Origin of the sequence: Ensifer adhaerens (assembly GCF_013283195.1) — a bacterium.
Lineage (GTDB): Bacteria > Pseudomonadota > Alphaproteobacteria > Rhizobiales > Rhizobiaceae > Ensifer > Ensifer adhaerens_G.
Map to the genome: position 1 here is coordinate 56,700 of NZ_JABEKT010000001.1, position 56,667 is coordinate 113,366.

A 56,667-nucleotide genomic window follows, 5' to 3' on the forward strand; every position below is an offset into this window, starting at 1 on the left:
CTTCACGACACCCGGCGCCCGCCTTGTCGCCTGGGCGATCGAAAAGTATGCGGCCACTCCCGACCAGATCGTGCGGATTTCCGACCCGAGCCCGCTGTTGACAGGGAAGTTCACCGCCGGCAGCGTGACGCTGTTCGATGGCGAGGGCATTTACGCGGAGGTTCGAGACCTCTCACTCAACTGGTCGCCCGCGGCCCTTCTCTCCTTCCGCTTCGACGCCGCGGCGCTCTCGGCCGGCTCCATCCGCGTCGAGCGCCTGCCTGTGCCTTCGACGGAAACCAAGGAAGTGCGCTCGACCTTCGCGCTGCCGGTCGACGTCAAGATCGATGCGATCGACCTCAGGGAAATTGTCATCGGCAAGGCGATCGCCGGCGAGGACCAGTTCCTGACGGCCAGCGGCAAGGTGAATGCCACCAACGAGAGCATCGCACTCGCGATAACCGCGGCGCAGCGCGATCGGCCGGACGCCCGCGCCGTGGCCGACATCGTGTTCAATCCGGCCGGCAACGAGCTGAAACTGGAAGCAACGGTCAACGAGCCCGCCAACGGCGTTCTGGCCAAGCTCCTGCGTCTGCCGAACGAACCCGCCGTCAACATAACGGTCACAGGCGAGGGCCCCCTTTCGGACTGGGCCGGGACTGGAACGGCGGCGCTCGACGGCACCGAGATCCTCAAGCTCGATGGTCGCCACGTGCAGACGACCGACGGCATGCACACGCTGACGCTCGCCGGTGGCGGCGGCTTCGGTTCGCTGATGCCGCCGGCGCTTCGGCCAATGTTCGAGGGCAGCACCAGCATCGATCTTGCCACCGCCTTCGACGGCAAGGGAATGGTGCGCGTCGACAAGGGCACCATCTCGACCGGCGCGCTCGCACTTAGCGCGTCGGGCACGTTCAACAGCAAGGGCGACAACAATCTGCAGGCCAACCTTGCCGGCACCAACGGCGCGATCGATTTCCGCTGGCCGCTGGAAAAGGGCGAAGCCCGCGCGCTGATCAACACCGTCAACCTGTCGCTGATCGGCGACGCGCAGTCGGCAATCCTTGACATCGCCGCCGATGTCGCCTCCGTCGCACTGCCGGAGGTGGCGCTCAGCGCGGTCAAGCTTTCTGCTCAAAGCGACGGCTTCAACCTCGCGACCCAGACGGGCCCGATCAAGACGACCGTCGAGGTCGGCCAGGCGGGCTTCGACAATGCCGATCTCGCACGACTGGTCCAGGCGCCGATGAAGATCGTCGGTGACATCGCTGTTGCCACGGACAGCATCGCCTTCAATCCGGTGACGATCGAAAGCCCCGGCGTCGGCGGTACGGTCGAGGGCGCCTTCTCCCGTGAAACCAACACGGTCGCTGCCACCTTCAAGCTCTTCACGGTGCCAAGCGCCCTGCCGCCGGCAGCCGCAGCGAAGTTCGACGGCACGATCGCGATTGCGGGCAGTCTCACGACCGGTGCCGACGGCAGCGTCACGGTCGAAAACATCGACCTGAAATCCGGGACCATCGAAGCCACAGGCTCCGTGGCGCTCGCCGGTGGCAACCTGACCGCGGACCTCAAGGGCGCCCTGCCGGATCTCGGCAAGCTGCTCGCCGATGCCAAGGGCAAGGCCGACTTCACCGCCGCCGTAACCGGACCGCTTTCCGAACTCGGCATCAAGGCGGAACTGACCTCGAGCGGCGCGACACTCGCCGGTCGCACGCTGAGCGACCTGACGATCAAGGCCGACGCCACCGCGAACCAGAGCAGCCCGCAGGCCAAGCTGACCGCAACCGGTGCGCTCGACGGCCAGCCGATCGACGTACGCGCCGACGTCGTATCGAAGGACGGTCGCACATCGATCCCGGTGCTAGAAGCCAGGATCGGTGAGAACACGCTCAACGGCGCCATCAGCTTCACGCCGGATTTCAAGCCGGATGGCACCGTCGAGTTCAAGCTTCCGGATCTCGGATTGCTTGCCGCCATGGCGGGCCAGAAGGCGTCCGGCGATCTCTCCGGATCGGCCGCGATCAAGACGACCAACGGCATCACCTCCATCGTGCTCAAGGCCGGCGGCAGCGGCATCAAGCGCAACGATCTGACGATCGCCAAGCCGACGGCCGACATCACCATTGCCGATCTCTCGGCGCTGGCGATCAGAGGTAGTGTGCGGGCGGAGACGATTGCGCAAGGGCCCAACCGGGTTTCCGACTTGAGCCTCAATTTCACTCAAGAAGCGGGCAAGACCGGCTTTGCCATCGACGGCAGATATGACGGCGGACCGCTGACGGCCAAGGGCGATCTGACGAGTTCGAACGGCCGCACGGAAATCCGTCTTTCCTCCTTCGGCGCAACGCCGAGGCAGATTGCCCTGAAGCTCGCGGCACCGACCGTGATTGCGATCGAGAAGGGTACCGTGCGCCTGAATGCTCTGACGGTCCAGGCATCGAGGGGCACGATCGCGGTCAGCGGCACCGCCGGCGAAAGGCTCGATATCACCGCGAAGCTCAACGCCCTGCCGGCGGCCCTTGTGAACGCCTTTGCACCAAATCTCGGCGCGGAAGGCACGATCGCCGGCACCGTCGACGTCGACGGAACGGCAGCAGCGCCGGTCGTCGCCTATAACCTGAGATGGTCAGGCGCTTCGCTGGCCGCAGCGCGCAGCGCAGGGGTCGGCGCCTTCGATATTTCGGCCGACGGCAGGTTCGTCAACAATCGCGTGACGCTCGACACCACGCTGTCAGGCGCCGGCGGTCTCTCCTTCAGGGGCGGCGGCAATGTCGACATCGGCGGCAACATGCCGATATCAATGAGGTTCAACGGCAACGTACCCTTCGCGCTCATTGCCAACCTGATGGCCGAACAGGGCTTCACGCTGACCGGCCAGGCCACCGTCGATCTCACGATATCAGGTTCGGCCAGGGCGCCGCAGATCGCCGGCACGATCGCCACGTCGGGCGGACGCCTCGTCGACGTCCGGCGCAACCTTGCACTCAACAACCTGACGGCCAACGTGGCGCTCGACGGCAGGCAGGCAACGATCTCCAGGCTTTCCGCCAACCTTGCAAGCGGCGGTTCGGTCGAGGTCACCGGTACAGTCGGCACCGTTGCCGGCTCCGGCTTCCCGGCCAACCTGACGATCCGGCTCAACAACGCCAGCTATGTCGACGGCACGCTGTTCAACGCCCAGCTCGCCGGCGAGATGACCTTGACGGGTCCACTGGTCGCCACGCCGACGCTCGGCGGCAGGGTAACGATCCGCAGGGCGGCGATCACCATTCCGGAGAAACTGCCGACCTCGCTCTCGGCCATCGACATCAAGCACAGGAATGCTCCGCCCAAGGTGAAGCAGATGGCAAGGGACCTGCGCAGGGACGAGCGGCCGGCAGGCGCCAATGCCAGCGGCGTCATTGCCTTCAACCTTGGCGTCACCGCCAACCAGGTCTTCGTGCGCGGCCGCGGCATCGATGCCGAACTCGGAGGCGATCTGACCATCCGCGGGACAGCCGTGCAGCCGACGATATCTGGCGGTTTCGAGATGCGCCGCGGCCGCCTCGAAATTCTCGGCAAGCGCCTGACCTTTACCGACGGCACCATCGGCTTTGGTGGCGACCTGATTCCGACGCTCGATCTCAAGGCGACCTCGACCTCCGGCGCGACGACCATCACCGTCAATGTCGCCGGTCTTGCCAACAACCCGCAGATCACCTTCTCGTCCTCACCCGCCCTGCCCCAGGATGAAATATTGGCGCAGCTGATCTTCAACCGCTCGCTGTCCAATCTCTCGGCCTTCCAGATCGCTCAGCTTGCCTCCGCCGTCAGCCAGCTGGCAGGTGGCGGTTCGACCTCCTTGCTCGACGGTCTGCGCAACAAGCTCGGCGTCGACGATCTTGACGTCACTACCGACGAGAACGGCGGCGCCTCGGTCAGGGCCGGCAAATATCTCAACGACCGCACCTACATTGAACTGCAGCAGGGTTCGGACTCAGGCTCCAGCAAGGCTGTGATCAATCTCGATGTTGGCAAGGGCGTCAAGCTCAAGGGCTCCGCCGCCGGCGACGGCTCGGCATCAGGCGGTATCTTCTTCGAAAAGGAATACTGAGGCGGCACGTCACCGACGCCGCCTCGGCTGTAGCTGCGCCTGCTTTCACCACCAATGAACAAACCCGCGGTTCGCTATCGATCCGCGGGTTTGTTCATTGGTGCCGTTCGTCATCGGAAGGCGATGCTGTCGTCGAGCGTCAGAGCCCGGGGCGAAAGTAGATACCGCTGAGCTTGCCATCGGGGGCGAGCGTCAGGCCGCATTCGAGCGTTCCTTTTTCGAACCGCACATCATAGACGTCGGACCCCTCCTGCAGCACACCCTTGAACGCGACGCTCCGCAACGTCCCCAGACGGTCGAGTTCTGCCTTGACGATCGGTGCCTGTTCACGCGCCGCTGCCGCAAGTGCTGGCAGCATTGCGTCGTAATCGGGCTCGCCGCGCTGATGCTCGGCAATGACGCGGCGAAGCAATGCCTCGCTGTTGGGAAACGGGATCTTATCCTTCACCCTTTTCTCCAGGTCGTCGGCAACAGCGCGCGCCCTTCTCTCGTCGATGCGCTTCGCCGTCTGCTCGTAACCGCCTTGATGCAGGACCACGCCTTCCACGTCACCCCGGTCGTTACGGGTGAAGGAAAGTTGCGCCTGGACGACCCGGTAGAAAAACAGGTCGTCCGCTTCGGGATAGATCTCGATCGCGCTCTGTCCGGTCAGTTGAGCCAACAGCCCGCCGTCGCGCCGGGTGATGCTAAGCACGTCGCCGGTCTCGAACTGAAAGTCGCCGACAACGGAGCCGTGTTTTTCGGGCTCGAAGCGAACTTCCGTCCGCGGCCGTGCCTGCTCGTAGCGCCGCCATGCGACGGTGTCGGGCGATAGGTCGGTCATCCTGGTCTCCTTGGCAAGCGTGATGAGTTCGCTGATCGAGACCGCCTGGCCGCTCGAGATCTTCTTGAGCGCAGCGCCGACCAGCGACAGGCTGTGCTCGACCCGGTCGCGCAGATCGACGAGCGCGGATTGCTGGATCCTCAGCGTCTGGCCGAGATCCGGCGTGGTGCCGGCAAGCAGAATGGTGATCCGGGTCAGGCTGAGGCCGAGACGCTTCAGGGCGAGGATCTCGGTCAACCGTGCAATCTCCGCACCGCCATAGAGCCGCCAGTTCTTTTCCGTCCGGCGCGGCGCGATCAGACCGCGGTCTTCATAGACGCGCAGCGCCCTGACCGTCAGGCCGAGACGTTCGGCGCATTCGGCCGCGGTCAAAAGGTGGTCACGGTTTCGCTTGTCGCTCATGAAAGCCTCCTGCAATCGTCTTCTAAGGTATGACCTTAGGTTCGGCTCAAGCGGTATTTTGTGCGGGTTGCATCGAGATTGCGGCAAGAATGAACGCATTCCGACCCGGCCGACATGGATTTTGCACAATCCCGTCCCTACATGCCCTCCCGCCACCGTTGCATGTTTTCATGCCTTGAGCCCAATCGGGTTTAGCGTTGAAAACATGCACAGTTTCACGATGCTACGAAGACCTCCGTACGTCCGAGAGGACGCGCAGAGCTCTCCTCTGTATTTTCAGCACAACGCATGATTTCAGGTGTTTCTTGTCTTTTCAGCTTCCCGATATCGATCTTCCGCCAGGTTTCGCACCGCTGCTCAACGGCTATTCCTGGCGAATGGACAGCCTTGGCCAGTCGGCATCGAGCGTCTTCCTGTTCGACGCCGAAGCTCGCCCTCCTCTGGTTCTGAAGGTCGAGCAGTCCAGTCCCTTCGACGAGCTCGTCGACGAGGCTTCGCGGCTCGAATGGCTGGGCAAGCAGGGCATGCCTTGTCCGCGCGTCATCGCCCGCGAGGTGTACGCAGACCGGAACTGGCTGCTGATGGAGGCGGTCGATGGCGTCGACCTCGCCTCGAGCACCCTTGCTGCGTCAGAACAGGTCGTCCTGCTTGCCGAAGCTGTGCGTCGCATGCATGCGCTTGACGCCGAAGCGTGCCCCTTCGATCACCGGGTCGGCGCACGCATCGCGATCGCCAGGCTGCGCGCCGAGGCGGACCTGGTCGATGTGACCGATTTCGATGAGGCGCGGCTTGGCAAGACCGCTGAAGAATTGTTCGTCGAGCTTCAGGCCAAAATCCCGCAGGAAGGAAAACTGGTCGTCACCCATGGCGACGCCTGCCTGCCAAACGTCATCGCCCGGGACGGTCGCTTCGCCGGCTTCATCGACTGCAGTCGTCTGGGCGTTGCCGATCCCTATCAGGATCTTGCGCTCACCTGCCGCAGCATTGCTCATAATCTCGGGGAAGAATGGGTCCAGCCGTTTCTCGATCTTTACGGCGTCCGTCGCGCCGATCCCGAGAAACTCGACTTCTATTGCCTTCTCGACGAGTTCTTCTGAACGCACCGAAAACAAACGCGGCATGGCCCGCGCCGCCTATGCGGCGTCGCGGGCCTCAACGTTCAGGTCGACGATATCGGCATCTGCGAGGTCGACGTCCTCAAGGGCGTTGAACAGCGCCCAGATATGGCCGAACGGATCGATGAAAGCGCCGACTCGGTCGCCGGTCGACAGCGTCTCGGCCGGGTTCCTGAGTGCAGCCCCCGCCCCGATCGCCCGCCCGATGACCCGGTCGACGTCCTTCACATGCAGTTCGAGAATGACTGCCGTGGTCCCAAGCGCGTGCGGCGACCTTGGCCCGCCAAGCTTCGGCTCGGCGTCACGGCGCGGATTGGCACCGGCAATCCGGAAGACGGATTCGCCGATCCTGAGATCGGCACTTGTCAGGATGCCGCTCGGCCACTCGTGGCGCTGTATCAGTTCGGCGCCCAGCACATCGCGATAAAAGGCAATGGCGCGGTCCTCATCGCCATGCCTGACAAAAAGCTTCACACAGATCTGCCGATCGGCCAGCCTGCCGCCATTGATGACCATGACATCCTCCAATCTCGGGTGAGGCGCACATCATATATAAACATGAGAACAAAGCAAGAACAATTGACTCGCGGCGATGCTTTTCGCATGCCGCCTGGCGTGCCCAAAACGGCTAGAATGCACCCGTCAGCTTGCTCGTTTTCAACAGGATGTTGGTTTCCGTCACGGTGATGCCGTCGATCAGCCGGATCCGTCTCAAGGTCTCGTCGAACGACACCAGGTCCCGATCCTCGAGTTCGGCGATGAAGTCCCAGCGGCCGTTGGTGCTGTGCAGCGCCCTGACCTGCGGCAGGCCGCGCAACTGCTCGGCGACCCGGTCGGCCATCTTGCCGTGGACCTCGATCATCACCACGGCGCGCACCCCGGAGGCCGGGATTTCGGATCCGGTGCGGATGGTGAAGGCAGCGATCGTTCCATTGGCAACCAGCCGGTCGATGCGGGCTGCAACGGTTGCGCGCGACACGCCGGTGCGCGCCGAAAGCGTCGAAACCGGCAAGCGCGCATTCTGTCGCAAGGCGCTGATCAGCGCCTGATCGAGGTCGTCCATAGCTCTCACTTTGTAAAATCGGACTTGGCAATATGCCAATCTTATCCTTCTATTCGACAGTTTTCCATCTTTTTGCTGTCACGCATTTTGACGATAATCCGCGCAACTCACGGGAATCACCAGGAAGGAACGGGCTGATATGACCACCATCACGCTGATCGGCGCACCCATCGAAGAAGGTTCTGGACGACGCGGCGCGGCCATGGGCCCAACGGCGCTTCGCATTGCCGGTATCGACACCGTTCTGCGCGACCTCGGTCACACGGTCTACGACGAGGGCGACGTCAAGCCGCTGCCGGCGCGCGACCTCGCCAATCATGCAGGCGCCAACAACCTGCAGATCGTCGCCGCCTTCGCCCGCGCTCTGCACGATTCCGTCCACGACACCGTTCGCAAGGGCCATTTCCCGATCATTCTGGGTGGCGACCACGCGCTTTCGATGGGCAGCGTTTCCGGCATGGCGCGTTACGCCGCCGAAGTCGGCCGCCCGCTGTTCGTGCTTTGGCTCGATGCCCATGCCGACTTCAACTCTCCGGCAACGTCGCCGTCCGGTAACATGCACGGCATGCCGGTCGCCTTCTTCTGCGGCCAGGCAGAATTCACCCCGATCCTGCCGGCGGACAGGCCGATGGTCGATCCGACCAAGGTCTTCCAGGTCGGCATCCGCTCGGTCGATGATCGCGAACGCGAAGAGATCGCCGAACACGGCGTGCGCGTCTACGACATGCGCGCGGTCGACGAACTCGGCATGGCGCACATCATGCGTCATATCCTCGATGAAGTCCGCTCGGCCAACGGCCTCCTGCATGTCAGCCTCGACGTCGACTTCATGGATCCCGAGCTTGCACCGGGTGTCGGCACTACCGTTCCCGGCGGCGCCACCTTCCGCGAAGCCCACCTGATCATGGAAATGCTCTGGGAAAGCGATCTCGTCTCCTCCCTCGACGTCGTCGAACTCAACCCCTTCCTCGACGATCGCGGCAAGAGCGCGCGTGTCCTGGTCGAGCTGACCGCGAGCCTTTTCGGCCGCCGCGTCCTTGACCGCCCGACCCGCAGCGCCTGAGCCCCTGCAGAATTCCTTGAAACGAAATGGTTTCAAGGAAAAATCATGCAGAAAATCAAAGTGCTACGGCGACCTTTGCGCGTCCGATCAGACGCGCGGCGCTGTAGAAAAATAACGGAGGACGACGGATGAACACCACGGCAGACCTGATCGAAACCGAATACCGGCTCGGCGCACACAACTACAAGCCGCTCGACGTCGTGCTTTCGCGCGGCGAAGGCGTCTATGTCTGGGACATGGAAGGCAATCGCTACCTCGACTGCCTCTCGGCCTACTCCGCCGTCAACCAGGGCCACTGCCATCCGAAGATTTTCCAGGCGATGATGGAGCAGGCGCAGAAGCTGACGCTGACCTCGCGCGCCTTCCGCAACGATCAGCTCGCGCATTTCTATGAAGAGATCGCAGCGCTCACCGGCTCGCACAAGGTGCTGCCGATGAACTCGGGCGCCGAAGCCGTCGAGACCGCCGTCAAGGCCGTGCGCAAGTGGGGCTACGAGGTCAAGGGTGTGGCCGAAAACAAGGCCGAGATCATCGTCTGCTCCAACAATTTCCATGGCCGCACCATGGGTATCGTCGGGTTTTCGACCGACCCGGACGCGCGCACCGGCTTCGGCCCGTTCGCGCCCGGCTTCAAGGTCGTGCCCTTCGGGGACATCGACGCCTTCCGCGCTGCAATCACCGAGAACACCGTCGCCTTCCTGGTCGAGCCGATCCAGGGCGAAGCCGGCGTGCTGGTCCCGACGCCCGGCTACTTCCCGGCGGTACGCGAGCTCTGCACCAGGCATGGCATCACGCTGATCCTCGACGAGATCCAGACTGGCCTCGGCCGCACCGGCAAGCTGCTTGCCGAAGAACATGAGGGCATCGAGGCCGACGTGACGCTGATCGGCAAGGCGCTTTCGGGCGGCTTCTATCCGGTCTCGGCCGTGCTTTCAAACTCGGAAGTGCTCGGCGTCTTGAAGCCCGGCCAGCATGGCTCGACTTTCGGCGGCAATCCGCTCGCCTGCGCCATTGCCCGCGCGGCGCTCAAGGCGCTCACCGAGGAAGGCATGATCGAGAACTCGGCGCGCATGGGCGACCGCTTCCAGAAGGGTCTGACCGACATCCGGTCGAACATCATCAAGGAAGTGCGCGGCCGCGGCCTGATGCTGGCGGTCGAGCTGGTGCCGGAAGCGGGTGGCGCCCGCAAGTACTGCGAAGCGCTGAAGCAACTCGGCATCCTTGCCAAGGACACCCATGGCGACACGATCCGTATCGCGCCGCCGCTGGTGATCACCGCCGAGCAGGTCGATTGGGCCGTCGAACAGTTCGCAACGGTCCTCGCCTCGGCCTGATCCCTTCCTACCGAATTCGCTTTTCCTTGCGCCCCGGCATCGACCGGGGCGCAATGTCTTTAAGCACTTGCAAAAGCAAGTCTTAACGAATCCCGGCCTATAGTCCCTTCCCAAAGCGCAAAGCGGTTCCTCCGCGCATGATGCAGCTGCGCCCCGCCGGATGTCGTCGGCGGACTTTTGAAAACGCTCCCCATCGGCTCAATGGCCGCGCCAGCCGCGACCGCACCGCACGGAGATGTAACGAGTTTGGCGGTGTCGCGCCTTAAGGCGTCGACCGGAAAGCTGGAAGGACCTTCGATGACAAGCACACTCAGGACGGCTGGTTTCGACGGCGAAACGCTGGAAATCATCGCGTTCCGCCTCCACGATCAGGAATTCTGCGTCAAGACCACCACGATCCGCGAGATCCGTGGCTGGGCCCCCTCGACCCCGATCCCGCATTCGCCGCCTGAGGTCATCGGCGTGATGAACCTGCGCGGCACCGTGATCCCGATCATCGACCTTGCCCACAAGCTCGGCATGAAATCGACCACGGCCAATGAGCGCAGCGCCATCGTCGTTGCGGAAGTCCACAACATGGTGATCGGCCTGGTGGTCGACCGCGTTTCCGACATCCTCACCGTCCAGGGCAACCAGGTGCAACCGGTTCCCGAAGTTACCGCCTCCTTCGACAAGAGCTTTGCCGAGGGCATCATCGCCAACGAGAACGGCATGATCTGCTTCCTCAACCTCGCCCGCATGTTCAAGGAACGCGAAGTCGAGGAAATGGCCGCCTAAGCAACAGGCAGGTCACCGTATCGGAGCCGCTTTGCCGCTGGGCAAGGCGGCTTTTTTTGTCCGCTTGGTCCGACTTCAAAGTCGCCGCGGGCGATTCGTAAACGATAAGTTGCTAATTCAACCCAGAAATAGTATGCGAATTTTCACAACTAAAAACTGATAATTGCTATTTTAACATCTACTTAATAACCATAATACTAACGTAGATTGCATCAGCAAGACGTCATGGGCATGAACGCCCACGAGTTCGAACTCCCCTCGCAGCAAGAAAACGCTGACCCTGATTGGGCCGGCGGACGACGGACCAGACAATTTTCGGCATGCCGGCATTTGTCCTTGTCCCCGGAGCCTGCGCCGCTTTCGGCCCCGCATGCCCTGTCGACACCGCAAGCAACGAGTCCCGGCTTTCCGCTTGAAACAACAAGAACCAAATCAGAGGGTAATCATGTTCTCTTTCGGACAGAGTCTGGATTCACGCCAGATCGTCGCCGCGCTGTCAAAGTCGCAAGCCATGATCCAGTTCGATCTCACGGGAAAAATTCTGACGGCCAACGAAAACTTCTGCCAGGCACTCGGCTACACCCTGCAAGAGATCGTTGGCCAGCACCACCGCATGTTCTGCGCACCCGATTATGTGCAGACGCAAGAGTATCGTGATTTCTGGACCCGGCTCGGACGGGGTGAGTACGACGCCAATGCCTACAGGCGCTTTGCCAAGGGTGGCCGCGAAATCTGGATCCAGGCGACCTACAACCCGGTCTTTCACAACGGCAAACCCTACAAGGTCGTGAAATTTGCAAGTGACATCACCGCCGCCAAGATCAAGGCGAATGAGGATGGCGGCAAGCTCGATGCCATCTCGAAATCGCAGGCAGTGATCGAATTCACCCCCTCAGGTGAGATCGTCACGGCCAACGAGAACTTCTGCAACGCACTCGGCTACAGTCTGAAGGAAATTCAAGGCAGGCATCACAGCATGTTCTGCGACCCGACCTACGTGCAAGGCAGTGAATATGCCGAGTTCTGGAGGAAGCTGGCCGCCGGCGAGTTCATCTCCAACGAATTCGTGCGCTACGGCAAGGGCGGCAAGGAGATCTGGATCCAGGCGGCCTACAATCCGATCCGCGACACGAACGGCAAGGTCTACAAGGTCGTCAAGTTCGCAACCGATGTCAGCGAGCGCATGGGCGCGATCAAGGCGCTCGGCGTCGGCCTTCAGGCGCTTGCCGAAGGCGATCTCACCCACAGCCTGCCGACGCCCTTCGTTCCCAGCATGGAAGCGGTGCGCACCGATTTCAACGACGCAATCGATCGGCTCTGTCGGGCGATGCAGACCGTCGGCGACAATGCCAACGCCATCGCGTCCGGAGCGCGCGAAATCCGCTCGGCCGCAGACGATCTCTCCAAACGCACGGAGCAACAGGCCGCCTCGGTGGAAGAAACCGCAGCCGCCCTCGATGAGATCACCACGACAGTCGCCGACTCCAGCCGCCGCGCCGAGGAGGCCGGCGGGCTGGTCGCCAAGACCAAGGCGGGAGCCGAACGCTCCGGCAGCGTCGTCAAAAGCGCCATCAGTGCGATGGACCAGATCGAGCAATCCTCACGCGAGATCTCCAACATCATCGGTGTCATCGACGACATTGCCTTCCAGACCAACCTCCTGGCACTGAATGCCGGCGTCGAAGCGGCGCGGGCCGGCGAGGCCGGCAAGGGTTTTGCCGTCGTCGCCCAGGAGGTCCGCGAGCTCGCCCAGCGCTCGGCCCAGGCCGCCAAGGAGATCAAGGCGCTGATCACCACCTCCAGCGACCACGTCAAGAACGGCGTATCGCTTGTCGGGCAGACGGGGGCAGCGCTGGAAGAAATCCTGGTCCAGGTTCAGGAGATCAACCTCAACGTCTCGGCCATCGTCGAGGCAGCCCGCGAGCAGGCGACGGGGCTGAAGGAAATCAACCAGGCGGTCAACTCCATGGATCAGGCGACCCAGCAGAATGCCGCCATGGTCGAGGAAAGCACCGCCGCGAGCCACAACATGTCGCGGGAAGCAGAGGCCCTCCATGCCCTGCTCAGGCAGTTCCAGATCGGCCAGGAGACGGTGCCGGTTGAACGACACGCCGACGAGCGCCAGCAGGCAACCCGCCTGCACGCCACCGCCCGCGGCATGCGCGGCGGACAACGACAAGCCCTTGCCGCCGCCCCGTCGAACGACGGATGGCAGAATTTCTGAGCGCAATCCCTGCACCCCGCGCTCAGGAATAGGGGAAGGCGGCGACCGGTCGCCGCCTTCCCGCATATTTTCCGAAAAGATCTGATTATACCGCCTAGCGATCGTGCTTGGCAGCAACATCCCCACCAGATGCGAACGGGCAAAGCGGACGGTTTCAGACCGGGCTTCGGTTTGACCAGGACAACAAAACGCCACCGCCCCTTCGCGGGCCGCCGCGTCGATCGACGCAGGCCTCAAGCCGCCTGCGGGCGCTTGATCTTCGAAGCGGCTTCGAGCACCAGCGGGCTCAGGCCCTCGCCACCGCCATCGATATGCTGGAACAGCTGCCGCCGCATGCGCGGCTCCCAATATTTGTTGATATGCGTCGCAACGCCCTGGGCGGCTTCGTCCTGCGGCTGGCTCTTGAAGAAGGTGGCGATCTGGTTCGCCATGTAGATCAGCTTGGCATTGGTGTCATGCGACATCGGCGATGGCTCCGGACTTGATGCGTTCGGCATGGGTGAAGATCTCGAATTCGTCGCCGCGCACAAGGGCGATCAGCGTCATGCCCGCGGCTTCTGCCGTGCGGATCGCTAGTGCTGTCGGCGCCGAGATGGCGATAATGACGGGGCTGCCGACAACAGCTGTCTTCTGCACCATCTCGACGGAAACGCGGCTGGTGACGACGACGGCGCCGTCACTTCCGCGGAACCCGGCACGGGCCGCCGCTCCGACAAGCTTGTCCAGCGCGTTGTGGCGGCCGACGTCCTCTCGCACCGCGATCAATCCCCTGCCCGGCACGTAGAACGCGGCACCGTGCACGGCGCGGGTTTCGAAATGCAGCGGCTGCTGGCCGTTTAAAAGCGCGACCGCCTTGACCACGTCTTCCTCCGACAGACGAAGAGGTGACGCAGAAACATCCGGTGTCGGCCGCACCGCCTGCTCGATCGATTCGATGCCACAGAGGCCGCAGCCGACAGGCCCCGCCATATGGCGGCGGCGCAGGCGCAGCATGTCGTTCTGCTCGTCCTTCAGCGTGATCTGCAGATCGATGCCGAGATTGCCCGCCACTTCGTCGGCGATCGCCTCGACCGCTTCGATCTGGCCGGGCTCAGCGATGATGCTCTCGGTCAGGCTGAAGCCGACGGCGAAATCCTCGAGATCGCCTGGCGTCGCCATCATCACCGCGTGGGTCGAGCCCCCGAAGGTGAATGCGACAGGCGTCTCTTCCGGGACAGCACGAGCGCCGTCCCTCAAGATTCCTGCGCGCAGGGCGGTCTCCGGCACGGTCTTCGACACCTGGAATTTCGGCATGGATGGCCCGGGCATCGCGACTACTCCGCAGCCTCCAGCTTGCCGGCAATCCGACGCGATTGCCGCGCCTGCTCATCGTAATCCTGCTGCCAGTCCGATGGTCCGTTAGACGGCATCACCTGAACCGCCGTCACCTTGTACTCAGGGCAATTGGTCGCCCAGTCGGAGAAGTCGGTGGTGATGACGTTTGCCTGCGTCGTCGGATGGTGGAAGGTGGTGTAGACGACACCCGGCGCCACCCGATCGGTGATCAGAGAGCGAAGCGTCGTCTCGCCGGCGCGGCTGGCGAGCCTGATCCAGTCGCCATCGCGGATGCCGCGCTGTTCGGCGTCATGCGGGTGGATTTCCAGCCGGTCCTCCGCATGCCAGACGACGTTGTCGGTGCGCCGCGTCTGGGCGCCGACATTGTACTGGCTGAGAATGCGGCCGGTGGTGAGCAACAGCGGGAAACGCGGGCCGGTTCGCTCGTCGGTCGCGACATATTCGGTACGGATGAACTTGCCCTTGCCGCGCACGAAGCCGTCGACATGCATGATCGGCGAGCCCTCGGGATGCTTCTCGTTGCAGGGCCACTGCACGGAGCCCATCTTCTCCAGATAGTCGTAGGAAACGAGCGCGAAGCTCGGTGTCGTCGCGGCGATCTCGTCCATGATTTCGGAAGGATGGCGATAGTTCCAGTTCATCCCCATGGCCTGCGCCAACTTCTGGGTGACTTCCCAGTCGGCATAGCCGTTCTTCGGCGTCATCACCTTGCGCACGCGGTTGATGCGGCGTTCGGCATTGGTGAAGGTGCCGTCCTTTTCCAGGAAGGTCGAGCCCGGAAGGAACACGTGGGCATAGTTGGCCGTCTCGTTGAGGAAGAGGTCGTGCACCACGACGCACTCCATCGCCGCAAGGCCGGCGGCCACGTGCTTGGTGTCGGGATCCGACTGCAGGATGTCCTCGCCCTGGATGTAGATGCCCTTGAAGGTGCCGTCGACGGCGGCATCGAGCATGTTCGGTATGCGCAAGCCCGGCTCGCTGGATATCTCGACACCCCAGAGTTTTTCGAAGGTCTCGCGCGTCGCATCGTCGGAGACATGGCGGTAACCCGGAAGTTCGTGCGGGAACGAGCCCATGTCGCAGGAGCCCTGGACGTTGTTCTGGCCGCGCAGCGGGTTCACGCCGACACCAGGCCGGCCGATATTGCCGGTGACCATGGCAAGGTTGGCAATCGCCATGACCGTGGTCGAGCCCTGGCTGTGCTCGGTAACCCCGAGGCCGTAATAGATCGCGCCGTTGCCGCCGGTGGCAAAGAGCCGTGCGGCACCGCGAACGAGATCGGCGGGAACGCCGGTATAGGCTTCGGTCGCCTCCGGGCTGTGATAGGGCTCGGCAACGAAACTCGCCCAGTCCTCGTATTCAGACCAGTCGCAACGCTCGCGGATGAAGGCCTCGTTGGCGAGCCCTTCGGTGACGATCACATGCGCGATCGAGGTCAGGATCGCGACATTGGTGCCCGGCTTCAACGGCAGGTGATAGGACGCTTCCACATGCGGTGAACGCACGATGTCTGTGCGGCGCGGATCGATGACGATCAGCTTGGCGCCTTCGCGCAGCCGCTTCTTCAGACGCGAGCCGAAGACCGGATGGCCATCGGTCGGGTTGGCGCCGATGATGACGGCGACGTCGGTGAACTCGACCGAATCGAAATTCTGCGTGCCGGCGGACGTGCCGAAGGCCTGGCCGAGACCGTAGCCGGTCGGCGAGTGGCAGACACGGGCGCAGGTGTCGACATTGTTGTTGCCGAAGCCGGCGCGCACCAGCTTCTGGACCAGATAGGTTTCTTCGTTGGTGCAGCGCGACGAGGTGATGCCGCCGACGGAATCACGGCCATACTGGTACTGGATCCGCCGGAATTCGGCGGCCACATGCGCATAGGCCTCCTCCCAGGTCACTTCGCGCCAGGGATCAGAGATCTTCTCGCGGATCATCGGGTTGAGGATGCGGTCCTTATGGGTCGAATAACCATAGGCAAACCGACCCTTGACGCAGGAATGGCCGCGGTTCGCCTGCCCATCCTTCCACGGCACCATGCGCACCAGTTCTTCGCCGCGCATTTCCGCCTTAAAGGAGCAGCCGACACCGCAATAGGCGCAGGTGGTGACGACGGAATGCTCCGGCTGACCGATCTCGATCACGGATTTTTCGGTGAGCGTCGCCGTCGGGCAGGCCTGGACGCAGGCGCCGCAGGACACGCATTCAGACGACATGAAGTCTTCGGCCATGCCGGCGGAAACGCGGCTGTCGAAACCACGGCCGCCGATCGTCAGCGCGAAGGTGCCCTGCACTTCCTCGCAGGCACGCACGCAGCGCGAGCAGACGATGCACTTCGCCGGGTCGTAGGTGAAGTATGGATTGGACTCGTCCTTCGGCAGCCATTTGGCGTTGATGTCGCCATTGTTGCGCGCCTTGACGTGGTTCTCACCCTCATAGCCGTACCGCACATCGCGCAGGCCCACGGCTCCGGCCATGTCCTGCAGCTCGCAATCGCCATTGGCCGCACAGGTCAGACAGTCGAGCGGATGGTCGGAGATATAGAGCTCCATCACCCCGCGGCGAACGTCCTTCAGGCGCGGCGTCTGGGTCGACACTTCGAGCCCCGGCGCCACCGGCGTGGTGCAGGAGGCGGGCATACCGCCCCGCCCCTTGATCTCGACGAGACAGAGCCGGCAGGAGCCGAAGGCGTCCATCATGTCGGAGGCACAGAGCTTCGGCACCTCGATGCCCGCATCCATCGCCGCGCGCATGATCGATGTGCCCTCGGGAACGGTCACTTCGCGCCCGTCGATGGTCAGCGTCACCATGGTTTCGGAGCGGGAGGCAGGCGTGCCATAGTCGATTTCATGAATGAGAGACATGGTCTTCCTCCTCACTCCGCCGCTTCGACAAGCGGAGCCGGTTTGAAATCATCCGGAAAATGCGTCATCGCGCTGACGACGGGATAGGGCGTGAACCCGCCGAGCGCGCAGAGCGAACCGAACTTCATGGTATTGCAGAGATCGGCGAGCAGTTCGCGGTTCTTCTCCGGCTCGATGCCTGCGGCGATCTTGTCGGCCACTTCGACGCCACGGGTCGAGCCGATGCGACAGGGCGTGCATTTGCCGCAGCTTTCGATCGCGCAGAACTCCATGGCGAAACGTGCCTGCTTCAGCATGTCGGCGGTATCGTCGAAGACAACGATGCCGGCATGGCCGATCAAGCCGTCCCGGGCGGCAAAGGCTTCATAGTCGAACGGCGTGTCGAACAGCGCACGCGGAAAATAGGCTCCGAGCGGACCGCCAACCTGCACCGCCTTGACCGGCCGGCCAGTTGCCGTTCCGCCAGCGATATGATCGATGATCTCGCCGAGCGCGAGGCCAAAGGCAGTTTCGAACAGGCCCGAGTGCTTGACGTTGCCGGCGATCTGGATCGGGATCGTCCCGCGCGAGCGGCCCATGCCGAAGTCTCGGTAGAAGGAGGCCCCTTTGTCCATGATGACAGGAACGGAAGCGAGCGAGATCACGTTGTTGATGACGGTCGGACAGTCGAACAGGCCCTTGTGGGCGGGGAGCGGCGGCTTCGCGCGCACGATGCCGCGCTTGCCCTCGAGGCTGTTGAGCAACGCTGTTTCCTCGCCGCAGACATAGGCGCCGGCGCCGGTGCGCACTTCCATGTCGAAGGCACGTCCCGAGCCGAGCACCGATTGCCCGAGCACGCCGGCTCGGCGCGCGATCTCGATCGCTTGCGCCATGGTGGCGATCGCATGCGGATACTCAGAACGCGTATAGATGAAGCCCTTGGTCGCGCCGGTCGCAAGGCCTGCCACCGCCATGCCCTCGATCAACACGAAGGGATCGCCCTCCATGATCATCCGGTCGGCAAAGGTACCGCTGTCGCCCTCATCGGCGTTACAGACGATGTACTTCCGCTCGCCCGCTGCTTCCAGAACCGTCTTCCATTTGATGCCGGTCGGGAAACCGGCGCCGCCGCGGCCGCGAAGACCGCTCTCCGTCACCTGCGTGACGATAGCCATCGGCTCCATGGAGATGGCGTTCTCCAGTCCGCGAAGACCGCCATGCGCGCGGTAATCGTCGAGCGACAGCGGGTCGATGACGCCGCAGCGCGCGAAGGTCAGCCGCGTCTGCTGCTTCAGGAATGGGATCTCCTCGGTCTTCCCGAGACAGAGCGCATGGTTGCCGCCATCAACAAGGCCGGCATCGATGAGAGACGCGACATCGCGCGCCTTGACCGGCCCATAGGCAACGCGACCTTCCGGGGTTTCCACCTCGACCAGCGGCTCCAGCCAGTGCAGGCCGCGTGAGCCGTTGCGCACAATGGTGACATCGAGGCCGCGTGCGGCGATCAGGTCTTCAATCGCCTTCGCCACCTTGTCGGCGCCGAGCGCCAGGGCCGCGGCATCGCGGGGAATGTAGATCTTCGTGGTCATCGGCGCGCCTCCGAAACGAGGGCGTCGAGATCGTCGGCATCGACCCGGGCATGCACCTCTCCGTCGAACATCGCGGAGGGTGCGCAGGAACAGAGCCCGAGACAGTAGACCGGCTCCAGTGTCACCGCGCCGTCGGGTGTCGTTTCGTGGAAGTCGATGCCGAGCAGGCGCTTGGCGCGCTCGGCCAGTTCATCGCCACCCATCGACTGGCACGCCTCGGCACGACAGAGCTTCAGCACATGGCGGCCGGCCGGATGCTCGCGAAAGTCATGATAGAAGGAGAAGACGCCGTAGACCTCGGCGCGCGACAGGTTGAGTTCACGCGCGATGACGGGCAGACAGTCCTGCGGCACGTAACCGAATTCGTGCTGGATCTCGTGAAAGATCGGCAGCAGCGGCCCTTCGAGCCCCTTCAGTTCCTCGACGATCGCAAGCGTGCGCCCGGATACATCTCCACGCGGCTGGTGAATATTCACTCAGGGAGCCCTCCCGGCTCGCGGCTGTAGCGGCCCTTTTGCGGACCACGCCCAGCTCGAATTGGCATCGCCCGGGAAGGCCGCTTCCTCCACGTCCATTCCCATGAACGAAAAGCTTCGCGCTTCTGGGCGGAAGGGTCAATAAGGCTGTTCCGTTGGTTGATAGAAAAAATCTATTGAGCCTGATTTCTCTCGCCGAGAATGCGCGCTTCGTGCAAAAGCGCCGACACCAGCGGCGTGAATGGTTCACGATGCGTCGCAACCAGGCCAACGGTGTGGTGGGCATCCGGCTCGATGATCGGAATCATCTTAATGTCTTCGTGAAAACCAAATGATTTCGCGACGTTGAAGGGCATGATGCTGGCCCAACGACCGGTGCGCACATGGGAGAAAAGCACGATCATCGAATTCGATTCGAGCGTCGGAGCGGCAACGACGCCAGCCTCGGAGAAATGCTGGTTGACGATGCGCCGGTTCTGCATATCGGCGGTCAATAGACAAAGCCGAATGGCGCTAACCTCCTTCCACGTCACGCTTTCGCGATCGGAAAGCGGCGTTCCCGCAGCCGTTACCAGGTGGTAGCGCTCGATCTGCAGCGGGACGCTGGTGACGCGCCCGAGCGGTTCGTTCTCCAGATAAGTGAGACCGGCATCGATCTCTAGGTTTTCGAGCAGCGCCAGGATCTGCAACGACGTGGTCGACAGCACCGAGAAAGTCACGTCGGGATGCTTCTCCTGGAACGGCGCGGTGATCATCGGCACCATGGCCAGCGTCGTCGGGATCGCCGCCAGCCGGATATGCCCGGAAAGGCCTTTGCGCGCCGTGCGCATCTCCTCGCGCATGGTGCGGGCATCGCCGACGATGCGGCGCGCCCATTCGAGCACCCGTTGCCCTTCCGGCGTCAGCCCCTGAAAGCGCGAGCCGCGACTGACGAGCATGACACCGAGCTGGCCTTCGAGCTGGCGAATTGCCGCCGATAGCGTCGGCTGCGTCACCCCGCATTCAAGCGCTGCCCGGCCGAAGTGTTTTTCGCGGGCCAGCACCAGAAACATTTCCAGCTTGTCGATCATCCCGAACCTTCGGAGTCCTTGGCTTTACCCCTCACCCTAACCCTCTCCCCGCACGCGGGGCGAGGGGACCTGCCCCGATCCCTGCCGAAGGGTGATGCCGGCGAAAGAATGTCAGGGCCGCCGCAAGATCTTACGCTCCGCAGAAGTTCAGAAGACAGCGGAGCGCGCCGCATGTCCCTTCGCCCCGCTCGCAGGGAGAAGGTGCCGGCAGGCGGATGAGGGGCTTGACCGCCACGGCCATCTACACCTGCTGTACTCACGTGATGAGCTGGCCGCCATTGACCTCCAGCACCTGGCCGGTGATGTAGCCGGACAGCGCATGGGAGGCGAGGAAGAGATAGGCCGGCGCGCAGTCCTCGGCCGTGCCAAGCCTGCCGATCGGGATCGTCTTGCGCGTCGCCTCCAGCTTTTCCGGCGACGAGTAGCGCTCGTGAAACTCGGTGGTGATGGTGCCGGGCGAGACGCAGTTGACCCTGATGCCCTCGGGCGCCAGTTCGCGCGCCAGCGCCTTGGAGTAGGTGGACACGAAGGCCTTGGTCGCCGAATAGATCGACGAGCCGGCACTGCCGCCGGTCAGCGCCGAAATCGACACGGTGTTGACGATTGCCGGATGGGTGCCCTTGCGCAACAGCGGCAACAGCGCCCGCGTCATCTCGACCACGGAGGTCTGGTTGAGCTGGACGACAGTGCGATACTGCTCGTCGGTCAGCTCGGCTGCCGGAAAGCGGCCAACCATGGTGCCGGCATTGTTGACGAGGATGTCGACGCTGTCGAAGCGGCTGCGGACCGCGTCCGCCAGTGCCTCGACGCCACCCTCTGCCAGGAAATCGGCTGCCGCCACATGCGCCCGCCCCTCGGTCGCAGCCGTCTCCAGGAAATCCGGAAGATCGCCAATCGTCCGCCCGGCATGGACGAACACATGCGCGCCGCAATCGAGAAACTGGCGCGCCACTTCAAGTCCGATGCCGCGTCCACCGCCGGTCACCACCACAGTCATGCCTTTGAACAAGGCCGGATGAAACATGTCTTTTCCCTCTTCCCGTCATTGCCAAAGTCGCCTATCGCCGGGGTGATTGCAACGCGCGCAATTCACATGCCGCCGACGAAAGCAGAATCGCGACAAACGACGATTTCTGAAATTGCACAGCTTTCGTTTTTGCATATTATGAAAAAAAACGAAAACGGGGAGGTTTCGGAATGTATCTGACAGGGCGGCAGGCGGAAATCCTGGAACTGGCGAAGAACGAAGGACGCGTGCTGGTCGAGGAGCTGGCGCAGCGCTTTTCGGTGACGCCGCAGACCATTCGCAAGGACCTCAACGACCTCTGCGACGCCAAGATCCTCAACCGGATTCACGGCGGCGCGATCTTCCCGAGCGGCAAGGAAAACGTCAAATACGATGCCCGCCGCCAGATCGCCGCACCGGAGAAGCAGGCGATCGGCAGGGCTGCCGCTGCCCTCATCCCCGACAACGCCTCGCTGTTCATCAATATCGGCACGACGACGGAGGCCGTGGGCGAGGCGCTGCTAGACCACAAGGAATTGATGGTCATCACCAACAACATCAACGTCGCCAACCACTTGCGCGTCTTCCCGTCGATCGAGGTGGTCATCACCGGCGGGGTGGTTCGCGGCTCCGACGGCGGCATTGTCGGCGAGGCGGCGGTCGACTTCATCAAGCAGTTCAAGGTGGACTTCGCCGTCATCGGCGCCTCGGCCATCGACCATGACGGCGCACTGCTCGATTTCGATTTTCGCGAAGTGAAAGTCGCCCAGGCGATCATCGCCAATGCCCGCCACGTCATCCTCGTTTCCGACTCGACCAAATTCGAAAGAACGGCCCCCGTTCGCATCGGTCATATCTCCCAGGTCCAGACCTTCATCACCGATCGCTGTCTCGTTGATAACGTGCGCAAAATCTGCGCCGAACAGGACGTTCGCCTGATCGAAACCGAGGCCTGAAAAGCGCTTTTTTAGACGATCCTGAGATTCGCCCAACATTCGTTTGACATTCGATATATTTTCGCTTTAACTGATTTCACTTTCGCGATTGCACCAATTTGTGCATTGCGAAATGTGGGAGGGGAAAAGCAGTGGCAGAGCAGGCAATCTTCGACGTCTTCGTTATCGGCGGCGGCATCAACGGATGCGGCATCGCGCGTGATGCGGTCGGTCGGGGATATTCGGTTGCCCTTGCCGAGATGAACGACTTTGCCTCCGGCACGTCGTCCGGCTCGACCAAACTCATCCATGGCGGCCTGCGCTATCTCGAACATTACGAATTTCGCCTGGTGCGCGAAGCGCTGATGGAGCGCGAAGTGCTCTGGGCGATGGCGCCACACGTGATCTGGCCGATGCGCTTCGTTCTGCCCTACCACAAGGGTGGCCCGCGCCCGGCCTGGCTCATCCGCCTCGGCCTGTTCCTTTACGATCATATCGGCGGCCGCAAGCTGCTGCCGGCGACAGCAACGCTCGACATGACGCGCGACCCGGCCGGAAAGCCGTTGAAGCGGCTGTTCACCAAGGCATTCGAATATTCCGACGGCTGGGTCAACGACGCCCGTCTGGTTGTGCTCAACGCCCGCGACGCGGCCAACCGCGGCGCCAGGATCATGGCGCGCACCCGGGTGATCTCGGCAAAACGCGACAACGGCACATGGACGATCGAAACCGAAGATACCATGACTGGCGAGCGCCGGCAGACGCGGGCGCGCATGCTGGTCAATGCGGCAGGCCCGTGGGTCGATGCGGTGCTCGCAAGTGCGCTCGGCAAGAATGATGTTCACAACGTGCGCCTGGTCCAGGGCAGCCACATCGTCGTGCGCAAGAAGTTCAACGATCCTCGTGCTTACTTCTTCCAGAATCCGGATGGCCGGATCATGTTCGCCATTCCCTACGAGGACGATTTCACGCTGATCGGGACCACCGATCGCGACTACACCGACAACCCGGCAGACGTGCGCATCAGCGATGCGGAGGTCGACTACCTCTGCAAGGCAGCGAGCGAGTATTTCCTCGAGCCGGTGGAGAAGGACGACATCGTCTGGACCTATTCCGCCGTCCGCCCGCTGTTTGACGATGGCGCCAGCAAGGCGCAGGAGGCGACCCGCGATTATGTTCTTCGGGTCGAGGGCGACAGGACGACGGCACCGCTGCTCAATGTCTTCGGCGGCAAGCTGACGACCTATCGTCGCCTGAGCGAATCCGCGCTCGAAAAGATCGGCGAGGCCATTGGCGTCAAGGGCGCCAAGTGGACGGCTGGCTCGAACCTGCCGGGCGGGGATTTCCCGGCCACGGGCTATGCTGACGAGGTCGCCAAGCTTCACAAGAAATATCCCTTCCTTGCCGCAGGCCATGTGCGCCGGCTGGTCCGCCTCTACGGCACGCGCGCCGCAGCGCTGCTCGGATCGGCATCGAACGAGGCTGGCCTTGGCCGCCATTTCGGCGCCGACCTCTACGAGGCGGAAGTGAAGTGGCTGATCAAGGAGGAGTGGGCCCGGCACGCCGAGGACGTGTTGTGGCGGCGCACCAAACTGGGATTGAAGCTGACGCCCGGCGAGGCGGCAGCACTGGAGGAATACATGCGGGGCGCGGCGAACGCCGCCGCCTGAGGATCCCCGCATACTGGAATGCCGATGGCTGGGTGGAACACCGGAGAATTCAATGCTTGAAATGAAGAAGATATCCAAGGTCGTGGGTGGGGAGACGCATATCTACCCGACCGATCTTGTGCTGCAGAGGGGGACGCTCAATGTGCTGCTCGGCCCAACCCTTTCCGGCAAGACGTCGCTGATGCGGCTGATGGCCGGCCTTGACAAGCCTGCCTCCGGTTCGCTGATCTTCGACGGCACCGACGTCACCGGCCTGCCGGTCCAGAAACGTTCCGTGGCCATGGTCTACCAGCAGTTCATCAACTACCCGTCGATGACCGTCTACGACAACGTCGCCTCGCCGATGCGCATCAGGGGTTCGGACGCCGCCACGATCGACCGCGAGGTGCGCAAGGCCGCCGAACTGCTGAAGCTCACGCCCTATCTCGATCGCACGCCGCTCAGCCTGTCCGGCGGCCAGCAGCAGCGCACGGCGCTGGCGCGCGCCATCGTCAAGAACGCCGATCTCGTGCTTCTCGACGAACCGCTCGCCAACCTCGACTACAAGCTGCGCGAAGAATTGCGCGAGGAACTGCCGAAGCTCTTCGCGGCATCGGGCGCGATCTTCGTCTATGCGACCACCGAACCTTCCGAAGCCCTGCTTCTCGGCGGCAATACCGCTACGCTTAGCCAGGGCCGCATCACCCAGTTCGGCAAGACCATCGACGTCTTCCGTCGCCCGGTCGACCTGGTGACGGCACGAACCTTCGCCGATCCGCCGCTGAACACGATCGAACTCATCAAGTCGGGCCCGATCTTCACGTTCGACGGCAAGCACGTTCTGTCTGTTCCCGTCCACCTTTCGGCACTGCCGGACGGCCCCTGCACGGTCGCCTTCCAGCCGCACCACCTGTCGTTCGACCGTCCTTTCGACGGCGCGACACCGCTGACGGTCAAGACGGCAATCTCTGAAATCGCAGGCTCCGAAAGCTTCATCCACGTCGGCTTTTCCGGTGCGCGCTGGGTCATGCTGGCGCCGGGCATCCACGACATCGAACCGGACGCAACCCTCGAGGTTTTCGTCGACATCCGCCACCTGATGGCCTTCGGGCCGGATGGGCGCGCGATCGGCAAGACGGCCTGAGGGGGCGCTGGGAGGAAAGACAATGGCACGCATCGATCTCGAACATATCCGCCACGCCTATGGCGCCAAGCCGAAGTCGGAAAACGACTACGCGCTCAAGGAAGTGCACCACGAGTGGAACGACGGCGGCGCCTATGCGCTGCTCGGACCGTCCGGCTGTGGCAAGACCACGCTGCTCAACATCATCTCTGGCCTCATCAATCCGTCGGAAGGACGCATCCTCTTCGACGGCAAGGACGTCACGCATCTGTCCACCCAGGACCGCAACATCGCCCAGGTGTTCCAGTTCCCGGTGATCTACGACACGATGACCGTCTACGACAATCTCGCCTTCCCGCTTCGCAACCGGCATGTGCCGGAGACCGAGGTCGACCGCCGCGTCAAGGAGATCATCGAGATGATCGGCCTTGGCGGCTGGGCGGGCAAGAAGGCGCAAGGCCTGACGGCCGACCAGAAGCAGAAGATCTCGCTTGGCCGCGGCCTCGTGCGCTCCGACGTCAGCGCCATCCTGTTCGACGAGCCTCTGACCGTCATCGATCCGGAAATGAAATGGGTGCTGCGTTCGCAGATCAAGCGGCTGCACAAGCAGTTCGGCTTCACCATGGTCTACGTCACCCATGACCAGACCGAAGCGCTCACCTTCGCCGACAAGGTCGTCGTCATGTATGACGGCCAGATCGTGCAGATCGGCACGCCCGCCGAACTGTTCGAACGGCCGCGCCACACGTTCGTCGGCTATTTCATCGGTTCGCCGGGCATGAACGTTCTGCCGGCAAAAATCGACGGCAGCACCGCCCAGGTCGGCGGCGAGAGCATTGCGCTCAACTTCCGGCCCGAGATCAAGTCCGGCGCCAAGACCGAACTCGGCATCCGCCCGGAGTTCGTGTCGATCGGCCGCGAGGGCATGCCGGTTGCGATCACGAAGGTCGAGGATATCGGCCGTCACAAGATCGTGCGCGCCCGCTTTGCCGACCAGCCGATCTCGATCATCCTCGACGAGGATGGCGAGATCCCTGCCGATCCACGCATCGCCTTCGACCAGAAGGCCATCAACATCTACGCCGATTCCTGGCGCGTCGGCGGGGAGGCCTGATCATGGAAAAGACCTGGAACAACAAAGCCTGGTTCATGGTTCTGCCGGTGCTGGTGCTCGTCGCCTTCTCGGCGGTGATCCCGCTGATGACCGTGGTCAACTATTCGGTTCAGGACACCTTCGGCAACAACGAGTTCTTCTGGGCCGGGACCGACTGGTATGTCGACGTCCTGACCTCCGACCGCTTCTGGGACGCGCTCACCCGCAACCTGATCTTTTCGGCGATCATCCTTGCGATCGAAATCCCGCTCGGCATCATCATCGCGCTCAACATGCCGAAGAAGGGCCTGGGCGTGCCGGTCTGCCTCGTCCTGATGGCGCTGCCGCTCCTGATCCCGTGGAACGTCGTCGGCACCATCTGGCAGGTCTTCGGACGCGTCGACATCGGCCTGCTCGGCCACACGCTGGAAGCGCTGGGGATCAACTACAACTACGTGCAGAACCCGATCGACGCCTGGGTCACGCTGATCGTCATGGACGTCTGGCACTGGACGAGCCTTGTGGTGCTGCTCTGCTATGCCGGTCTCGTCTCGATCCCGGACGCCTACTATCAGGCCGCCAAGATCGATGGCGCGTCGCGCTGGTCCGTGTTCCGCTACATCCAGCTGCCGAAGATGAAGCGCGTGCTGCTGATCGCCTTCCTGCTGCGCTTCATGGACTCATTCATGATCTACACCGAACCCTTCGTCGTCACCGGCGGCGGCCCGGGCAACTCCACCACCTTCCTGTCGATCGACCTCGTAAAAATGGCCATCGGCCAGTTCGACCTCGGTCCGGCGGCAGCCCTATCGATCATCTACTTCCTCATCATCCTGCTGCTCTCGTGGATCTTCTACACCGTGATGACCACGAGCGACGCGCAGAGCTGAACCGGGAGGGAGGAGAGACCAATGAACACGACCAAAGCACCGCTTTCGCAACGCCTGTCCTGGCTGGTTCCGACGATCTACATCGTCTTCCTGTTGTTGCCGATCTACTGGCTCGTCAACATGAGCTTCAAGGAAACGAGCGAGATCCTCAGCACGTTTTCGCTGTGGCCGCAGAACCCGACGCTGCGCAACTACATGGTGATCTTCACCGACCCGTCCTGGTACAAGGGCTATATCAACTCGATCATCTACGTCGTCATGAACACGGTGATCTCGGTTTCGGTGGCGCTTCCGGCGGCCTACGCCTTCTCGCGCTACCGCTTCCTCGGCGACAAGCACCTGTTCTTCTGGCTGCTGACCAACCGTATGGCGCCGCCGGCCGTTTTCGCGCTGCCGTTTTTTCAGCTCTATTCGGCCTTCGGCCTGATCGACACCCACATCGCGGTCGCGCTGGCTCACTGCCTGTTCAACGTGCCGCTGGCGGTCTGGATCCTGGAAGGTTTCATGTCCGGTGTGCCGAAGGAGATCGACGAGACCGCCTATATCGACGGCTACTCGTTCCCGCGGTTCTTCGTGAAGATCTTCACGCCGCTGATTGCCTCGGGCATCGGCGTCGCGGCCTTCTTCTGCTTCATGTTCTCCTGGGTCGAACTGCTGCTGGCCCGCACGCTGACGACCACCGCCGCCAAGCCGATCGCCGCGATCATGACCCGCACGGTCTCGGCCTCCGGTCTCGACTGGGGCGTGCTGGCGGCAGCCGGCGTGCTCACCATCATCCCCGGCGCGCTGGTGATCTACTTCGTACGCAACTACATCGCCAAGGGCTTTGCCCTGGGCCGCGTCTAAAGGAGCTTCGTCATGAATTTCTCATGGATGGCATGGACGCTGCCGACGGCGCTGTTCTTCATCACCATCGCGCTGCTGCTCGTCGGCATGGCCGTGTGGGAATATGTCTCGCCGGGCGGCAACCCGCGCGTCGGCATCCTGCGCTTCGAGACGACGCGCGGCGACAGGCTTTTCGTATCGCTGCTCGGCAGCGCCTTCATTCACCTCGCGTGGCTCGGCCTTGGCGGACCGAACCTCTGGTGGGCTCTCGCCCTCTCGGTGGTCTACGCCATCGGCGTCTTCCGCTACGTGTGAGGTGAACGGACTGGGGGGCGGGAAGGGCCCCTCGAAACTGCAATGGACGCAATCGCAAAACCCAAAGGGAGGAAATTATGCGACGGCACCTTTTGACAACGACGGCAGTCATGCTGCTGGCTTTCACCGGCTCGGCCTTTGCCGGCATGGACGAGGCAAAGAAGTTCCTCGACAGCGAGATCGGCGACATGTCCGCTCTCGACCGCGCCGCCCAGGAAGCGGAAATGCAGTGGTTCGTCGATGCGGCAAAGCCTTTTGCCGGCATGGACATCAAGGTCGTTTCCGAAACGATCACCACCCATGAATACGAATCGAAGACGCTGGCCAAAGCCTTCACCGACATCACCGGCATCAAGATCACTCACGACCTGATCGGCGAAGGCGACGTCGTCGAAAAGCTCCAGACGCAGATGCAGTCGGGCGAAAACGTCTATGACGCCTACATCAACGATAGCGACCTCATCGGCACCCATTGGCGCTACCAGCAGGCCCGCAACCTGACGGACTGGATGACCAACGAAGGCAAGGACGTCACCAACCCGAACCTCGACATCGACGACTTCATCGGCAAGTCCTTCACGACAGCACCTGATGGCAAGCTTTACCAGCTGCCCGACCAGCAGTTCGCGAACCTCTACTGGTTCCGCTACGACTGGTTCAACGACGAGAAGAACAAGGCGGACTTCAAGGCGAAGTACGGCTACGACCTCGGCGTTCCCGTGAACTGGTCGGCCTATGAGGATATCGCCGAGTTCTTCACCGGCCGCGAAGTCGACGGCAAGAAAGTCTATGGTCACATGGACTACGGCAAGAAGGACCCGTCGCTCGGCTGGCGCTTCACCGACGCCTGGCTGTCGATGGCCGGCAACGGCGACAAGGGCATCCCGAACGGCAAGCCGGTCGACGAGTGGGGCATCAAGGTCGACGAGAATTCGCGTCCTGTCGGCTCATGCGTTGCCCGCGGCGGCGACACCAACGGCCCGGCCGCCGTCTACTCCATCCAGAAGTATCTGGACTGGATGAAGGCCTATGCACCGGCTGCAGCCCAGGGCATGACCTTCTCGGAATCCGGACCGGTGCCGTCGCAGGGCGAAATCGCCCAGCAGATGTTCACCTACACGGCGTTTACGGCCGACTTCGTCAAGCCGGGCCTGCCCGTCGTCAACGAGGACGGCACCCCGAAGTGGCGCTTCGCTCCGAGCCCGCACGGCGTCTACTGGAAGGACGGCATGAAGCTCGGCTACCAGGACGCCGGTTCCTGGACGCTTCTGAAGTCCACCCCTGACGATCGCGCCAAGGCCGCATGGCTCTACGCGCAGTTCGTGACCTCGAAGACCGTCGACGTGAAGAAGAGCCATGTCGGCCTGACCTTCATCCGCCAGTCGACGCTGGATCACAAGAGCTTCACCGACCGTGCGCCGAAGCTCGGAGGTCTGATCGAGTTCTACCGTTCGCCGGCCCGCCTGCAGTGGTCGCCGACCGGCACGAACGTTCCTGACTATCCGAAGCTCGCACAGCTTTGGTGGCAGGCGATCGGCGATGCCTCCTCCGGCGCGAAAACCGCCCAGGAAGCCATGGACTCGCTGTGCTCCGAGCAGGAAAAGGTGATGCAGCGCCTGGAACGCGCCGGCATCCAGGGCGATATCGGTCCGAAGCTCGCCGAGGAACACGACCTCGAATACTGGAACAAGGATGCCGTTTCCAAGGGCAACCTCGCTCCGCAGCTGAAGGTCGAGAACGAGAAGGAAAAGCCCCAGACCGTCAACTACGACGAACTGGTCAAGAGCTGGCAGAAGTAACATCCCCAAGACGACGGCCGCCCCTTGAAAACGGGCGGCCGAAGATCAGGAGATGCGGCACCGGGGTCGGCAACGGCCCCGGTTTTTCGTTGCCTGAAAGCAGATCACTGGGAGTAGCTCGGAAATCCCTGCCGCCCGAGCCACGCCACCACCAGGGCCGGAAGCAGGATAACCAGCAACGCAACTGGAAAAACACCCGCACCGACACTGTCCAGCAGCAGACCGCCAACCAATCCGCCACCTGCCATTGCCGCATTCCAGGTCGTGACGACCATCGACTGCGCCGCATCCGCTTCCACGCCGGCTGCCTTTGCCGAAGCGGTCTGAAACAGCGTCGCTGCGCCGCCGAAAGCGAGCCCCCAGATGATAACCCCGGTGTAAATCGCGACCGACAGATCGGACCAGAAGGCGAGCACTAGCGATGCTGCCGCAAACAGGATCATGCTCGCCAGAACCAGCCGGCGCAAATGCCTGTCGACCAGCGCCCCGATCACCGGAATGACGACCAACGAGGCGACGCCGAAGACAAGCAGCACCCTGTCGGCTTCCGCATCCAGGCCCGACGGCTGCAGGAACGGTACGATGTAGGTGTAGAGAATATTGTGAGCGAGAACGACGGCAAACATCACAAACAGCACCGGCCGGATCCCGGGCAGCCGGAACACGGACGACAGCGGCTGGCGGCGTTCGCCGCGCTGGCCCGGAAAATCGGGCAGTGCCCACAGGCTCCAGCCGACGAGCAGGATTGCCGCGACGCTGAGAAGACCGAAGGTCAGGCGCCATCCCGCCGCGGCCCCGAGCAGCGTCCCCGCTGGAATGCCGATCGACAGCGCCACCGGCGCGCCGAGCATGGCGATGGCAATCGCCCGCCCCTGCTGGTGCGGCGCCACCATGCGGATGGCATAGCCGGCGGCAAGCGCCCACAGCAGCCCGGCAAACACACCGGCGAAAAAGCGCGCCGCCATGGTCAGGGCATAATCGTGCGAAAGCGCAGTCACCGTGTTGACCACGGCAAAACCGGAGATCGCGGTGATCAACAGCGGCCGCCGCCGCCAGGTCCGCGTCAGGGCCACCAGCGGAATGGCGGCGACGAGCGAACCGATCGCATAGATCGTCACCATCTGCCCGACGAGGGATTGTGAGACGCCGAGGTCGCCGCCGATTTGCGTGAGCAACCCGGCCGGCAGTGCCTCGGTGAGGATGGTGATGAAGCCAGCGGTCGCGAGCGCCAGCAGCGCGGAAAGAGGCAGCCGGGCGCCGGCGGCAGGCATAGATAATGTTTCCTGCGAAGGTAAAAGCGCGCAGTCGTTGGATTGCATGACGTTTATCTCTCGGGATGGCCGACGGGACCGTCGGTCTCAAAGGGCGCGGGAAAGACGCACGAGGCGTTCGCCACCGACTGGGGCCGGCGGCGATCTCGCCTATGCCGATGCTGCGCGCCTGGGCAGCACCAGATCATCGACGCGATAGGTGTGGAACTCGCTGGTCGAGACCGTATCCAGCGCCCTGAATTTCTCGAGGAAAACCGGGTCGCTGAAGAACTCCTCGACATTTCCTTCGCCGGCTATCGCCTCGATGTTGACCACGGTCTTGCCGTCGGTGCTCTTTGAGAGGTTGCTCCAGAGAAAGCCTTCCTTGCGCTCGGCCACATAGTGGACCACGTCCTGGATCAGGCCAAACGCCTCTTCCTGCTTGCCCTCGTGGGCGTGGATGACATTGACGATGAAGACGGTGGGTTCGGGGTTTCCGCGGAAACCGGCCACAAGTGTCTCTTGCATGTGTTCTCCATTCTTTTGCCGACGCTGTTGTTGCGCAGCGAACGCGCTGTGTCGGCCAGGCGGACTATGGCGAGCTTCCAATCAGGGAAAAATACGCTACAGCTCCGAAGATATCGGACAAGAATATCTACAATCCCGAAGAACGGACGAGGACGAAAAATGGACAGCCTTGGGGCACTCAATGCATTCGTGCAGGCGGCAGACGCCCGCAGCTTTACCGAGGCCGCAGCCCAGCTCGGCGTTTCCCCCTCCGCCGTTGGCAAGGCGATTGCCCGCCTGGAGGAGCGATTGAGCGTTCGCCTCTTTCATCGCAGCACCCGCAGCGTCACGCTGACACCGGAAGGCACGCTTTTTCTCGAACGCTGCCGGCGGATCTTTTGCGAGATCGAAGCGGCGGAAGCCGAGTTGGTACAGAGCCAGGAAGCCCCGCGCGGCAAGCTGCGCGTCAGCCTGCCAATGGCCGGCATGCTGCTGATGCCGACGCTTGCCGCCTTCATGCGCGCCTATCCGGAGGTCGAGATCGATCTCGATTTCTCCGACCGCATGGTCGACGTCATCGAGGAAGGTTTTGATGCGGTGATCCGCAGCGGCGAACTCGGCGATTCCCGTCTGATGATGCGCCAGCTCGGCACGTTCCACCCCTACCTGGTCGCTTCACCCGCCTATTTCGAGCAACATGGCGTGCCGGAGACGCCTGCGGACCTTGAACATCATCATTGCCTACATCACCGCTTTCCCTCGACAGGCAAGCTAGAGACCTGGCCGCTGGTGCAGGATGGCGTTGTACTCACTGTCGACCTGCCGATAACAGCCGTCTCCAACGCGCTGGAACCGCTGATCCACATGGCCGAGGAAGGGCTCGGCATCGCCTGCCTTCCGGATTTCACCGTCGGGCGGCAGTTGCGCGAGGGAACACTTGTACCGGTTCTCGAAAACCGGCTGCGCCGTTGCGGCACCTACCGTATCCTCTGGCCCTCGAGCCGGCATCTCGCGCCGAAACTGCGCGTCTTCGTCGACTTCATGGCCGCCAATCTCTTCCCGGCAAATGGCGGCTCGTCGAGCCCGCTTTGACAGGAAACCGGGCCTACGATTTCGCCAGCACCCGGCGTGCGGTCTTGCCCGGCCGGTCCTTGTCGAAAATCGCCCGGATCGCCTGCTTCGTGCCGTCATCCATCAGCACGACCATGTCCAGATAGAGTTGCCTGTCGACGATAACAAAGCGGACGTCGAACGGTTTGCCGCCATAATGGCCGCTGGCCTTCTCGCTCCAGCGGCCGATGCCGTTCGCGGTCCCGGTGCGCGTCTTCAGGTCCGCATGGGCAAATGCGAACCAGCCGCTGCTGGAAGACACTTTCAGGATCGGCCCGTGCTGCTTGATCGCCAGCCAGCAGGTGTCACAGGTGCCGGCGTTCGACACCATTTGCCGCCACTGCCCAGGGAAATCCGCGGTCTCGGCGTTGGCGGCAAACGGCCACAACACCACGACAATGGCGATCAGGACGCCGACCAATCGGTGAAACGTGCCAGCAGGCGACGAAGATTTCATATGCTGCAATCCCATGGAAACCCGGAGGCGAGCGTTCGCCTTGATACCGGTCGAGATTGCCTGCGCTTCATTGCGGTAACGTTGCATCTGTTCCGCCGTTTTCCGCCAGTGTTGCGGTCCGGCAGTTCCCATTGTTGATGCCCATTTCCCCCGAATTCCCGAAAGTGTTTACTCCTGGGTTGTCCTTGCGGCATTCTGTCCCGGCACCAAAGATGCCTTTCCCCTGTTGAAAGACGGGGCCCCTGTTGGAGGACGGGGGAGCGGACTGGTCGACGTGATGGGAGGAGTAACCATGAGCGACACATCGAGCATACACCCGGTGGACGAGAAGCTGCCTGTCGGCAAGCTAGCGACCCTTGGGATCCAGCATGTTCTCGTCATGTATGGCGGCGCCGTCGCGGTTCCGCTGATCGTCGGCCGGGCTTTGCAGCTCAGCCCTCAGGATGTCGCCTTCCTGATTTCGGCCGATCTTTTCGTCTGCGGCCTCGTCACCATCATTCAGTCGCTCGGCATTACCCGCAGCGTCGGCATCCGCCTTCCCGTGATGATGGGCGTGACCTTCGCCTCCGTCGGGCCGATGGTGTCGATGGCGACGATGACGCCCGGCCACGAAGGCGCACGACTGATCTTCGGGGCCATCATCGGCGCAGGCCTTGTCGCGCTGCTGCTCGCCCCGATCATGGGGCGGTTGTTGCGCTTCTTCCCGCCCATTGTCACCGGCACCATCATTCTTGTCATCGGCGTGACCCTGATGCGCGTCGGCGTCAACTGGATCTTCGGCAACCCCTTCGGACCGACGGCACCGAAGCTGGTCGATCCGACCCACGCCGAATGGCTGGCCGAACTGAAAAAACTCGCCAGCACCGGCGGCCCAGCCGTTCCTGATGGTGTCGTGTTGGGCGCCACCGTCCCGAACCCCATCTATGCCGAGCCGAGCCATGTCGGGCTCGCCGCCTTCGTGCTGATCTCCATCCTCGTAGTTGCGCGCTACGGCCGTGGGCTGATCAGCAACATTGCGGTCCTGACCGGCATCGTCATCGGCTGCGTCTTTGCCGCCGGCCTCGGCATGATGCATTTCGACCGGGTGGCGGATGCCGGCTGGTTTGCCGTCGTAACGCCCTTGCGCTTCGGCATGCCGATCTTCGATCCGGTGCTGATCGCCACCATGTCGCTGGTGATGATCGTTGTGATGATCGAATCGACAGGCATGTTCCTGGCGCTCGGCGAGATCACCAACAGGGAAGTCTCGCAACAGCAGCTGACCGCCGGCCTTCGCGTCGACGGCATCGGCACAATGATCGGCGGCCTGTTCAACACCTTCCCCTATACCAGCTTCTCGCAGAATGTCGGCCTTGTCGGCGTCACCGGCGTGAAGAGCCGCTATGTCTGCGTCATGGGTGGTGCGATCATGATCGTGCTCGGGTTGATCCCGAAGATGGGTGCCTTGGTCGAGGCGGTGCCGACCTTCGTGCTCGGCGGTGCCGGCCTTGTCATGTTCGGCATGGTGGCCGCCACCGGCGTGCGCATCCTGTCGACCGTCGACTTCAAATCGTCGCGCAACAACCTGTTCGTCGTTGCCGTCTCTGTCGGCTTCGGCCTGATCCCGCTGATCGCACCGAACTTCCTGATGTGGATGCCGCATGCGATCCACCCGATCATCGAATCGGGCATCGTGCTCGCCTCGATCTCGGCAGTCGTGCTCAACGCCTTCTTCAACGGCCTGCGCGTCGAACGCTCCGCCTCGATCAATGCGGCAAGACTCGCCGACAGCCACTGAGCCGGCTCAAGACCATCAGCCCCGGCCTTCGCAAGGAGGCCGGGGCTTTGTCGTTCCAGCGCCAGAATAACCTCGACACTTCGATCACGGGCGAAGCATCTGCCCGCGCCGACACGGTAGAACGAGGCAACGAAAACGCCCCGAAGGATCCGACCATCATGGCCAAGAACAATCTCACCCTCGAGCTTCTGCTGCTCGCCTTGCTCGCAACGCTGTGGGGTGCGTCTTACACCTTCATCAAGATCGGCGTCGAAACCATCCCGCCGGTGACGCTGATCGCAGCCCGTACGCTGATCGCCGGCACTATCCTGCTCGTGGTCCTGCGCATGCGCGGCGTCAGGCTGCCGCGCGACGCGGCCACATGGAAACGCTTCCTGTTCCAGGCTTGCCTCAACAGCGTCTTCCCCTTCACGCTCATTGCCTGGGCGGAACAGACGATCGATGCCGGCGTCGCCTCGATCCTCAATGCCGCCACCCCGATCTTTGCCTTCCTGCTGACGGCGCTGATCACCCGCCATGAGGCGGCAACGCCGAGGAAGCTGATCGGCGTGATCGCGGGCATGGCCGGCATCAGCCTGATCATCGGCGTCGAAGCCTTCGGCGGTATCGGCGACCAGCTGCTGCCGCAGTTTGCCGTGGTTTTTGCCACCGTCTGTTATGCAGGGGCTGCTATCTTCGGAAAGAATTTCAGGGGCCTCGACCCGATGGTCCCTGCCGCGGGCTCGCTTCTTGCCGGCGCCGTGCTTCTCATCCCGGCAAGCCTGGTGATCGACCAGCCGTGGACGCTCGCCCCTTCCGCCCCGTCGGTGATCGCGCTCGTCTGCCTTTCCGTATTTTCGACGGCGCTGGCCTTCGCCATCTATTTCCGGCTGATCCAGACGCTCGGCTCGGTCGGCGCCACGGCGCAGGCCTATCTGCGCGTACCCGTTGGCGTCGGCATCGGCGTTCTCTTCCTCGGCGAACGCCTGTCGGACACAATCTGGATCGGCCTTGCCTGTGTCGTCATCGGCGTTGCCGCCATGACCATCCCGGCGCGCCGGACGAGCGCTGTCATCATTGAGCGGAGCTAAGGCAACATCAGCGGCAAAACAGAAAAGACGCAGCGATCGCCCGCTGCGCCTTTTCGACGTTACGAAGCAATGTCGCTCAGTCCTTGCGCTTGCGGCAATAAAGCTCGAGCCTGTGGCGAACCAGATCGTAACCGAGTTCGGCAGCGATCTCCGCCTGCAGCTGCTCGATCTTGTCGGAGCGGAACTCGATCACGGCCCCGGTGTCGATGTCGATCAGGTGGTCGTGGTGAGGCGCGTCGGCCGTCTCGAAACGGGCGGTTGCGCTTTCGAAGGCGTGGCGCTGCACGACGCCCTGTTGCTCCAGCGCCGACAGCGTCCGGTAGACGGTCGACAGCGAAACGGTCGCATCGATTTCCTTGGCGCGGCGGTGCAATTCGCTCGCATCCGGGTGGTCTTCGGCTGTCGCGAGTATCTTCAGGATTGCCGCGCGTTGCCGCGTTACGCGCACGCCGCCGTCCCGAAGCACGCCTTCCAGCTCTTCAACGCGATTCTTGTTCTGTTTCATGGCGCTACACTAGCCAAGCCCGGTTAGTTTGAAAATAGCCAGTTGCGAATGCTTCTCATTTGCATTGACTTATGCAAATCATTCCCCTACTCCTGTGCAAGACAACATCGGGGAGTATGGAATGATCGATCAGACGAGACGCGCGATCCTGGTTGCAGCAACCGCATTGGCAGCCTTCGCGCTCGTTCCGGGCACCGCTCTGGCGCAGGAAAAGTTCAAGGCCGTTACGACGTTCACGGTGATTGCCGACATGGCCAAGAACGTCGCGGGCGACGCGGCCATCGTCGAATCCATCACCAAGCCCGGTGCGGAAATCCACAACTACCAGCCGACGCCCCGCGACATCCTGAAGGCACACGATGCCAAGCTGATCCTTTGGAACGGCCTCAATCTCGAACTCTGGTTCGAAAAGTTCTTCCAGAACTTCGACGAAGTTCCAGGCGTGGTCGTCTCTGAAGGTGTCGAGCCGATGGGCATCGCCGAAGGTCCCTATAGCGGCAAGCCGAACCCACATGCCTGGATGTCGCCTTCGGCAGCACTGATCTATGTCGACAACATCCGCGACGCATTCGTGAAGTACGACCCTGATAATGCCGAGACCTACAAGGCCAACGCCGAAGCCTACAAGCAGAAGATCGAGGCGGCGATTGCCCCGATCCGGACCGAGATCGGCAAGATCCCGGAGGACAAGCGCTGGCTGGTTTCGAGCGAAGGCGCCTTCAGCTACCTCACCCGCGACTTCGGCCTGAAGGAGCTTTACCTCTGGCCGATCAATGCCGACCAGCAGGGCACGCCACAGCAGGTGCGCAAGGTCATAGACGCCGTGCGGGCGCACAACATCCCCGTCGTCTTCTCCGAAAGTACGATTTCGCCCGACCCGGCGCAGCAGGTGGCGCGGGAAACCGGCGCCAAATACGGCGGCGTGCTCTATGTTGATTCGCTGAGCGAGGCGGACGGTCCGGTGCCGACCTATATCGACCTGCTGCGCGTCACGTCCGAAACCATCGCGAAAGGCCTTTCGCAATGAACCTTCAGGTGAAGACCGGTGCCCGCCCGACGGCCGGCACCGGAGATATTGGCAGCGGCATCCGTGTCTCCGGCGCGACGGTGACCTATCGAAACGGCCACCGTGCCCTGCGCGATGCCTCCTTCGAGATCCCGACCGGCACGATCACCGCCCTTGTCGGCGTCAACGGCAGCGGCAAGTCGACCCTCTTCAAGGCGATCATGGGTTTTGCCCGGCTGGCCAAGGGCGAGATCTCGATCCTCGGATTGTCGGTGCCCGAGGCTCTGAAGAAGAACCTCGTCGCCTATGTCCCACAGGCAGAAGAAGTCGACTGGAATTTTCCTGTTCTGGTCGAGGACGTGGTGATGATGGGCCGCTACGGCCACATGAACATGCTGCGCATCCCGAAAAAGGCCGACCATGAGGCGGTGTCGGCAGCCCTTGCCCGTGTCGGCATGAGCGACTTCCGCAAGCGCCAGATCGGCGAGCTTTCCGGCGGCCAGAAGAAGCGCGTGTTTCTTGCCCGCGCCCTCGCCCAGGATGGCCGCGTCATCCTGCTCGACGAGCCCTTCACCGGCGTCGACGTCAAGACGGAAGACGCCATCATCCGGCTGCTGATGGGCTTGCGCGACGAAGGTCGCGTCATGCTGGTCTCGACCCACAATCTCGGCAGCGTACCGGAATTCTGCGACCGCACCGTTCTCCTGAAGAATACCGTGCTCGCCTACGGCCCGACCGAAACGACCTTCACCCGCGAAAACCTCGAACTCGCCTTCGGCGGCGTGCTCCGGCATTTTGTGCTCGGCGGCGACAGCCTGCATGACGACGCCGATCCGCGGCAATTGTCTGTCATCACCGACGACGAGCGGCCGCTGGTGATGTACGGCGCCAAGGGGCAGATGGTGTCGCAGCCGGCCAAGCCCGAGACCGACCCGGAGGCAGCAGGCAAATGATCGCCACGCTCCTCGAGCCCTTCACCTACAATTACATGGTCAATGCCATGTGGGTGAGCGCCCTGGTCGGCGCCGTCTGCGCCTTCCTGTCGTCCTATCTGATGCTGAAAGGCTGGTCGCTGATCGGCGACGCGCTCTCGCACTCGATCGTCCCGGGCGTCGCCGGCGCCTATATGCTCGGCCTGCCCTTCTCGCTCGGCGCGTTCTTTTCCGGCGGGCTTGCGGCCGGTGCGATGCTCTTTCTCAACCAGCGCACCCGGCTCAAGGAAGACACCATCATCGGGCTGATCTTCACCTCGTTCTTCGGCCTCGGCCTGTTCATGGTGTCGCTGTCACCGACCTCGGTGAACATCCAGACGATCGTTCTCGGCAACATCCTCGCGATCACGCCTGCCGACACGCTGCAGCTTGCGCTGATCGGCATCATCTCGCTTCTCATCCTGACGGCGAAGTGGAAGGACCTGATGGTCACCTTCTTCGACGAGAGCCATGCGCGCTCGATCGGCATCCCGACGACTTTTCTCAAGGTGCTGTTCTTCACACTGCTGTCTGCCTGCACGGTCGCAGCGCTGCAGACAGTCGGCGCCTTCCTGGTGATCGCCATGGTGGTGACACCAGGCGCCACCGCCTATCTGCTCACCGACCGTTTCCCGCGGCTGATCGTCATCAGTGTCGCGATCGGCGCGCTCACCAGCTTCTTCGGCGCCTATTTCAGCTACTTCCTCGATGGCGCCACCGGCGGCATCATCATCGTACTGCAGACGCTGATCTTCCTCGCAGCCTTCGTTTTCGCGCCGAAGCACGGATTGCGGGCGGCGCGCCGGCGCAGCGCCGAAGCCCTGGAGGCCGCGCCATGATTTCGCTCGACCTTCTGCTCGCCGTCTTCGAATTCGAGTTCATGCGCAACGCGCTTTTGATCTCGGTTCTGGTGGCGATCCCGACGGCGCTGCTCTCCTGCTTCCTCGTGCTGAAAGGCTGGTCGCTGATGGGCGACGCCATCTCGCATGCGGTCTTTCCCGGCGTCGTCATCTCCTACATCGTCGGCCTGCCGCTTGCAGTCGGTGCCTTTGCCGCCGGCATGTCCTGCGCGCTCCTGACCGGCTACCTCAAGGAAAACAGCCGCATCAAGCAGGATACGGTGATGGGCGTGGTGTTTTCCGGCATGTTTGGCTTCGGCCTGGTGCTCTACACCAAGATCCAGAGCGACGTGCATCTCGACCACATCCTCTTCGGCGACATGCTCGGCATCGGCTGGCCCGATATCATCGAGACCGGCCTGATCGCGCTGGTGGCGACCGCTATCCTGGCCGTGAAATGGCGGGATTTCCTGCTGCATGCCTTCGACCCGGCCCAGGCCAAGGCCGTTGGCCTGCGCGTCAACTGGCTGCACTACGGGCTCTTGGCAATCCTGTCGCTGACGATCGTCGGTGCTCTCAAGGCTGTCGGCCTGATCCTCGCCATCGCCATGCTGATTGCCCCCGGCGCCATCGCGTTCCTGATCACCCGCACCATGGGCAGCATGCTCATCGTTGCCGTGCTGGTCGCGACCGTCGCCTCGTTTACGGGCGTCTATCTCTCGTTCTTCATCGACAGCGCCCCGGCACCGACCATCGTGCTCTTGATGACCGTGATCTTCCTCGCCGCGTTCCTGTGGTCGTCCTTCCGGGCGGCCCGCATCGAGGCGCAGCGCGCGCCCGTCGAATAAGTTAGAGGCTCCCTTCCGCGGGAAGGGAGCCTCTAAATTGTCATCTCAATGGCTCGGATGGAGCGCGTCGTTGAGATACATGCAGGTCAGCATGGTGAAGATATAGGCCTGGATGACCGACATCAGCAGTTCGAGCCCCGTAAGCGCCACGGTCATCATCAAGGGCATGACGGCACCGAGCATCCCAAGCGCGCCGAAGCTGCTGAGGCTGACGACGAAGCCGGCAAACACTTTCAAGGTGATATGGCCGGCAAGCATGACGGCGAAAAGACGAACGGAGTGGCTGACCGGGCGCGAGATGTAGGACACGACCTCGATCGGGATGATGATCGGCGCCAGCACCAGCGGCACGCCCGACGGCATGAACAGGCGGAGAAAGCCGAAGCCATGCTTGACCAGGCCGTAGATCGTCACGGTCAGGAACACCAGAGCCGCCAGCGCAAAGGTCACGGCAATATGGCTCGTCACCGTGAAGGCATAGGGAAACATGCCGATCAGGTTGGCGACCAGGATGAACATGAACAGCGAGAACACCAGCGGGAAGAAGCGCATGCCGTGCTCGCCGGCATTCTCGCGCAAGGTCTTCGACACGAACTCGTAGAGAATTTCGGCTGCCGACTGCGCCCGGTTCGGCACCAGGCCGCGCCGACGCGTCGAAAGCATCAGGAAAAGGCTGGCAATCGCCACCGTCACGATCATGAAGACGGACGAATTGGTAAAGCTGATATAGTGTCCGCCGACCTCGGCGATGTGGAAAAGCGACTTGATCTCGAATTGTTCGATGGGTCCGGCCATCATGAGCCTCGTGCGTTGGCAAGGAAGCAACCACGGCGCGCCGGCGGCGGCCGCAGGCGCATCAAATTGTGGGAGAAGCAGGCGAATGCCGGTCTCGCGATGGAGCGCGATGGCGCCCGAAGCAAAAACTCAGCTCTGTCAGGAAGGAAAAGCGCACGCGGACGTGCCGCAGGCGAGAATGCTGCATGATGCGATCGACTCCATTATCTCGCGTATCGAGATAGTGGGGCCGTCCCCAGGCGAAGCATCGACGCGGGTCGTCCCGCGTGCGCCTGACCTAGAGACAAATTTCGGCGAGGTCAAGCCGACACACACCCTGGGATAGAGCGCTGGCTTCTGCATCGGATCGTTGAGCCGACCGAGGCTCAGCCAAAATCCCGGTGGTCGGCCAGCACCTCTTCGATCACCTTGCGGCTCTTTTCCGCCTCGGCAGAGTTGGTGCCGGGGAGACCGGCATAGACGATCAGCGCCTTCCAAAGAGTCCAGCCGCGTCCGCGCGCCCAGGTACCGGCATCGAGCCCCATGCCGGCGCGAAAGACTTCTCGGCTTTCCCCACGAAACAGCGTCCAGGCGATGGCGAGATCACAGGCGGGATCGCCGATGCCCGAGGTGCCGAAATCGATGACAGCGCTCAAGCGACCGTCTTCCACGAGCAGATTGCCCCAACTGATATCGCCGTGGAACCAGACCGGTGCGCCCTGCCAGCGTGCCGAAAGCGCCGCCTGCCAGACGTCGCGTGCGGCTTGCGTATCGATGCGTCCCTCAAGCGCCACGAGCGCGTGGCGCGTCTCGGTGTCGTAGTGGCCAGGCGGCCCACCGCGAAAGAAATTGTGCACACCCGGCAGCGGCCCACCGCTTGGATCCACCTCTCTCAAGGCGACTAGAAAACGGGCAAGGTCCTCGGCAAAGATCGTGAGGTCGCCGATGCGTTCATCCGCCGCCGTCTCGCCCGGCAGCCAGCGATAGACCGACCACGGCCATGGATAACCCTCGCCGGACACCCCCCTTGCGAGCGGCACCGGGATCGGCAGCGGCAGGTGCGGCGCCAGCTTCGGCAGGAAGACCTGCTCCTTTTCCACCTGCAGCGCATAGGATGCGGCACTCGGCAAACGGACGGTCATGTCCTGTCCGAGATGAAAGGTACGGTTGTCCCAGCCGCCTGGAAGCAAGGGGGCGATGTCGAGCCCGGCCCACTGCGGAAACTGCGCGGCGATCAGGCGCCGGACCAGCGCCGCATCAATGGTGGGAATGATCGTCGATTGGTCGGACATATCGAAACAAGCGCCTCGCCAGAGTCGGGACGCCTGTTTTAGCCGATCGTCGTGCCTTCGCAACTTTTCCGCCCGAGGCGGACAAACCGACTTAGCCGATCCGCGTCGCCTTCAGCCTGTCTTCATCGAGCACGACACCGAGCCCCGGAGCCTCTCCAAGTTCGAGCCAGCCGCCCGCATGGCGCAGCGGCGCCTTCATCGGAAAATCGCGGCGCACCTCGCTCCATTCCGGATTGTCGTAGGGATATTCGAGCCAGGGCGCATCGCCGACACCGGCCGTCAGGTGGGCGTTGGCAAGCACGCCGATGCCGTTGGTCCAGGAATGCGGCGTCATCATCACGCCGGCCTCGCGCGCCTGGAAGGCGAGACGCCGGCAACCGGTGATGCCGCCGACGAGCGCCACGTCAGGCTGGATCACGTCGAAGGCACGGTCCTCGATGATATCGCGAAACTCGTAGAGCTCGCGGGTCATCTCGCCGCCAGCGATGCGCAGCGACGTCGCATCCGAAAGCCGCCGCATGCCCTTGCGGTCCGAGCGGTGCAGCGGCTCCTCCATCCAGTAGATGCCGAGCCGCTCCAGCTCGCGCGCCACCATCAGCGCATCCTTGAAGGTCCAGGAGAGCGTCGTATCCCAGGGCATGCGCCAACCCTGGTTGCAGTCGACCATCAGGTCGAGACGATCGCCGACACGGGCACGGATCGCTTCGAGCGCGCGCACGTCGTCGCGCCAGGTGCCGCGACCGCCGGACGATGACGAGAAGCGCACCTTCATTGCCGGAAAGCCTTCGTCGACATAGCTTTCCGCTTGCGCGGCCATGGCGCCGGGATCGCGCAGCACGCCCGAGGAGGCATAGAGGCGCACCCGATCCGACCGGCCACCGAGCAGTCGCCAGACCGGCTCGCCGGTGATCTTGCCGGAGAGGTCCCACAACGCCAGATCCATCGGCCAGCAACGGCCATAGTGGAAATTGATGTGCGAGAGCACCTCGTAGTGGCGCTCGAGCTGGCGCGGATCCTCACCGATGAACAGGTCCTCGTGCCCCTCGAACCCCTTCATCAGGTCGCCGGAGCCGATACCCTCGCGGCCCTCGTCGTCCCGGACGCGCACGATGGTCGCGTCGAACTGTCGGCGCGGCCGCCCGTCCCAGCTCGCCTTGAACGGCGGATCGAGCGGCAGGCGATGGTGGCTGATCTCGATGGATGCGATCTTGCTCATGGTCTCTCCCCCGAAGGCTCAGCCGAACTGCTGCCAGATGGTCTTGTAGTCGCAATATTTGTCGATCGCATGCACGGAGCGGTCGCGGCCGAAGCCCGACTGCTTGAAGCCGCCGAAGGGGGTCGCAAAGTTAGACATGTCATAGGTGTTGATCCAGACCGTGCCGGCATGGATCGCCTCGGAAAACCGATGCGCCCGATCCATGTCTTTCGTGAAGACGGCACCCGCCAGCCCGTAGATCGTATCGTTGGCGATCCGCAGCGCCTCCTCCTCCGTATCGAAGGCGATGGCGGCCAGCACCGGGCCGAAGATCTCCTGGCGCGCCAAGCTCATGTCGTTGGTCATGTCGACGAAGACGCCGGGCGAGACGTAGTAACCGCCAGTCTCGGTCATCACCCGCTCGGCGCCAAAGGCGCGGCGTGCGCCCTCCTTCTCGCCGACTGCCACCAGCGACAGCACCTTTTCAAGGTGCGCCTCTTCGATCAGCGCACCGATCTGGGCTGTCGGGTCGAGCGGATGCCTAAGCGCAATGTCGCTCTTCGTCACCGCCTCGATCTTTGCGATCAGCGCGTCCTGAACCGAGCGATGCACGATCAGCCGGGTCGAGGCATGGCATGTCTCGCCGGAATTGTAGAAGCAGCCCCAGGCAACAGCCGAAGCCGCTGCATCGAGATCGGCATCTTCGAAGACCACCAGCGGCGACTTGCCGCCGAGTTCGAGGGCCACCCGCTTGACGTTCGACTGCGCCGCATAGCCCATGATCAGCTTGCCGACCTCCGTCGAGCCGGTAAAGGCGATCATGTCGACGTCCATATGCAAAGCCAGCGGCTTGCCGGTCTCTTCGCCATAGCCGGTAACGACGTTGAACACGCCGGCTGGCAGCCCGGCTTCTACGGCGAGGCTCGCAAGGCGAATGGCGGTGAGCGACGACTGCTCGGCCGGTTTAAGCACGACGGAATTGCCGGCCGCGATCGCCGGCCCTAGCTTCCAGGCGTCGATGATCATCGGGTAGTTCCAGGGCGTGATCACACCGATGACGCCGAGCGGCACCTTGCGCACCAGCGCCCGGGCGTTCGGGCCGGTCGGCGCAATCTCGTCATAGAGCTTGTCGATCATCTCGCCGTAGAACTGGATGCCGTCGGCGCAGAGCCGGACGTCGACATTGAGCGACGCCATGATCGGCTTGCCCACATCGAGCGTTTCGAGCATGGCGAGTTCCTCGCCATGGGTCCGGATGAGATCGGCCCATTTGAGTATGATCTTCTTTTTCTCAAGCGGCTCCTTCCGTCGCCAGATGCCCCTCTCGAAGGCGGTCCGCGCGCTCGCGACCGCCGTATCGATATCGGCCACACCGCCCCGCGCGATTGCCGGCCCCGGCTTGCCGTCCATCGGCCGGGCGCGGATGAACGTTTCGCCGGAGGCGCTGGCACGATGTTCGCTGTCGATGAAATGCCGACCCTCCGGCTTCAACGCCGAAAGAACGTCTTGCCAATAGTCGCGCGTAAAGACCTTGCTCATTTCGTGTCGTCCTTCGCTTACATCGTCTTTGGCAGAGCCATGATTGTCGCCGCAAACCGATCGATATCCGCGTCGTCGATCGGGCGGATCGTCGATCGCCGCATCGGCTGGTTTTCCGGCGCTTTCATTTCTGCGGCCAGATCGCCGGCTCCGAAAGCTTCGAAGGTAGCAGGAAGCGCCCTCACAAGGCCGCAGCGGTCCATGAGGCGCGAAACGAAGTCCGGAAGGTCGCTGGCACGGGAAGAGCCGCAAGCTCTCGCAGCGGCCTCAAGCTCGACTGTGTCGGCATCGACAAGCCAATCGAGCGTCGCCTCGAAACCGAGCGCTGTCGCAAGGCCATGGTGAACTGGCGCCAATCCTGCGAGCGCGTGGCTGATATTGTGGGCGACGGCAGTGCCGCAATTGTCGATGGCGATGCCGGCATAACAGGAGCCGAGCAAAACGTCGGCGCGGGCTTGCAGATTGCCGGGCTCGCGCACCGCCGTCTCCAGCGATGCCGTCAGCAGGCGCAGGGCCTCATGTGCATAGAACTGCGCGCCGCGGTGCGTGTTGCGGTTCGTCGCCGCCTCGAAGGCATGGATGAAGGCGTCGAGGCCGCACCAAGCGGTCAGATGTGCCGGCAGCGTCGTCGTCAGCACCGGATCGAGCAGCACCAGATCGGCCTTGGTTTCCGCCCCCCAGATCCAGAGCTTCTTGCCCTCGGGCCCGGCAAAGATGTTAGTCGCCGACGTCTCGGAGCCGGTTCCGGCCGTCGTCGGCACCATGATCTTCTTCAGGGGGGTCTTCGGCAGCGCATTGGCGGCAAGCGCATAAAACATCGGATCTTCGCCGGAGGCAGCGCAGCAGGCGGCGATCTTGGCGATATCCAGCGCCGAACCGCCGCCGATGCCGATCACGAGGTCTGAGCCGACGGCGGACTTCGTGGCTGCGCGCACATGTGCGAGTTTCGGCTCGCCGGCAAAATCGGAAAACACCCGCGTTGCAACACCCTCATGGTCGAGGCTGTCGACGATGCGGCCGGCAAGACCGGACTGGGCGAGGAAACCGTCGATGACGATCGTTGCCGCGGCAGCGCCCTGCGCTTTTGCGGCCGTGCCGATGGTCGTATGGATATTGTCTGCCAGGCGGATTTCGGGAATGAAGGAAGTGGAGAAGGACAAGGTCGTCTTCCTGTCGCCGCGGGATGATCGCTTTACCCTGCATCACAATCTGATATTTTCAAATCCATGCAATTTTCGGCCTTTTTGATAACCTGAGATCATGGAACACCGGCTGCTCGACCGTATCCCGCTGGAGGCTTTTCGCGTGTTCGACGCCGCCAGCCGGCATATGAATTTTTCCCGTGCCGGTCGCGAGCTCAACATCACCCAGGCCGCCGTCAGCCGGCGCATCAAGACGCTCGAGGATCATCTCGGCAGCCCGCTTTTCAGCCGTCGCGGCAAGAACCTGGAACTGACGCCACAGGGCGAACGGCTGTCCCAGCGCGTGCGGGCCTCGCTCGACTATCTCGAGGAAAGCCTGGAACCCTTCCGTGGCGCGACCGGCCAGGCGATCTCGATTGCGGCCAGCGGCTCGGTCTCCCACCTCTGGCTCGGCACCAGGCTGCGCGAATTCGGCAAGGAGAACCCCGGCATTTCCATCCGGCTGCTGACCTCCGACAGTCCCTCGGAGCTGGCATCCGAAAACAACGACCTCGTCATCCTCTATTCGACCGGCGATCATCCCCGCTGGCACCTGACGCCGCTGATGGCGGAAGAACTGGCACCGGTCGCATCGCCTGATTATCTCGCCTCGCGCGGGCTCGATGCGGCGATGCTGACGCCGCAGGCGCTCGCTGCGCTCGATCTCATCGACTATGACCGCTTCAACGCCAATTGGATCTCCTTCCAGCAATGGTTCGAGCGCACCGGTGCGGGCACGCGTGGCGCCAGGCTGCGACCGCGATACACATTTTCGACCTATGTAATGGCTGTCGATGCCGCCCTTCGCGGCGATGGCGTCGCGCTCGGCAGCCTTGGGCTGCTCAGCGGACATATCGACGACGGCAGGCTCATCGTTCTCGGCGGCAAGACGCTCGCCACCGGCTATGGCTACTATCTCGGCCTGCCCCGCAATCGGCCATCGAGGGACGAGGTGCTGCGCCTACACGCCGCACTCGCAAAGTCGACATGAGCAGCGGACGCGCCAAGGCGATGCCACCGCCGAAACAGCCAAGCCGCACCGGCGTGGCCTTCTTCCTCTTTGCCTTGGCGGTGATCGTCACGGCAATAGCGGCGACGGTCCTGCTTGCCAACGAACAGCGAAACCTGAAACGGTTGCTCAGGGCGCTCGACCTTCCAACCACATTTCTCGAAAAGGCGAAGCGCCCGGAGCCACCCGCCCAGGTCAAGCGAAAGCCGCCACGCATCGCCTTGCCGGTCTGGACCTTCCAGGATCTGCACACGCCGGAGCAGCAGTTCCTGCGGGTGTTGCGCAGCGATCCGCGCGCGCTCTGCGACGAACTGCGCGAGGCCGGCTTCCGCGAACTCGAATGGAAATCGAGCGCCGGCGAGCGCGGCCAGTGGGAGTGCTCTTCGCTGGTGTCCTTCCCGCGGCCAGGGGTCGACAAGACCTCGTCGATCTTCATCTTCATCAAGGGCAGCGGCGAGGAAGAGATCACATCGTTTCGCGTCAAGCTCAACATCGAGCGCCCTGAGGATGCCCAGGTGGTAACGACGAGTGCCGCACGCGCCGCATCGGTCTTCCTCGATCACGTGCGCTGGGCCGATGGCGGCAGCATCACGCTGCAGATCCAGGCACTGAAGGAGTTCGACGTCAAGCGCTTCGGCAGCCGCGTTCAGTTCAAGCGCGAAACCGACGAGACCACGGCACGCTACAATTTCCTCGCCAACCAGCCAGCCCGCGCCCGCCCGAAGACCATCGCCGAAGTCTATTTCGACCGGGAGAAGTGGCTCCCCTACGGCACTGACGACGTCCGCAGCTTCGTTCTCGGTCCGACGGCGTGGAACGGGCCGGCCAAGGTGCCGGCGAGCGGCGAAACGGAAACGGGCACGGCCGAGAATTCTGGACCAGAAAAGACCGACCTCAACACAAAACCCTGACCTGGGCTCAGCGATCGATCCGCGTCGAGAGAATGATCGACGACAGCGTCCGGTCGACGCCGTCGATTTCGCCGATGCGATCGATCAGAAGGTCGAGTTCGTTGATCGAGGCCGCAGCAACGACCGCGATCAGATCAAAGCTGCCGCTGACGGAGTGGAGCATGCGGATCTCGCGGATGGCGGCAAGCTCCGGCGTCACACGGCTGAGCGCCCGCGGCGCGATGGTGATCAGCACATGCGCCTTGACGAGACCCTTTTCATAGCTCTCCGACAGACGGACACCGTAGCCAGCGATGATCCCCTCGCGCTCCAGCCGCTCGATCCGCGCCTGCACGGTCGTTCGCGACAGGCCGAGCCTGCGGGCAATCGTCGCCGTCGGCATGCGGGCGTTTTCGCTGAGCACGGCGAGAAGTTCGCGATCCTTGTCGGTGATCTGCATTTCGTCGGTCCATCTAGGCAATCTGCCGAATATCTATAGGCGATTTAGTCATATCAGCGCTTCAAATCAACAGCTTCCCACCTGACAATAAGGACCGAAACGAATTTCATACCCTGGGGGAAACTCATGAAAAACATCGTCGTCATCGGAGCAGGCAAGATCGGCTCCACCATTGCGCGCATGCTCGCGCACACCGGGGACTACAGCGTCTGCGTTGCCGACCGCAGCGCCGAACAGCTGAGCCAGATCGAGAAGCATGACGCCATCACCACGGCCGCCGTCGACATCGGCGACAAGAAGGCGCTCGTTTCGCTTCTCTCCGGCAAGTTCGCCGTTCTCAGCGCCGCGCCGTTCCACCTGACGGTTGCGATCGCTGAAGCCGCTGCGGAAGCCGGCATCCACTACCTCGATCTGACCGAAGACGTCGAATCCACCCGCCAGGTCAAGGCGATCGCCGCCAAGGCCAACACCGCCTTCATCCCCCAGTGCGGCCTCGCGCCTGGCTTCATCTCGATCGTCGCCAATGATCTCGCCAGCCGCTTCGAGACGCTTGAAAACGTGCGCATGCGCGTTGGCGCCCTGCCGCAGTACCCGTCGAATGCTCTCAACTACAACCTGACCTGGAGCACCGACGGCGTCATCAACGAATACATTGAGCCCTGCGAAGCGATCGTCGAAGGCAGCCTGATCGAAGTTCCCGCGATGGAAGAGCGCGAAGAGTTCTCGCTCGACGGCGTCACCTATGAAGCCTTCAACACGTCTGGCGGCCTCGGCACGCTCTGCGAATCGCTGAAGGGCAAGGTCCGCACGCTGAACTACAAGACGATCCGCTACCCCGGCCACGCCGCGATCATGAAGGCGCTTCTCAACGACCTCGGCCTGCGTCACCGCCGCGAAGTCCTGAAGGACATCTTCGAAAACGCGCTGCCGACCACCACCCAGGACGTCGTCGTGATCTTCGTCACGGTTTCGGGCTTCCGCGAAGGTCGCCTGATCCAGGAAACCTACGCTAACAAGGTCTATAGCGGCGTCGTCGCCGGTCGCATGCAGAGCGGCATCCAGATCACCACTGCCGGCAGCATCTGCGCCGTGCTCGATCTGCTGGCCAATGGCAAGATCGCGTCCAAGGGTTTCGTGCGTCAGGAAGACATCTCTCTCGATACCTTCCTTGCAAACCGCTTCGGCCACTACTACGCCCAGAAGGGCGAGGCAGAGCGCGTCGCCGGCTGAGACCACTCGGCTCGACTGCGCTGACTTTAATGCCCGGGTTTTCCCGGGCATTTTTTTACGCTGGCTGCTGGATATTCTGAACCGGCCGCGGCACGCGTCGCAACCCCGGCGAGAGGGTACGATAACCCCTTGAGCGCTCCGCCTCACAGAGATCGATTATGGGGAGCTATGTCCGGCCGAACTCATCCTCGATGCGGATGATATCGTCTTCGCCGAGATAGGACCCGGTCTGCACCTCGATCAGTTCCAGCGGGATCTTGCCGGGATTGTGCAGCCGGTGGACCGTTCCTTGCGGGATATAGACGGACTCGTTTTCATGCAGCAGCCGGGTTTCGCCGGCCATGGTGATCTCGGCCGTGCCCCGCACCACGATCCAGTGCTCGGCGCGATGATGGTGCTTCTGCAGCGAGATCTTCTTGCCGGGGCTGACCTTCAGCCGCTTCACCTCATAGCGCTCGCCGCTGGAGACCGAGGAGACGGCTCCCCAGGGCCTGTAGGACGTCGGGTGCTCCTTCGTCAGCTCCGCCGTTGCCGGCGCGCGGGCGAGAAGCTTGACGATGTTGCCGACGCTCTGGCTATCTTCCAGGCGCCCGACATAGACGGCGTCTTCGCTGGCAATCACCGCAATATCGTCAAGGCCCTGCACCGCAAGGTGGATATCGCGCGAGAGCACCAGCGAGTTGCGGGTATTCGACACCGTCGCCCTGTCGGTGACGACATTGCCGTCGGCATCCTTGCGGCCGGTCTTCCACACGGCATCCCAGCTGCCAAGATCCGACCAGGCAAAGGAGGAAGGAACGACGGCGGCCCGCGCCGTCTTTTCGAAAACGGCGTAGTCGACCGAAATGTCGGGCGCTGCAGCAAAGGCCTTCGCCTCCAGCCGGCTGAAATCGAGATCCTTGCTGGCACCCTCGACGGCCGCCTTCGTACGGGCATGAACCTCGGGCGCATAAAGCAGCATTTCGTCGAGGAACGCCTTGACCGGCAGCATGAACATGCCGGAGTTCCAGAGGTAACGCTCGGTCGAAAGCATCGCTTCCGCCTTGGCGCGATCCGGCTTTTCGACGAAGCGGGCGACCCTGTTTGCCCCTGCCGCAAGCGCCTCGCCGAGCTCGATATAGCCGTAGCCGGTCGCCGGCTCCGTCGGCGTGATGCCGAAGGTGACCAGTTCGCCGGCCTCGGCGGCCTGCTGCGCGCGGAGCATGCAATCGATGTAGACCGCTCCGGCATCAATTTCGTGATCGGAGGCCAGCACCTGCATGATCGCCGTCTCACCGAACCTGGCGAGGACAACGAAGGCCGCGGCCGCCAATGCGGGCGCCGTGTTGCGAGCAACGGGCTCAAGCAGGATATCGCTGAGCGGAGCATGGACGGCGCGCGCCTGTTCGGCGACGATGAAGCGGAAATCGCTATTGGTGACGATGATCGCCGGCTCGTAAAGCCTGTTGTCGCTGACGCGCTCCAGCGTCTGCTGGAACAGCGACCGATCGGAGAGGATCTGCAGGAATTGCTTCGGCGCGCCAGAGCGCGACAGCGGCCAGAGGCGCGTACCCTTTCCACCCGCCATGATTACGGGGACGATCTTAGACGTCATGCCAAGCCTCTGCGTGCATCAAGTGATAGTCCATCCATACAGGACCGATGCTAAAGAATGCCTGAAGCCGGAGATCCAAACAAACCGCACCAAAGGCGAGGTATGCCCCACACTTAGGATAAGGCTGAGCCGGCCCCGTCACCTTTACGTCGTGTCAATTCGCGCCGTCACAAAGATCGGGCGGCCTTGTTGCAGCCGACGCCTGAACACAAAAAACCCCGCTCGAAGGCGGGGCTTTTTCATTGGTTTATCCCGTCGGGATGTCCCTTTCAGGCCGGGATCACGATTTCCCCGAGCTTCGTCAGTTCCGCGATGAACTGATCGACGCGCGTCTTCTTCTCGTCGCCGGCACCGTCGAGCTCTGCACGGGCAGCATCGATGCGCTTTTCAAGCGCAGTGCGGTCGAGTTCGTCGACGTGCACGGCGGATTCAGCCAGCAGCGTGCAGCCGGTCGGCAGGATATCGGCGAAGCCACCGAACACGACAAAGCGATCGGCCTTACCGTCGGCCGTCTTCACGGTAACGATGCCAGGCTTGATCGTCGTCATTGTCGGGGCATGATTGGCCATCACGGTCATCTCGCCCTCGGTCGCCGGAATGACGACTTCCGTCACCTGCTCGGAGAGGAGCAGGCGCTCGGGGGAAACAAGCTCAAAATTGAAACTGTTGGCCATGACCATTCACTTCTCGTGGGCGCGCCACCTGAGGTGGCAGGCTGTGCATGTCTTCCCTGCTCCGCACCGGGCGGAACGCAGGATGAAAGCCTCGGCGCATCGCTGCGCCGAGGCTCACGATGCTATCAAGCGGCTTCTGCAGCCAGCTTCTTGGCCTTTTCGACCGCTTCTTCGATCGAGCCGACCATGTAGAAGGCGGCTTCCGGAAGATGGTCGTAGTCACCGTTGACGAGGCCCTTGAAGCCCTTGATCGTGTCTTCGAGAGCGACCAGCTTGCCCGGCGAACCGGTGAAGACTTCGGCCACGAAGAACGGCTGCGACAGGAAGCGTTCGATCTTACGAGCGCGGGCAACCGCCAGCTTGTCCTCTTCCGACAGTTCGTCCATGCCGAGGATGGCGATGATGTCCTGGAGAGCCTTGTAACGCTGCAGGGTCGTCTGGACCTTACGCGAAATCTCGTAGTGCTCTTCGCCGACGATCATCGGGTCCAGCATGCGCGACGTGGAGTCGAGCGGGTCAACCGCCGGGTAGATACCCTTTTCGGCGATCGAGCGCGACAGAACCGTCGTTGCGTCCAAGTGGGCGAACGAGGTAGCCGGCGCCGGGTCGGTCAAGTCGTCGGCCGGAACGTAGATGGCCTGAACCGAGGTGATCGAACCCTTGGTCGTCGTGGTGATGCGTTCCTGCATCTGACCCATGTCGGTCGCCAGCGTCGGCTGGTAACCCACGGCCGAAGGAATACGGCCGAGCAGAGCCGACACTTCGGAACCTGCCTGGGTGAAGCGGAAGATGTTGTCGACGAAGAACAGAACGTCCTGGCCCTTGTCGCGGAAGTCTTCAGCGATCGTCAGACCGGTCAGAGCGACGCGAGCGCGGGCGCCCGGCGGTTCGTTCATCTGGCCGTAAACGAGCGCAGCCTTGGAGCCTTCGCCGCCGCCATGCTTGTTAACGCCAGACTCGATCATTTCGTGGTAGAGGTCGTTGCCTTCGCGGGTACGTTCACCCACGCCTGCGAAGACCGAGTAACCACCGTGCGCCTTGGCGACGTTGTTGATCAGTTCCATGATGAGAACGGTCTTGCCGACGCCTGCGCCGCCGAACAGGCCGATCTTGCCGCCCTTTGCGTAAGGCGCGAGCAGGTCGACGACCTTGATGCCGGTGACGAGGATCTGCGCTTCCGTCGACTGCTCGACGTAGGACGGCGCGTCCTGGTGGATGGCGCGCTTGCCCGACGTGACCAGCGGGCCAGCTTCGTCGACCGGCTCGCCGATGACGTTCATGATGCGGCCGAGCGTTTCGTCGCCAACCGGAACCGTGATCGGTGCACCCGTGTCGGTGACCGGCTGGCCGCGGACGAGACCTTCGGTCGAGTCCATGGCGATCGTGCGGACGGAGTTTTCGCCGAGGTGCTGCGCGACTTCGAGAACGAGGCGGTTACCGTTGTTGTCGGTTTCCAGTGCGTTCAGGATCAGCGGAAGCTGGCCTTCTTCGAACGCAACGTCGACGACGGCGCCGATGACCTGCGTTACGCGACCGACAGCGCCAGCTGCCGCAACTGCGGTCTTGGCGGAAGCTGCCTTCCTCGGTGCAGCCGGCTTCTTCGCCGCTGCGGTTTCTTTCGGGGTAGCTGCCTTAGCCATAATCCTTACCCTCTTCTCGTAACCTTAGAGCGCTTCCGCGCCCGAGATGATTTCAATGAGTTCCTTGGTGATCTGAGCCTGGCGCTGACGGTTGTAGCTCAGCGTCAGCTTGTTGATCATGTCACCAGCATTGCGCGTTGCATTGTCCATCGCGCTCATCTTTGCGCCCATTTCGCCGGCGACGTTCTCGAGCAAGGCCCGGAAAATCTGCACGGAAATGTTGCGCGGAATGAGATCGCTCAGGATCGCGCCCGCGTCCGGCTCATATTCGTAGACGGCCGAAGCATCAGATGCTTCCACTGCGACCGGGCCGGCCGAAGCGGGGATCAGCTGCTGTGCCGTCGGAATCTGGGCGATAACGGACTTGAACTCAGAATAGAACAGCGTGCAGACATCGAACTCGCCCTTTTCAAAGAGCGCGATGACCTTGTGGCCAATCTGGTCGGCGTTCTGGAAGCCGATCTTCTTGACCTCACGCAGGTCGACACGGTCGATGATCAGCGACGCGTATTCGCGACGCAGAATATCGAAGCCCTTCTTGCCGACGCAGATGATCTTCACCGTCTTGCCAGCGGCAAGCAGCTTGCGAACGTGGTCGCGAGCGTGGCGGGCGATCTGCGAGTTGAAGCCGCCGCAAAGGCCGCGTTCAGCCGTGCAGACGACCAGCAGGTGCGTGTCGTCCTTGCCGGTGCCCGTCATAAGAGCAGGTGCACCGTCGTCCGCGCCAACCGCCTGAGCGATGTTGGCGAGAACGGCAGCCATGCGCTGCGAGTAAGGCCGGGCGGCCTCGGCCGCCTCCTGCGCACGCCGAAGCTTCGCCGCGGCGACCATTTTCATCGCCTTGGTAATCTTCTGCGTCGCCTTGACGGAGGCGATCCGGTTCTTCAGATCCTTAAGTGAAGGCATCCGTTATCCGTCCTAAATGAAATCCGCTCAGGCGAAAGACTTGGCGAAGCTGTCGATTGCAGCCTTCAGCTTGCCCTTGACGTCGTCGGAGATCGCCTTGTCCTTGCGGATGGTTTCCAGGATGTCCTTGCCTTCCGAACGCATGTACGAAAGCAGGCCCTGCTCGAACTTGCCAACCTGGTTGACCGGCAGCTTGTCGAGGTAACCGTTGACGCCAGCGAAGATCACAGCGACCTGCTCTTCCGTCTTCAGCGGCGAGAACTGCGGCTGCTTCAGGAGTTCGGTCAGGCGTGCACCGCGGTTCAACAGACGCTGGGTAGCGGCATCGAGGTCCGAGCCGAACTGCGCAAAGGCCGCCATTTCGCGGTACTGAGCGAGTTCACCCTTGATCGAGCCGGCAACCTGCTTCATCGCCTTGATCTGCGCAGCGGAACCGACGCGCGAAACCGACAGACCGACGTTAACGGCCGGACGGATGCCCTGGTAGAACAGGTCGGTTTCAAGGAAGATCTGGCCGTCGGTGATCGAGATCACGTTGGTCGGAATGAACGCGGAAACGTCGTTGCCCTGCGTTTCGATGACCGGCAGAGCCGTCAGCGAACCGGCGCCATTGTCGTCCGAGAGCTTTGCAGCGCGCTCGAGCAGGCGGGAGTGCAGGTAGAAAACGTCGCCCGGGTAAGCTTCGCGGCCCGGCGGGCGGCGCAGCAGGAGCGACATCTGACGGTAGGAAACAGCCTGCTTCGACAGGTCGTCGTAGCCGATGAGGGCATGCTTGCCGTTGTCACGGAAGTATTCGCCCATCGCGCAACCGGCGAACGGTGCGAGGTACTGCATCGGAGCCGGGTCGGATGCGGTAGCAGCAACGATGATCGAGTACTGCAGAGCGCCACGCTCTTCCAAAACCTTCACGAACTGGGCAACCGTCGAACGCTTCTGGCCGATTGCGACGTAGACGCAATACAGCTTGTCACCTTCCGGACCATTGTCGTGAATGGCCTTCTGGTTGAGGATCGTGTCGAGGATGATCGCGGTCTTGCCGGTCTGGCGGTCGCCGATGACGAGCTCGCGCTGGCCACGGCCAACCGGGATGAGGGCGTCGATGGCCTTGAGGCCGGTCGACATCGGCTCATGCACCGACTTGCGCGGAATGATACCAGGAGCCTTGACGTCAACGCGCGAGCGCTGCTTGGCGTTGATCGGGCCCTTGCCGTCGATCGGGTTGCCGAGCGCGTCGACGACGCGGCCGAGCAGTTCCGGGCCAACCGGAACGTCCACGATGGCGCCGGTCCGCTTAACGGTGTCGCCTTCCTTGATGTCACGGTCCGAACCGAAAATAACGACGCCGACATTGTCGGCTTCGAGGTTCAGCGCCATGCCTCGAATTCCACCCGGGAATTCGACCATCTCGCCTGCCTGAACATTGTCGAGGCCGTAGACGCGGGCAATACCGTCACCGACGGAAAGCACCTGACCGACTTCGGAGACTTCTGCTTCCTGGCCGAAATTTTTGATCTGATCTTTAAGAATTGCGGAAATTTCCGCGGCGCGGATATCCATCAGCCGACCTCTTTCAGTGCAAGCTTAAGGGTAGAGAGTTTGGTGCGAAGGGAAGTGTCAATCTGGCGGGACCCAACCTTGACGATCAGACCTCCAAGAATAGACGGGTCGACGGTGACGTTGACCGCCACGTCTTTGCCGGTGACGCTCTTGAGCGTCGCCTTCAATTCGTTTTCCTGCGCTGCGGTGAGCGCATGGGCCGACGTAACATCGGCAGAAATTTCACCCCGGTGACGCGCGGCGATCAGGCGGAAGGCCTTGATCATGCCTGGCAGCGTAAACAGGCGGCGATTGCGCGCAACAACCTTGAGGAAGTTACCGACGAGACCAGAAATACCGGCCTTGGCGACAATCGCCGAAATGGCCTTGAACTGGTCGTCAGCAGAAAAGACGGGGCTTACGATCAGCCGCTTCAGGTCATCGCTGCCGTCGATCAGGGCCTGGACGCGGGTCAGATCCGCACCGACCGCCTCGACGGAACCCGCTTCGAGAGCGAGGTCAAAAAGCGAGGACGCATACCTTTCTGCAACACCGGAAATAAGCTGGGATGTGTCTGCCACGGGCACAA

General features: G+C 62.7%; 49 protein-coding genes and 1 pseudogene. 24 read left to right on the forward strand and 26 right to left on the reverse strand.

What is annotated here, in order from left to right; translation table 11 throughout:
- Positions 1-1,237: 1,237 nt before the first annotated feature.
- Positions 1,238-4,075, forward strand: a pseudogene (locus LPJGGPFB_RS00260) (translocation/assembly module TamB domain-containing protein); the annotation flags it as partial.
- A gap of 139 nt (positions 4,076-4,214) precedes the next feature.
- On the opposite strand, the gene LPJGGPFB_RS00265 reads toward LPJGGPFB_RS00260, so the two are convergent.
- Complete coding sequence (locus tag LPJGGPFB_RS00265) at positions 4,215-5,300, reverse strand: MerR family transcriptional regulator (RefSeq protein ID WP_173418212.1); 1,086 nt, start codon at positions 5,298-5,300, stop codon at positions 4,215-4,217.
- Between the two features lie 305 nt (positions 5,301-5,605).
- Here LPJGGPFB_RS00265 and LPJGGPFB_RS00270 point away from each other — a divergent pair, with 305 nt between their 5' ends.
- Entirely contained in the window at positions 5,606-6,397 is a 792-nt protein-coding gene (locus LPJGGPFB_RS00270) for an APH(3') family aminoglycoside O-phosphotransferase (protein WP_173418213.1), read from the forward strand.
- Between the two features lie 36 nt (positions 6,398-6,433).
- Here the strand turns inward: LPJGGPFB_RS00270 and LPJGGPFB_RS00275 are convergent, their stop codons facing one another.
- The gene (locus LPJGGPFB_RS00275; RefSeq protein ID WP_173418214.1) at positions 6,434-6,931 is read right to left on the reverse strand and encodes a VOC family protein; all 498 of its coding nucleotides are present in this window, start codon (positions 6,929-6,931) and stop codon (positions 6,434-6,436) included.
- Positions 6,932-7,043: 112 nt separating this feature from the next.
- Positions 7,044-7,478, reverse strand: coding sequence for an Lrp/AsnC family transcriptional regulator (locus tag LPJGGPFB_RS00280; protein ID WP_065780784.1), 435 nt, complete (start codon positions 7,476-7,478; stop codon positions 7,044-7,046).
- Between the two features lie 139 nt (positions 7,479-7,617).
- Between LPJGGPFB_RS00280 and rocF the strand changes: the two genes are divergently transcribed.
- From rocF to LPJGGPFB_RS00300, 4 genes are all read left to right on the forward strand, one after another.
- Complete coding sequence (gene rocF / locus LPJGGPFB_RS00285) at positions 7,618-8,541, forward strand: arginase (RefSeq protein WP_173418215.1); 924 nt, start codon at positions 7,618-7,620, stop codon at positions 8,539-8,541.
- Between the two features lie 128 nt (positions 8,542-8,669).
- Positions 8,670-9,875, forward strand: a complete 1,206-nt coding sequence (gene rocD, locus LPJGGPFB_RS00290) for an ornithine--oxo-acid transaminase (protein WP_173418216.1) — start codon at positions 8,670-8,672, stop codon at positions 9,873-9,875.
- A gap of 297 nt (positions 9,876-10,172) precedes the next feature.
- Complete coding sequence (locus tag LPJGGPFB_RS00295) at positions 10,173-10,652, forward strand: chemotaxis protein CheW (protein WP_025425030.1); 480 nt, start codon at positions 10,173-10,175, stop codon at positions 10,650-10,652.
- 445 nt (positions 10,653-11,097) lie between these two features.
- Positions 11,098-12,876: a methyl-accepting chemotaxis protein gene (locus LPJGGPFB_RS00300; RefSeq protein ID WP_173418217.1), complete on the forward strand. Its 1,779-nt coding sequence runs from the start codon at positions 11,098-11,100 to the stop codon at positions 12,874-12,876.
- A 233-nt stretch (positions 12,877-13,109) separates the two neighbouring features.
- On the opposite strand, the gene LPJGGPFB_RS00305 is transcribed toward LPJGGPFB_RS00300, so the two are convergent.
- The 7 genes from LPJGGPFB_RS00305 to LPJGGPFB_RS00335 all read right to left on the reverse strand — a co-directional run bounded on the left by LPJGGPFB_RS00305 (position 13,110) and on the right by LPJGGPFB_RS00335 (position 21,207).
- Positions 13,110-13,340, reverse strand: coding sequence for a formate dehydrogenase subunit delta (locus LPJGGPFB_RS00305; protein ID WP_112805380.1), 231 nt, complete (start codon positions 13,338-13,340; stop codon positions 13,110-13,112).
- Positions 13,330-14,184, reverse strand: a complete 855-nt coding sequence (gene fdhD / locus LPJGGPFB_RS00310) for a formate dehydrogenase accessory sulfurtransferase FdhD (RefSeq protein WP_234902747.1) — start codon at positions 14,182-14,184, stop codon at positions 13,330-13,332. Before fdhD ends, LPJGGPFB_RS00305 begins: the two co-directional genes overlap by 11 nt.
- Before the next feature lie 5 nt (positions 14,185-14,189).
- Positions 14,190-17,069, reverse strand: a complete 2,880-nt coding sequence (gene fdhF / locus LPJGGPFB_RS00315; protein ID WP_173418218.1) for a formate dehydrogenase subunit alpha — start codon at positions 17,067-17,069, stop codon at positions 14,190-14,192.
- Between the two features lie 11 nt (positions 17,070-17,080).
- On the reverse strand, positions 17,081-18,637 hold the full coding sequence (locus tag LPJGGPFB_RS00320) for a formate dehydrogenase beta subunit (RefSeq protein WP_173418219.1): 1,557 nt from the start codon (positions 18,635-18,637) through the stop codon (positions 17,081-17,083).
- Positions 18,634-19,113, reverse strand: coding sequence for a formate dehydrogenase subunit gamma (locus LPJGGPFB_RS00325; protein ID WP_173418220.1), 480 nt, complete (start codon positions 19,111-19,113; stop codon positions 18,634-18,636). Before LPJGGPFB_RS00325 ends, LPJGGPFB_RS00320 begins: the two co-directional genes overlap by 4 nt.
- A 173-nt stretch (positions 19,114-19,286) precedes the next feature.
- Positions 19,287-20,183 (reverse strand): LysR family transcriptional regulator, encoded by an 897-nt coding sequence (locus LPJGGPFB_RS00330; protein WP_173418221.1) that lies wholly within the window; start codon positions 20,181-20,183, stop codon positions 19,287-19,289.
- Positions 20,184-20,439: 256 nt separating this feature from the next.
- Positions 20,440-21,207, reverse strand: coding sequence for an SDR family NAD(P)-dependent oxidoreductase (locus LPJGGPFB_RS00335; protein WP_173418222.1), 768 nt, complete (start codon positions 21,205-21,207; stop codon positions 20,440-20,442).
- A gap of 173 nt (positions 21,208-21,380) precedes the next feature.
- Here LPJGGPFB_RS00335 and LPJGGPFB_RS00340 point away from each other — a divergent pair, with 173 nt between their 5' ends.
- From LPJGGPFB_RS00340 to LPJGGPFB_RS00375, 8 genes are all read left to right on the forward strand, one after another.
- Positions 21,381-22,145, forward strand: coding sequence for a DeoR/GlpR family DNA-binding transcription regulator (locus LPJGGPFB_RS00340; RefSeq protein ID WP_173418223.1), 765 nt, complete (start codon positions 21,381-21,383; stop codon positions 22,143-22,145).
- Positions 22,146-22,276: 131 nt separating this feature from the next.
- Entirely contained in the window at positions 22,277-23,794 is a 1,518-nt protein-coding gene (glpD, locus tag LPJGGPFB_RS00345) for a glycerol-3-phosphate dehydrogenase (protein WP_173418224.1), read from the forward strand.
- 52 nt (positions 23,795-23,846) lie between these two features.
- The gene (locus tag LPJGGPFB_RS00350) at positions 23,847-24,917 is read left to right on the forward strand and encodes an ABC transporter ATP-binding protein (RefSeq protein WP_173418225.1); all 1,071 of its coding nucleotides are present in this window, start codon (positions 23,847-23,849) and stop codon (positions 24,915-24,917) included.
- A gap of 22 nt (positions 24,918-24,939) precedes the next feature.
- On the forward strand, positions 24,940-26,010 hold the full coding sequence (locus LPJGGPFB_RS00355) for an ABC transporter ATP-binding protein (protein ID WP_173418226.1): 1,071 nt from the start codon (positions 24,940-24,942) through the stop codon (positions 26,008-26,010).
- 2 nt (positions 26,011-26,012) lie between these two features.
- On the forward strand, positions 26,013-26,879 hold the full coding sequence (locus LPJGGPFB_RS00360) for a carbohydrate ABC transporter permease (RefSeq protein WP_065780770.1): 867 nt from the start codon (positions 26,013-26,015) through the stop codon (positions 26,877-26,879).
- 21 nt (positions 26,880-26,900) lie between these two features.
- The gene (locus tag LPJGGPFB_RS00365) at positions 26,901-27,725 is read left to right on the forward strand and encodes a carbohydrate ABC transporter permease (RefSeq protein ID WP_173418227.1); all 825 of its coding nucleotides are present in this window, start codon (positions 26,901-26,903) and stop codon (positions 27,723-27,725) included.
- A 12-nt stretch (positions 27,726-27,737) separates the two neighbouring features.
- Positions 27,738-28,019 carry a DUF2160 domain-containing protein gene (locus tag LPJGGPFB_RS00370; RefSeq protein WP_112805408.1) on the forward strand — a complete coding sequence of 94 codons (282 nt, stop codon included), beginning with the start codon at positions 27,738-27,740 and terminating at the stop codon, positions 28,017-28,019.
- A gap of 77 nt (positions 28,020-28,096) precedes the next feature.
- On the forward strand, positions 28,097-29,818 hold the full coding sequence (locus LPJGGPFB_RS00375) for an ABC transporter substrate-binding protein (protein ID WP_173418228.1): 1,722 nt from the start codon (positions 28,097-28,099) through the stop codon (positions 29,816-29,818).
- 104 nt (positions 29,819-29,922) lie between these two features.
- On the opposite strand, the gene LPJGGPFB_RS00380 is transcribed toward LPJGGPFB_RS00375, so the two are convergent.
- Positions 29,923-31,089 (reverse strand): MFS transporter, encoded by a 1,167-nt coding sequence (locus tag LPJGGPFB_RS00380; RefSeq protein WP_210264326.1) that lies wholly within the window; start codon positions 31,087-31,089, stop codon positions 29,923-29,925.
- Between the two features lie 150 nt (positions 31,090-31,239).
- Entirely contained in the window at positions 31,240-31,596 is a 357-nt protein-coding gene (locus LPJGGPFB_RS00385) for an antibiotic biosynthesis monooxygenase (RefSeq protein WP_173418230.1), read from the reverse strand.
- Positions 31,597-31,755: 159 nt separating this feature from the next.
- On the opposite strand from LPJGGPFB_RS00385, the gene LPJGGPFB_RS00390 reads away from it, so the two are divergent.
- Positions 31,756-32,667: a LysR family transcriptional regulator gene (locus LPJGGPFB_RS00390; protein ID WP_173418231.1), complete on the forward strand. Its 912-nt coding sequence runs from the start codon at positions 31,756-31,758 to the stop codon at positions 32,665-32,667.
- Between the two features lie 13 nt (positions 32,668-32,680).
- Here LPJGGPFB_RS00390 and LPJGGPFB_RS00395 read toward each other — a convergent pair whose 3' ends face one another.
- Positions 32,681-33,229 carry a hypothetical protein gene (locus LPJGGPFB_RS00395; RefSeq protein WP_173418232.1) on the reverse strand — a complete coding sequence of 183 codons (549 nt, stop codon included), beginning with the start codon at positions 33,227-33,229 and terminating at the stop codon, positions 32,681-32,683.
- Positions 33,230-33,434: 205 nt separating this feature from the next.
- On the opposite strand from LPJGGPFB_RS00395, the gene LPJGGPFB_RS00400 reads away from it, so the two are divergent.
- Positions 33,435-34,919: a nucleobase:cation symporter-2 family protein gene (locus LPJGGPFB_RS00400; protein ID WP_173418233.1), complete on the forward strand. Its 1,485-nt coding sequence runs from the start codon at positions 33,435-33,437 to the stop codon at positions 34,917-34,919.
- 158 nt (positions 34,920-35,077) lie between these two features.
- Positions 35,078-35,989, forward strand: coding sequence for a DMT family transporter (locus tag LPJGGPFB_RS00405; protein WP_173420908.1), 912 nt, complete (start codon positions 35,078-35,080; stop codon positions 35,987-35,989).
- 76 nt (positions 35,990-36,065) lie between these two features.
- On the opposite strand, the gene LPJGGPFB_RS00410 is transcribed toward LPJGGPFB_RS00405, so the two are convergent.
- On the reverse strand, positions 36,066-36,494 hold the full coding sequence (locus tag LPJGGPFB_RS00410; protein ID WP_173418234.1) for a Fur family transcriptional regulator: 429 nt from the start codon (positions 36,492-36,494) through the stop codon (positions 36,066-36,068).
- A gap of 121 nt (positions 36,495-36,615) precedes the next feature.
- Between LPJGGPFB_RS00410 and LPJGGPFB_RS00415 the strand changes: the two genes are divergently transcribed.
- Genes LPJGGPFB_RS00415 through LPJGGPFB_RS00430 form a run of 4 tightly spaced genes read left to right on the forward strand, consistent with a single transcriptional unit; the run spans position 36,616 to position 40,158 of the window.
- Positions 36,616-37,521, forward strand: a complete 906-nt coding sequence (locus tag LPJGGPFB_RS00415) for a metal ABC transporter substrate-binding protein (protein WP_173418235.1) — start codon at positions 36,616-36,618, stop codon at positions 37,519-37,521.
- On the forward strand, positions 37,518-38,453 hold the full coding sequence (locus LPJGGPFB_RS00420; RefSeq protein WP_210264327.1) for a manganese/iron ABC transporter ATP-binding protein: 936 nt from the start codon (positions 37,518-37,520) through the stop codon (positions 38,451-38,453). The genes LPJGGPFB_RS00415 and LPJGGPFB_RS00420 overlap by 4 nt, the downstream gene beginning before the upstream one ends.
- Entirely contained in the window at positions 38,450-39,310 is an 861-nt protein-coding gene (locus tag LPJGGPFB_RS00425; protein WP_173418236.1) for a metal ABC transporter permease, read from the forward strand. The genes LPJGGPFB_RS00420 and LPJGGPFB_RS00425 overlap by 4 nt, the downstream gene beginning before the upstream one ends.
- Positions 39,307-40,158: a metal ABC transporter permease gene (locus LPJGGPFB_RS00430; protein WP_173418237.1), complete on the forward strand. Its 852-nt coding sequence runs from the start codon at positions 39,307-39,309 to the stop codon at positions 40,156-40,158. The genes LPJGGPFB_RS00425 and LPJGGPFB_RS00430 overlap by 4 nt, the downstream gene beginning before the upstream one ends.
- 45 nt (positions 40,159-40,203) lie before the next feature.
- On the opposite strand, the gene LPJGGPFB_RS00435 is transcribed toward LPJGGPFB_RS00430, so the two are convergent.
- From LPJGGPFB_RS00435 to LPJGGPFB_RS00455, 5 genes are all read right to left on the reverse strand, one after another.
- Positions 40,204-40,953 carry a F0F1 ATP synthase subunit A gene (locus LPJGGPFB_RS00435; protein WP_173418238.1) on the reverse strand — a complete coding sequence of 250 codons (750 nt, stop codon included), beginning with the start codon at positions 40,951-40,953 and terminating at the stop codon, positions 40,204-40,206.
- Between the two features lie 365 nt (positions 40,954-41,318).
- Positions 41,319-42,224 (reverse strand): aminoglycoside phosphotransferase family protein, encoded by a 906-nt coding sequence (locus LPJGGPFB_RS00440; RefSeq protein WP_173418239.1) that lies wholly within the window; start codon positions 42,222-42,224, stop codon positions 41,319-41,321.
- 91 nt (positions 42,225-42,315) lie between these two features.
- On the reverse strand, positions 42,316-43,440 hold the full coding sequence (locus LPJGGPFB_RS00445) for a mandelate racemase/muconate lactonizing enzyme family protein (protein ID WP_173418240.1): 1,125 nt from the start codon (positions 43,438-43,440) through the stop codon (positions 42,316-42,318).
- Positions 43,441-43,458: 18 nt separating this feature from the next.
- Positions 43,459-44,958, reverse strand: coding sequence for an aldehyde dehydrogenase (locus tag LPJGGPFB_RS00450; RefSeq protein WP_173418241.1), 1,500 nt, complete (start codon positions 44,956-44,958; stop codon positions 43,459-43,461).
- Between the two features lie 17 nt (positions 44,959-44,975).
- Positions 44,976-46,118 (reverse strand): iron-containing alcohol dehydrogenase, encoded by a 1,143-nt coding sequence (locus LPJGGPFB_RS00455; RefSeq protein ID WP_173418242.1) that lies wholly within the window; start codon positions 46,116-46,118, stop codon positions 44,976-44,978.
- A 100-nt stretch (positions 46,119-46,218) separates the two neighbouring features.
- Between LPJGGPFB_RS00455 and LPJGGPFB_RS00460 the strand changes: the two genes are divergently transcribed.
- Together LPJGGPFB_RS00460 and LPJGGPFB_RS00465 are read left to right on the forward strand one after the other, a co-directional pair.
- Complete coding sequence (locus LPJGGPFB_RS00460) at positions 46,219-47,130, forward strand: LysR substrate-binding domain-containing protein (protein ID WP_234902748.1); 912 nt, start codon at positions 46,219-46,221, stop codon at positions 47,128-47,130.
- Entirely contained in the window at positions 47,127-48,059 is a 933-nt protein-coding gene (locus LPJGGPFB_RS00465) for a DUF6030 family protein (RefSeq protein WP_234902749.1), read from the forward strand. The genes LPJGGPFB_RS00460 and LPJGGPFB_RS00465 overlap by 4 nt, the downstream gene beginning before the upstream one ends.
- A 7-nt stretch (positions 48,060-48,066) precedes the next feature.
- On the opposite strand, the gene LPJGGPFB_RS00470 is transcribed toward LPJGGPFB_RS00465, so the two are convergent.
- Positions 48,067-48,498, reverse strand: coding sequence for an Lrp/AsnC family transcriptional regulator (locus LPJGGPFB_RS00470; RefSeq protein ID WP_173418243.1), 432 nt, complete (start codon positions 48,496-48,498; stop codon positions 48,067-48,069).
- A 126-nt stretch (positions 48,499-48,624) separates the two neighbouring features.
- Here LPJGGPFB_RS00470 and LPJGGPFB_RS00475 point away from each other — a divergent pair, with 126 nt between their 5' ends.
- Positions 48,625-49,728, forward strand: coding sequence for a saccharopine dehydrogenase family protein (locus tag LPJGGPFB_RS00475; RefSeq protein WP_173418244.1), 1,104 nt, complete (start codon positions 48,625-48,627; stop codon positions 49,726-49,728).
- A 166-nt stretch (positions 49,729-49,894) separates the two neighbouring features.
- Here LPJGGPFB_RS00475 and LPJGGPFB_RS00480 read toward each other — a convergent pair whose 3' ends face one another.
- The 6 genes from LPJGGPFB_RS00480 to LPJGGPFB_RS00505 form a co-directional block, all read right to left on the reverse strand.
- Entirely contained in the window at positions 49,895-51,322 is a 1,428-nt protein-coding gene (locus tag LPJGGPFB_RS00480) for a mannose-1-phosphate guanylyltransferase/mannose-6-phosphate isomerase (RefSeq protein WP_173418245.1), read from the reverse strand.
- Between the two features lie 269 nt (positions 51,323-51,591).
- Positions 51,592-51,996 carry a F0F1 ATP synthase subunit epsilon gene (locus LPJGGPFB_RS00485; protein WP_173418246.1) on the reverse strand — a complete coding sequence of 135 codons (405 nt, stop codon included), beginning with the start codon at positions 51,994-51,996 and terminating at the stop codon, positions 51,592-51,594.
- A gap of 125 nt (positions 51,997-52,121) precedes the next feature.
- Positions 52,122-53,636, reverse strand: a complete 1,515-nt coding sequence (atpD, locus tag LPJGGPFB_RS00490) for a F0F1 ATP synthase subunit beta (RefSeq protein WP_173418247.1) — start codon at positions 53,634-53,636, stop codon at positions 52,122-52,124.
- 24 nt (positions 53,637-53,660) lie between these two features.
- Positions 53,661-54,542 (reverse strand): F0F1 ATP synthase subunit gamma, encoded by an 882-nt coding sequence (locus tag LPJGGPFB_RS00495; RefSeq protein WP_173418248.1) that lies wholly within the window; start codon positions 54,540-54,542, stop codon positions 53,661-53,663.
- A gap of 27 nt (positions 54,543-54,569) precedes the next feature.
- A complete protein-coding gene (gene atpA / locus LPJGGPFB_RS00500; RefSeq protein ID WP_057255020.1) occupies positions 54,570-56,099 on the reverse strand; it encodes a F0F1 ATP synthase subunit alpha in 1,530 nt (509 codons plus the stop codon).
- Complete coding sequence (locus LPJGGPFB_RS00505) at positions 56,099-56,665, reverse strand: F0F1 ATP synthase subunit delta (RefSeq protein WP_173418249.1); 567 nt, start codon at positions 56,663-56,665, stop codon at positions 56,099-56,101. The genes atpA and LPJGGPFB_RS00505 overlap by 1 nt, the downstream gene beginning before the upstream one ends.
- Positions 56,666-56,667 lie beyond the last annotated feature (2 nt).

What these genes read in the sequence shown, in the direction of transcription:
- LPJGGPFB_RS00275 (WP_173418214.1), bottom strand. Translation starts at nt 6,931, where the DNA reads ATGGTCATCAATGGCGGCAGGCTGGCCGATCGGCAGATCTGTGTGAAG.
- LPJGGPFB_RS00365 (WP_173418227.1), top strand. Translation starts at nt 26,901, where the DNA reads ATGAACACGACCAAAGCACCGCTTTCGCAACGCCTGTCCTGGCTGGTT.
- LPJGGPFB_RS00300 (WP_173418217.1), top strand. Translation starts at nt 11,098, where the DNA reads ATGTTCTCTTTCGGACAGAGTCTGGATTCACGCCAGATCGTCGCCGCG.
- fdhF (WP_173418218.1), bottom strand. Translation starts at nt 17,069, where the DNA reads ATGTCTCTCATTCATGAAATCGACTATGGCACGCCTGCCTCCCGCTCC.
- LPJGGPFB_RS00460 (WP_234902748.1), top strand. Translation starts at nt 46,219, where the DNA reads ATGGAACACCGGCTGCTCGACCGTATCCCGCTGGAGGCTTTTCGCGTG.
- LPJGGPFB_RS00335 (WP_173418222.1), bottom strand. Translation starts at nt 21,207, where the DNA reads ATGTTTCATCCGGCCTTGTTCAAAGGCATGACTGTGGTGGTGACCGGC.
- LPJGGPFB_RS00440 (WP_173418239.1), bottom strand. Translation starts at nt 42,224, where the DNA reads ATGTCCGACCAATCGACGATCATTCCCACCATTGATGCGGCGCTGGTC.
- rocD (WP_173418216.1), top strand. Translation starts at nt 8,670, where the DNA reads ATGAACACCACGGCAGACCTGATCGAAACCGAATACCGGCTCGGCGCA.
- LPJGGPFB_RS00330 (WP_173418221.1), bottom strand. Translation starts at nt 20,183, where the DNA reads ATGATCGACAAGCTGGAAATGTTTCTGGTGCTGGCCCGCGAAAAACAC.
- LPJGGPFB_RS00470 (WP_173418243.1), bottom strand. Translation starts at nt 48,498, where the DNA reads ATGCAGATCACCGACAAGGATCGCGAACTTCTCGCCGTGCTCAGCGAA.
- LPJGGPFB_RS00495 (WP_173418248.1), bottom strand. Translation starts at nt 54,542, where the DNA reads ATGCCTTCACTTAAGGATCTGAAGAACCGGATCGCCTCCGTCAAGGCG.
- LPJGGPFB_RS00420 (WP_210264327.1), top strand. Translation starts at nt 37,518, where the DNA reads ATGAACCTTCAGGTGAAGACCGGTGCCCGCCCGACGGCCGGCACCGGA.
- fdhD (WP_234902747.1), bottom strand. Translation starts at nt 14,184, where the DNA reads ATGCCCGGGCCATCCATGCCGAAATTCCAGGTGTCGAAGACCGTGCCG.
- LPJGGPFB_RS00415 (WP_173418235.1), top strand. Translation starts at nt 36,616, where the DNA reads ATGATCGATCAGACGAGACGCGCGATCCTGGTTGCAGCAACCGCATTG.
- LPJGGPFB_RS00480 (WP_173418245.1), bottom strand. Translation starts at nt 51,322, where the DNA reads ATGACGTCTAAGATCGTCCCCGTAATCATGGCGGGTGGAAAGGGTACG.
- LPJGGPFB_RS00295 (WP_025425030.1), top strand. Translation starts at nt 10,173, where the DNA reads ATGACAAGCACACTCAGGACGGCTGGTTTCGACGGCGAAACGCTGGAA.
- LPJGGPFB_RS00425 (WP_173418236.1), top strand. Translation starts at nt 38,450, where the DNA reads ATGATCGCCACGCTCCTCGAGCCCTTCACCTACAATTACATGGTCAAT.
- LPJGGPFB_RS00265 (WP_173418212.1), bottom strand. Translation starts at nt 5,300, where the DNA reads ATGAGCGACAAGCGAAACCGTGACCACCTTTTGACCGCGGCCGAATGC.
- LPJGGPFB_RS00355 (WP_173418226.1), top strand. Translation starts at nt 24,940, where the DNA reads ATGGCACGCATCGATCTCGAACATATCCGCCACGCCTATGGCGCCAAG.
- LPJGGPFB_RS00395 (WP_173418232.1), bottom strand. Translation starts at nt 33,229, where the DNA reads ATGCAACGTTACCGCAATGAAGCGCAGGCAATCTCGACCGGTATCAAG.
- LPJGGPFB_RS00375 (WP_173418228.1), top strand. Translation starts at nt 28,097, where the DNA reads ATGCGACGGCACCTTTTGACAACGACGGCAGTCATGCTGCTGGCTTTC.
- LPJGGPFB_RS00450 (WP_173418241.1), bottom strand. Translation starts at nt 44,958, where the DNA reads ATGAGCAAGGTCTTTACGCGCGACTATTGGCAAGACGTTCTTTCGGCG.
- atpD (WP_173418247.1), bottom strand. Translation starts at nt 53,636, where the DNA reads ATGGCTAAGGCAGCTACCCCGAAAGAAACCGCAGCGGCGAAGAAGCCG.
- LPJGGPFB_RS00430 (WP_173418237.1), top strand. Translation starts at nt 39,307, where the DNA reads ATGATTTCGCTCGACCTTCTGCTCGCCGTCTTCGAATTCGAGTTCATG.
- atpA (WP_057255020.1), bottom strand. Translation starts at nt 56,099, where the DNA reads ATGGATATCCGCGCCGCGGAAATTTCCGCAATTCTTAAAGATCAGATC.
- LPJGGPFB_RS00385 (WP_173418230.1), bottom strand. Translation starts at nt 31,596, where the DNA reads ATGCAAGAGACACTTGTGGCCGGTTTCCGCGGAAACCCCGAACCCACC.
- LPJGGPFB_RS00350 (WP_173418225.1), top strand. Translation starts at nt 23,847, where the DNA reads ATGCTTGAAATGAAGAAGATATCCAAGGTCGTGGGTGGGGAGACGCAT.
- LPJGGPFB_RS00320 (WP_173418219.1), bottom strand. Translation starts at nt 18,637, where the DNA reads ATGACCACGAAGATCTACATTCCCCGCGATGCCGCGGCCCTGGCGCTC.
- LPJGGPFB_RS00305 (WP_112805380.1), bottom strand. Translation starts at nt 13,340, where the DNA reads ATGTCGCATGACACCAATGCCAAGCTGATCTACATGGCGAACCAGATC.
- LPJGGPFB_RS00360 (WP_065780770.1), top strand. Translation starts at nt 26,013, where the DNA reads ATGGAAAAGACCTGGAACAACAAAGCCTGGTTCATGGTTCTGCCGGTG.
- LPJGGPFB_RS00445 (WP_173418240.1), bottom strand. Translation starts at nt 43,440, where the DNA reads ATGAGCAAGATCGCATCCATCGAGATCAGCCACCATCGCCTGCCGCTC.
- LPJGGPFB_RS00340 (WP_173418223.1), top strand. Translation starts at nt 21,381, where the DNA reads ATGTATCTGACAGGGCGGCAGGCGGAAATCCTGGAACTGGCGAAGAAC.
- LPJGGPFB_RS00370 (WP_112805408.1), top strand. Translation starts at nt 27,738, where the DNA reads ATGAATTTCTCATGGATGGCATGGACGCTGCCGACGGCGCTGTTCTTC.
- LPJGGPFB_RS00280 (WP_065780784.1), bottom strand. Translation starts at nt 7,478, where the DNA reads ATGGACGACCTCGATCAGGCGCTGATCAGCGCCTTGCGACAGAATGCG.
- LPJGGPFB_RS00435 (WP_173418238.1), bottom strand. Translation starts at nt 40,953, where the DNA reads ATGGCCGGACCCATCGAACAATTCGAGATCAAGTCGCTTTTCCACATC.
- LPJGGPFB_RS00465 (WP_234902749.1), top strand. Translation starts at nt 47,127, where the DNA reads ATGAGCAGCGGACGCGCCAAGGCGATGCCACCGCCGAAACAGCCAAGC.
- LPJGGPFB_RS00380 (WP_210264326.1), bottom strand. Translation starts at nt 31,089, where the DNA reads ATGCCTGCCGCCGGCGCCCGGCTGCCTCTTTCCGCGCTGCTGGCGCTC.
- LPJGGPFB_RS00390 (WP_173418231.1), top strand. Translation starts at nt 31,756, where the DNA reads ATGGACAGCCTTGGGGCACTCAATGCATTCGTGCAGGCGGCAGACGCC.
- LPJGGPFB_RS00410 (WP_173418234.1), bottom strand. Translation starts at nt 36,494, where the DNA reads ATGAAACAGAACAAGAATCGCGTTGAAGAGCTGGAAGGCGTGCTTCGG.
- LPJGGPFB_RS00400 (WP_173418233.1), top strand. Translation starts at nt 33,435, where the DNA reads ATGAGCGACACATCGAGCATACACCCGGTGGACGAGAAGCTGCCTGTC.
- rocF (WP_173418215.1), top strand. Translation starts at nt 7,618, where the DNA reads ATGACCACCATCACGCTGATCGGCGCACCCATCGAAGAAGGTTCTGGA.
- LPJGGPFB_RS00485 (WP_173418246.1), bottom strand. Translation starts at nt 51,996, where the DNA reads ATGGCCAACAGTTTCAATTTTGAGCTTGTTTCCCCCGAGCGCCTGCTC.
- LPJGGPFB_RS00405 (WP_173420908.1), top strand. Translation starts at nt 35,078, where the DNA reads ATGGCCAAGAACAATCTCACCCTCGAGCTTCTGCTGCTCGCCTTGCTC.
- LPJGGPFB_RS00475 (WP_173418244.1), top strand. Translation starts at nt 48,625, where the DNA reads ATGAAAAACATCGTCGTCATCGGAGCAGGCAAGATCGGCTCCACCATT.